This is a genomic window from Paracoccus thiocyanatus, assembly GCF_900156255.1.
GTDB lineage: Bacteria > Pseudomonadota > Alphaproteobacteria > Rhodobacterales > Rhodobacteraceae > Paracoccus > Paracoccus thiocyanatus.
On sequence record NZ_FTMK01000001.1, the window covers coordinates 56726 to 112396 of the forward strand.

Annotated in this window: 49 protein-coding genes and 1 riboswitch (2 of these 50 only partly in view); of the genes, 21 read left to right on the plus strand and 28 right to left on the minus strand. The window is 68.6% G+C overall.

Annotated elements, in window-relative coordinates; genetic code table 11:
* The 3 genes in view from F3H32_RS00250 to F3H32_RS00260 are tightly spaced (each overlapping or abutting the next) and all read right to left on the minus strand, a layout consistent with a single transcriptional unit that may run on beyond the window.
* Positions 1 to 881: the 5' portion of a FecCD family ABC transporter permease gene (locus F3H32_RS00250; RefSeq protein WP_149763343.1), read on the minus strand. Its footprint begins 112 nt before the window's first position; the window shows 881 of its 993 coding nt (coding positions 1-881); the start codon lies at positions 879 to 881; the stop codon falls past the left edge of the window.
* Positions 878 to 1714 carry an ABC transporter substrate-binding protein gene (locus tag F3H32_RS00255; protein WP_149763345.1) on the minus strand — a complete coding sequence of 279 codons (837 nt, stop codon included), beginning with the start codon at positions 1712 to 1714 and terminating at the stop codon, positions 878 to 880. The genes F3H32_RS00250 and F3H32_RS00255 overlap by 4 nt, the downstream gene beginning before the upstream one ends.
* Complete coding sequence (locus F3H32_RS00260; RefSeq protein ID WP_149763346.1) at positions 1708 to 3627, minus strand: TonB-dependent receptor; 1920 nt, start codon at positions 3625 to 3627, stop codon at positions 1708 to 1710. Before F3H32_RS00260 ends, F3H32_RS00255 begins: the two co-directional genes overlap by 7 nt.
* A 137-nt stretch (positions 3628 to 3764) precedes the next feature.
* Positions 3765 to 3979: riboswitch (cobalamin riboswitch) on the minus strand.
* 141 nt (positions 3980 to 4120) lie between these two features.
* On the opposite strand from F3H32_RS00260, the gene F3H32_RS00265 reads away from it, so the two are divergent.
* Positions 4121 to 5896: an SLC13 family permease gene (locus tag F3H32_RS00265; RefSeq protein WP_149763348.1), complete on the plus strand. Its 1776-nt coding sequence runs from the start codon at positions 4121 to 4123 to the stop codon at positions 5894 to 5896.
* Between the two features lie 72 nt (positions 5897 to 5968).
* Positions 5969 to 6934: a bile acid:sodium symporter family protein gene (locus F3H32_RS00270; RefSeq protein ID WP_149763350.1), complete on the plus strand. Its 966-nt coding sequence runs from the start codon at positions 5969 to 5971 to the stop codon at positions 6932 to 6934.
* Between the two features lie 12 nt (positions 6935 to 6946).
* Here F3H32_RS00270 and F3H32_RS00275 read toward each other — a convergent pair whose 3' ends face one another.
* Complete coding sequence (locus tag F3H32_RS00275; RefSeq protein ID WP_149763352.1) at positions 6947 to 7777, minus strand: DUF6635 family protein; 831 nt, start codon at positions 7775 to 7777, stop codon at positions 6947 to 6949.
* A gap of 66 nt (positions 7778 to 7843) precedes the next feature.
* Complete coding sequence (locus F3H32_RS00280) at positions 7844 to 8863, minus strand: YeiH family protein (RefSeq protein ID WP_149763354.1); 1020 nt, start codon at positions 8861 to 8863, stop codon at positions 7844 to 7846.
* Between the two features lie 102 nt (positions 8864 to 8965).
* On the opposite strand from F3H32_RS00280, the gene F3H32_RS00285 reads away from it, so the two are divergent.
* Together F3H32_RS00285 and F3H32_RS00290 are read left to right on the plus strand one after the other, a co-directional pair.
* Positions 8966 to 9868 (plus strand): LysR family transcriptional regulator, encoded by a 903-nt coding sequence (locus F3H32_RS00285; RefSeq protein ID WP_149763355.1) that lies wholly within the window; start codon positions 8966 to 8968, stop codon positions 9866 to 9868.
* A gap of 176 nt (positions 9869 to 10044) precedes the next feature.
* Positions 10045 to 12129, plus strand: a complete 2085-nt coding sequence (locus F3H32_RS00290) for a DEAD/DEAH box helicase (RefSeq protein WP_149763357.1) — start codon at positions 10045 to 10047, stop codon at positions 12127 to 12129.
* Positions 12130 to 12301: 172 nt separating this feature from the next.
* Here the strand turns inward: F3H32_RS00290 and F3H32_RS00295 are convergent, their stop codons facing one another.
* Complete coding sequence (locus tag F3H32_RS00295) at positions 12302 to 12727, minus strand: GlcG/HbpS family heme-binding protein (RefSeq protein WP_149763359.1); 426 nt, start codon at positions 12725 to 12727, stop codon at positions 12302 to 12304.
* Between the two features lie 183 nt (positions 12728 to 12910).
* Between F3H32_RS00295 and F3H32_RS00300 the strand changes: the two genes are divergently transcribed.
* A complete protein-coding gene (locus tag F3H32_RS00300; RefSeq protein WP_149763361.1) occupies positions 12911 to 14299 on the plus strand; it encodes an L-cystine transporter in 1389 nt (462 codons plus the stop codon).
* Between the two features lie 179 nt (positions 14300 to 14478).
* Here the strand turns inward: F3H32_RS00300 and guaD are convergent, their stop codons facing one another.
* The 4 genes from guaD to xdhA are packed head-to-tail and all read right to left on the minus strand — an operon-like array spanning position 14479 to position 20247.
* Positions 14479 to 15765, minus strand: a complete 1287-nt coding sequence (gene guaD, locus F3H32_RS00305; RefSeq protein WP_149763363.1) for a guanine deaminase — start codon at positions 15763 to 15765, stop codon at positions 14479 to 14481.
* Positions 15753 to 16496: a xanthine dehydrogenase accessory protein XdhC gene (gene xdhC / locus F3H32_RS00310; RefSeq protein WP_149763365.1), complete on the minus strand. Its 744-nt coding sequence runs from the start codon at positions 16494 to 16496 to the stop codon at positions 15753 to 15755. The genes guaD and xdhC overlap by 13 nt, the downstream gene beginning before the upstream one ends.
* Positions 16493 to 18805, minus strand: coding sequence for a xanthine dehydrogenase molybdopterin binding subunit (gene xdhB, locus F3H32_RS00315; protein ID WP_149763367.1), 2313 nt, complete (start codon positions 18803 to 18805; stop codon positions 16493 to 16495). Before xdhB ends, xdhC begins: the two co-directional genes overlap by 4 nt.
* Positions 18802 to 20247, minus strand: a complete 1446-nt coding sequence (gene xdhA / locus F3H32_RS00320) for a xanthine dehydrogenase small subunit (RefSeq protein WP_149763369.1) — start codon at positions 20245 to 20247, stop codon at positions 18802 to 18804. The genes xdhB and xdhA overlap by 4 nt, the downstream gene beginning before the upstream one ends.
* A 118-nt stretch (positions 20248 to 20365) precedes the next feature.
* On the opposite strand from xdhA, the gene F3H32_RS00325 reads away from it, so the two are divergent.
* Positions 20366 to 21262: a LysR family transcriptional regulator gene (locus F3H32_RS00325; RefSeq protein ID WP_149763371.1), complete on the plus strand. Its 897-nt coding sequence runs from the start codon at positions 20366 to 20368 to the stop codon at positions 21260 to 21262.
* Positions 21263 to 21286: 24 nt separating this feature from the next.
* On the opposite strand, the gene F3H32_RS00330 is transcribed toward F3H32_RS00325, so the two are convergent.
* The 3 genes from F3H32_RS00330 to purM form a co-directional block, all read right to left on the minus strand.
* Entirely contained in the window at positions 21287 to 22534 is a 1248-nt protein-coding gene (locus F3H32_RS00330) for a urate hydroxylase PuuD (RefSeq protein WP_149763373.1), read from the minus strand.
* A 216-nt stretch (positions 22535 to 22750) separates the two neighbouring features.
* The gene (purN, locus tag F3H32_RS00335; RefSeq protein ID WP_149763375.1) at positions 22751 to 23347 is read right to left on the minus strand and encodes a phosphoribosylglycinamide formyltransferase; all 597 of its coding nucleotides are present in this window, start codon (positions 23345 to 23347) and stop codon (positions 22751 to 22753) included.
* On the minus strand, positions 23344 to 24390 hold the full coding sequence (gene purM, locus F3H32_RS00340; protein ID WP_115755150.1) for a phosphoribosylformylglycinamidine cyclo-ligase: 1047 nt from the start codon (positions 24388 to 24390) through the stop codon (positions 23344 to 23346). Before purM ends, purN begins: the two co-directional genes overlap by 4 nt.
* 144 nt (positions 24391 to 24534) lie before the next feature.
* Between purM and F3H32_RS00345 the strand changes: the two genes are divergently transcribed.
* Entirely contained in the window at positions 24535 to 26118 is a 1584-nt protein-coding gene (locus F3H32_RS00345) for an SARP family transcriptional regulator (RefSeq protein ID WP_149763377.1), read from the plus strand.
* A gap of 117 nt (positions 26119 to 26235) precedes the next feature.
* Here the strand turns inward: F3H32_RS00345 and F3H32_RS00350 are convergent, their stop codons facing one another.
* On the minus strand, positions 26236 to 27897 hold the full coding sequence (locus F3H32_RS00350; RefSeq protein ID WP_149763379.1) for a DUF6345 domain-containing protein: 1662 nt from the start codon (positions 27895 to 27897) through the stop codon (positions 26236 to 26238).
* Between the two features lie 186 nt (positions 27898 to 28083).
* Positions 28084 to 28923 (minus strand): HTH-type transcriptional regulator BhcR, encoded by an 840-nt coding sequence (bhcR, locus tag F3H32_RS00355; protein ID WP_149763381.1) that lies wholly within the window; start codon positions 28921 to 28923, stop codon positions 28084 to 28086.
* Positions 28924 to 29107: 184 nt separating this feature from the next.
* On the opposite strand from bhcR, the gene bhcA reads away from it, so the two are divergent.
* Genes bhcA through uraH form a run of 7 tightly spaced genes read left to right on the plus strand, consistent with a single transcriptional unit; the run spans position 29108 to position 36632 of the window.
* Positions 29108 to 30298 (plus strand): L-aspartate--glyoxylate aminotransferase BhcA, encoded by a 1191-nt coding sequence (bhcA, locus tag F3H32_RS00360; RefSeq protein WP_149763383.1) that lies wholly within the window; start codon positions 29108 to 29110, stop codon positions 30296 to 30298.
* Between the two features lie 3 nt (positions 30299 to 30301).
* The gene (gene bhcB / locus F3H32_RS00365; protein WP_149763385.1) at positions 30302 to 31261 is read left to right on the plus strand and encodes a beta-hydroxyaspartate dehydratase BhcB; all 960 of its coding nucleotides are present in this window, start codon (positions 30302 to 30304) and stop codon (positions 31259 to 31261) included.
* Positions 31262 to 31272: 11 nt separating this feature from the next.
* The gene (bhcC, locus tag F3H32_RS00370) at positions 31273 to 32436 is read left to right on the plus strand and encodes a 3-hydroxy-D-aspartate aldolase BhcC (RefSeq protein ID WP_149763387.1); all 1164 of its coding nucleotides are present in this window, start codon (positions 31273 to 31275) and stop codon (positions 32434 to 32436) included.
* Positions 32436 to 33398 carry an iminosuccinate reductase BhcD gene (bhcD, locus tag F3H32_RS00375; RefSeq protein ID WP_149763389.1) on the plus strand — a complete coding sequence of 321 codons (963 nt, stop codon included), beginning with the start codon at positions 32436 to 32438 and terminating at the stop codon, positions 33396 to 33398. Before bhcC ends, bhcD begins: the two co-directional genes overlap by 1 nt.
* A 41-nt stretch (positions 33399 to 33439) precedes the next feature.
* Entirely contained in the window at positions 33440 to 34921 is a 1482-nt protein-coding gene (locus F3H32_RS00380) for a nucleobase:cation symporter-2 family protein (protein ID WP_149763392.1), read from the plus strand.
* Positions 34921 to 36264, plus strand: a complete 1344-nt coding sequence (locus F3H32_RS00385) for an 8-oxoguanine deaminase (protein ID WP_149763394.1) — start codon at positions 34921 to 34923, stop codon at positions 36262 to 36264. The genes F3H32_RS00380 and F3H32_RS00385 overlap by 1 nt, the downstream gene beginning before the upstream one ends.
* Positions 36265 to 36281: 17 nt before the next feature.
* On the plus strand, positions 36282 to 36632 hold the full coding sequence (uraH, locus tag F3H32_RS00390) for a hydroxyisourate hydrolase (RefSeq protein WP_115755142.1): 351 nt from the start codon (positions 36282 to 36284) through the stop codon (positions 36630 to 36632).
* 109 nt (positions 36633 to 36741) lie between these two features.
* On the opposite strand, the gene F3H32_RS00395 is transcribed toward uraH, so the two are convergent.
* The 6 genes from F3H32_RS00395 to F3H32_RS00420 all read right to left on the minus strand — a co-directional run bounded on the left by F3H32_RS00395 (position 36742) and on the right by F3H32_RS00420 (position 43111).
* The gene (locus F3H32_RS00395) at positions 36742 to 38082 is read right to left on the minus strand and encodes a branched-chain amino acid ABC transporter permease (protein ID WP_149763396.1); all 1341 of its coding nucleotides are present in this window, start codon (positions 38080 to 38082) and stop codon (positions 36742 to 36744) included.
* 12 nt (positions 38083 to 38094) lie between these two features.
* On the minus strand, positions 38095 to 39096 hold the full coding sequence (locus F3H32_RS00400; RefSeq protein ID WP_149763398.1) for a branched-chain amino acid ABC transporter permease: 1002 nt from the start codon (positions 39094 to 39096) through the stop codon (positions 38095 to 38097).
* Positions 39097 to 39099: 3 nt separating this feature from the next.
* Positions 39100 to 39810 (minus strand): ABC transporter ATP-binding protein, encoded by a 711-nt coding sequence (locus F3H32_RS00405; RefSeq protein WP_115756299.1) that lies wholly within the window; start codon positions 39808 to 39810, stop codon positions 39100 to 39102.
* Positions 39810 to 40688 carry an ABC transporter ATP-binding protein gene (locus F3H32_RS18170; protein ID WP_149763400.1) on the minus strand — a complete coding sequence of 293 codons (879 nt, stop codon included), beginning with the start codon at positions 40686 to 40688 and terminating at the stop codon, positions 39810 to 39812. Before F3H32_RS18170 ends, F3H32_RS00405 begins: the two co-directional genes overlap by 1 nt.
* A 103-nt stretch (positions 40689 to 40791) precedes the next feature.
* Entirely contained in the window at positions 40792 to 41976 is a 1185-nt protein-coding gene (locus F3H32_RS00415) for an ABC transporter substrate-binding protein (RefSeq protein WP_149763402.1), read from the minus strand.
* A gap of 124 nt (positions 41977 to 42100) precedes the next feature.
* On the minus strand, positions 42101 to 43111 hold the full coding sequence (locus F3H32_RS00420) for a GlxA family transcriptional regulator (protein WP_149763404.1): 1011 nt from the start codon (positions 43109 to 43111) through the stop codon (positions 42101 to 42103).
* Positions 43112 to 43231: 120 nt separating this feature from the next.
* Between F3H32_RS00420 and F3H32_RS00425 the strand changes: the two genes are divergently transcribed.
* Positions 43232 to 44638 carry a class II 3-deoxy-7-phosphoheptulonate synthase gene (locus tag F3H32_RS00425; protein WP_149763406.1) on the plus strand — a complete coding sequence of 469 codons (1407 nt, stop codon included), beginning with the start codon at positions 43232 to 43234 and terminating at the stop codon, positions 44636 to 44638.
* 37 nt (positions 44639 to 44675) lie between these two features.
* Here the strand turns inward: F3H32_RS00425 and F3H32_RS00430 are convergent, their stop codons facing one another.
* Positions 44676 to 45443, minus strand: a complete 768-nt coding sequence (locus F3H32_RS00430; RefSeq protein ID WP_149763408.1) for a PAS domain-containing protein — start codon at positions 45441 to 45443, stop codon at positions 44676 to 44678.
* Positions 45444 to 45636: 193 nt separating this feature from the next.
* Here F3H32_RS00430 and gmk point away from each other — a divergent pair, with 193 nt between their 5' ends.
* Genes gmk through F3H32_RS00445 form a run of 3 tightly spaced genes read left to right on the plus strand, consistent with a single transcriptional unit; the run spans position 45637 to position 47842 of the window.
* Positions 45637 to 46269 carry a guanylate kinase gene (gene gmk, locus F3H32_RS00435; RefSeq protein WP_188128553.1) on the plus strand — a complete coding sequence of 211 codons (633 nt, stop codon included), beginning with the start codon at positions 45637 to 45639 and terminating at the stop codon, positions 46267 to 46269.
* Positions 46266 to 46793 carry a gamma carbonic anhydrase family protein gene (locus tag F3H32_RS00440; RefSeq protein WP_149763410.1) on the plus strand — a complete coding sequence of 176 codons (528 nt, stop codon included), beginning with the start codon at positions 46266 to 46268 and terminating at the stop codon, positions 46791 to 46793. The genes gmk and F3H32_RS00440 overlap by 4 nt, the downstream gene beginning before the upstream one ends.
* Positions 46790 to 47842, plus strand: coding sequence for an ATP-binding protein (locus F3H32_RS00445; RefSeq protein ID WP_149763412.1), 1053 nt, complete (start codon positions 46790 to 46792; stop codon positions 47840 to 47842). Before F3H32_RS00440 ends, F3H32_RS00445 begins: the two co-directional genes overlap by 4 nt.
* An 82-nt stretch (positions 47843 to 47924) precedes the next feature.
* On the opposite strand, the gene purF is transcribed toward F3H32_RS00445, so the two are convergent.
* The 6 genes from purF to F3H32_RS00475 form a co-directional block, all read right to left on the minus strand.
* Complete coding sequence (purF, locus tag F3H32_RS00450; RefSeq protein WP_149763741.1) at positions 47925 to 49421, minus strand: amidophosphoribosyltransferase; 1497 nt, start codon at positions 49419 to 49421, stop codon at positions 47925 to 47927.
* 134 nt (positions 49422 to 49555) lie between these two features.
* Positions 49556 to 50167 carry a CvpA family protein gene (locus F3H32_RS00455; protein WP_149763414.1) on the minus strand — a complete coding sequence of 204 codons (612 nt, stop codon included), beginning with the start codon at positions 50165 to 50167 and terminating at the stop codon, positions 49556 to 49558.
* Positions 50168 to 50209: 42 nt separating this feature from the next.
* Positions 50210 to 51574, minus strand: coding sequence for a DNA repair protein RadA (gene radA, locus F3H32_RS00460; protein WP_149763416.1), 1365 nt, complete (start codon positions 51572 to 51574; stop codon positions 50210 to 50212).
* Positions 51575 to 51721: 147 nt separating this feature from the next.
* Positions 51722 to 52912, minus strand: a complete 1191-nt coding sequence (locus F3H32_RS00465) for a UbiH/UbiF family hydroxylase (RefSeq protein ID WP_149763418.1) — start codon at positions 52910 to 52912, stop codon at positions 51722 to 51724.
* 48 nt (positions 52913 to 52960) lie between these two features.
* Positions 52961 to 53158: a hypothetical protein gene (locus F3H32_RS00470; RefSeq protein WP_149763420.1), complete on the minus strand. Its 198-nt coding sequence runs from the start codon at positions 53156 to 53158 to the stop codon at positions 52961 to 52963.
* A 38-nt stretch (positions 53159 to 53196) separates the two neighbouring features.
* The gene (locus tag F3H32_RS00475) at positions 53197 to 53883 is read right to left on the minus strand and encodes a pyrimidine 5'-nucleotidase (protein ID WP_149763422.1); all 687 of its coding nucleotides are present in this window, start codon (positions 53881 to 53883) and stop codon (positions 53197 to 53199) included.
* A 65-nt stretch (positions 53884 to 53948) separates the two neighbouring features.
* Here F3H32_RS00475 and F3H32_RS00480 point away from each other — a divergent pair, with 65 nt between their 5' ends.
* The 3 genes in view from F3H32_RS00480 to F3H32_RS00490 are tightly spaced (at most 12 nt apart) and all read left to right on the plus strand, a layout consistent with a single transcriptional unit that may run on beyond the window.
* On the plus strand, positions 53949 to 54584 hold the full coding sequence (locus tag F3H32_RS00480) for a GntR family transcriptional regulator (RefSeq protein WP_149763424.1): 636 nt from the start codon (positions 53949 to 53951) through the stop codon (positions 54582 to 54584).
* Entirely contained in the window at positions 54584 to 55207 is a 624-nt protein-coding gene (locus F3H32_RS00485; protein WP_149763426.1) for a DNA-3-methyladenine glycosylase family protein, read from the plus strand. Before F3H32_RS00480 ends, F3H32_RS00485 begins: the two co-directional genes overlap by 1 nt.
* A 12-nt stretch (positions 55208 to 55219) precedes the next feature.
* Positions 55220 to 55671: the 5' portion of an alpha/beta hydrolase gene (locus tag F3H32_RS00490; protein WP_149763428.1), read on the plus strand. 208 nt of this gene lie beyond the right edge of the window; the window shows 452 of its 660 coding nt (coding positions 1-452); it begins with the start codon at positions 55220 to 55222; its stop codon lies off the right edge, out of view.

Consider the following 55671-nt stretch of genomic DNA (forward strand, 5'->3'; position numbering starts at 1 on the left):
GCGATGTCGGCGGCCAGCACCGTGGCCGCCCCCCCCAGCGCCGATGCCGGGACCAGCCGCGCCGGGCTGGCGCCGACCGCGCGGCGCAGCACATGCGGCACCACCAGCCCGACGAAGCCCACCGTGCCCGCGACCGCCGTGGCACCGCCGATCAGCGCCGCGATGCCCGCGACCAGCATCAGCCGCAGCCGGCCCAGGTTCACGCCGCTGGATGCCGCCGCGTCCTCGCCCAGGGTCAGCGCCTCCAGCCCGCGGCGCAGCGGCCAAAGCAGCGCAAAGCCAAGCATCATGAAGGGTGCCGCGATCCAGACATGCAGCATCGAGCGGTCCGCCAGCGAGCCCATCATCCAGAACACGATCTCGTTGATGGCAAAGGGATTGGGCGACAGGTTCAGCACCAGCGAGGTCGCGGCCCCCGCCAGCGCCGAAATCGCGATCCCGGCCAGGATCAGCGCCAAGGTGCCGCCGCGCGGCCCGGCCAGCGCCAGCACCAGCAGCACCGACAGCCCCGCCCCCGCCAGCGCCGCCAGCGGCAGGCCCAGCGGAAAGGCGGCCGACAGGCCGGTCTGGATCGCCAGCACCGCTCCCAGCGCGGCCGAGGCGCTGGTGCCGATCAGTCCCGGCTCGGCCAGCGGGTTGCGCAGGAAGCCTTGCAGCACCGCCCCCGCCATCCCCAGCGCCGCCCCGACCAAAAGGCCCAGGATGGCGCGCGGCAGGCGCAATTCGCGCATGACCAGGCCCAGCAGGTCGTCGCCGCCGCCAAACAGCGCCGCCAGGCTTTCGCCCGGCCCCACCCCCGCCGGGCCGGTCAGCAGCGAGGCCAGGAACAGCGCCGCGACCAGCGCCGCAAGACCCGCGAAAAGCAGGCGCGGCCGGGTCATGGCGCGTCCCGCAAAGCCAGCCGCGCGTCGCGCAGTTCCGCCACGGCGCGCAGGATGTGGGGGTTGCCGCAAATCCAGTCGGGGTCCGAGATGACCTGGGCCGGCTTGCCCCGGCTCAGCGCCCTGAGCGCCGGGTGCTCCAGCATCTCTTGCGCGCGGGCATGGCCGTCATAGCGGCGCCCCTCGATCAGCAGGTCGGGGTCGGAAAGCAGCAGCGATTCCAGCGCCAGCACCCCGCCCGAGGGCAGGCCGAGTTCGTCGGCCACGTTGTCAAAGCCCGCCAGGTCCACGATCTGCCCGGCCAGGCTGTCGCGCCCGGCGCTATAGCCGTTGGCCATGTAAAGCGCCGCGCGCGGCCTGGGGTCCTGCCCGTCCGTCAGCCGCGCCAGGTCGGCGTCAAAGCGTGCCAGCATGGCGCGGGCCTGCGGCTCGCGCCCCAGAACCTCGCCCATGCGGCGGATATTGGCGCGGATGCCGGCGATGTCGGTTTCGATCGGAAAAACCTCGACCGCGATGCCCAGGCGTTCCAGCAGCCGGACGGTTTCGGGCGTGGACCAGGCCCCGGCCAGCACCAGGTCGGGCTGCGCCAGGAAGATTTCCTCGGCCAGGCCGTGGTTGACGGGCAGGCGGCCGGCCTCGACCGCCATGGCCGAGGCGGTCGGGTCCTGCGCCAGATACGAGACCGAGACCATCTGTCCCGGTGCCGCCAGCATCAGCGCCAACTGGTCGGTGCACAGGTTCATCGACAGCACCCGGCGCGGGGCTTCGGCCGCGGCGGGCAGGGCCAGCCCGGCCAGCAGCAGCCCGGCGGCCAGGAAAAGCCGCCCTACCATTGCGCCGACAGCCCGGCATAAAGGGTGCGGCCCTGGCCGTAATAGCCCCAGGATTCGGAATAATCCCGGTCGAACAGGTTCACCACGCGGCCTGTCAGGCGCAGGTTTTCGGTCAGGTCATAGCCGGCGGCCAGGTTGACGGTGACGTAATCGGGCAATTCCGTGGTCGGCGGGCTGTAGTTCCTGAACCATTCCGCGTCGTAGCTGCTGCCGGCATAGCGCAGATCGGCCGTGACCGAACCGCGCCCCTGCGCAATATCGGCCGTCGCGCGCAGGCCAAGCAGGTGGCGGGGCTGGCGCACGACGGGCTGGTCGTCCTCTGTGCGGGCATCCGTGTAGGTATAGGTCGCGCCCAGCCGAAGCCAGCCGGTCGCTTCATATTCCAGGTCGGCCTCGAACCCCTTGCGCTTGCTGGTGCCGGCAAGGTTTTGCGACGTGTTGCCGGTCCCGATGATCATATCCTGGACCTTGCTGGTGAAAAGCGTCACTCCCAGCGCGCCCCGCCCCGCGGCAAAGTTCCAGTCGGCGCCGATTTCCTGGCTGCGGCTGGTTTCGGGCGTCAGTTCGGCATTGCCGTCATAGCTGCCCGGCGCATAGCCATAAAGTTCGAACATGGTGGGATTGACGATGGCCTTGCCGGCGGCTGCGCGCAGACGCAGGTCGCGGTCGGGCACCTGCCATGCCGCGGCGATGTTCCAGGTGGTCGCATGGCGGAAATCGTCGTTGAAATCGCGCCGCATGCCGGCCTGGACGCCGATCCCGTTGTCGAACTGTCCCTGATATTCCAGCGCGGCGGATTTCGTGTCGCGCTGATACCGGCCGCCCGAAGCATAGGAGTTCTCATAGATCTCGCGTTTCTTCTGCACCGCCACATTCAGCTTTTGCGCGGCATCGCGGGCATTGCCGCCATCCAGCGCCCAGCTGCCGGTATATTTGAAGTCCCGCAGCCGCGAGGCGTCGCTGTAATCCGGCAGGCCGCCGTTGAAATGCGCCGTGTTCTGGTTTGCGCCAGAGACGGCAAAGCGGTTGAGCAGCCTGCCGCCGAAAGCTTCGCCTTCCAGCCACAGCGAACCATAGGTTTCGTCCCGGTCGGCGGTCAGCGGTGCGTCGACGATATAGTCGTCGGGAGAATCCACGAAAGAGACGGCCCGGTCATAACCGTATTCCTGCCAGATGCGCCTAAGCGTGAAGCCGACGGTCGCGCTTTCGGTCAGATCGTACGAGCCGTTCAGGCCCAGCACGCGCTGCCGGTTGAACTCGGTATCCCCGCCGGGACTGCGCGATTCGTCCTCGCCATCGGTGCGGCGCGACACGGCGGACAGGCTGATGCTGCCGCGCCCGTCCCCCGCCTGCACAAAGGCGCTGGCGGTGCGGGTGTCCAGCCCGCCGATCTCGACCGTGCCGCCATAGCCCAGCCCCTGCGCGGGGGCGCGGCGGGTGGTGATCGAGATGACGCCGGATGCGGCATTGGCGCCGTAGATGGCGGATTGCGGGCCGCGCAGCACCTCGATGCGCTCAATGTCCTCGGCCAGCATGCCGCTGAAGATATAGTCGCCGTTGCCGGGGGAATTGGCCTCGACCCCGTCGATGAGCACCAGCACGTGATTGGATTCGCCACCGCGGATGCGGATCTTGGCCACCGTTTCGCCGGTCGAGGTGACGGAAAGTCCGGGCACGGCGCGCAAAGCGTCCTGGACGGTGATGACCCGGCGGCTTTGCAGGTCTTCGGCGGTCAGCACGGTATGGGCGCGGCCATAGGCGCTTTCGGCCACCGGCGACAGGCCGGCGGACAGGACCAGGGTGTCAAGCACGATCTGGTCCTGGACCTGCTGGCCCGTCGCGGCACAGGGCAACAGGGCGGCGGGCAGGACGGCGGCGGTTGCGGCCAGCAGCGAAAGCGGGGTTCTGAACATTCCAAAGCCTTTCCAACGCGGGCGTTCGGCCCGCGGCTTGCAGATTGTCCGGCGGAAAGGCCAAGGGGCAGCCCGGCCGCAGGACGGCGACTGTCACCTCTGCGGAATGGCCGCTTTCCAGACGCGCCCCGCGCCGGAAATGGGTGATCGCTGCGGCAGGTCTCCTGGCTCGCGGATCGCTGCTTGGGCCGGCCTTCCCAGGGGTGTCCCCCAGTGGCGCTTTCGGCCTTTGCTCACCGCTTACAGTTGCGGGGGCAGCCCCGGTCTTGCCCTGGCCGCATCGCGGCCGGCGGGCGCACCGGTGTTCCCTTTTCATCCGGCTTGCACCGGAACCGTAGCGGTCCCGCATTGCCGCAGCGGCGCGCCGGCTGTCAAGGACCAATGCGCATTTCGTCGGCGCGCCGCGACAACCTGTCCGGCGATGGCTGCCGCGGAACCGCGCGCCGGGCCGCGGCATTGGGTCGGGTGTCCGAACGCAAGGAAAGGTCCGCCGATGGCCATGCCGCAGATCCTGGCCGTCCTGATCCTGTGCGTGATGATGGCGCTGTTCGTCTGGGGGCGGCTGCGCTACGACGTGGTCGCGCTGCTGGCGCTGCTGGCATCGCTGGCGGCGGGGACGGTCACGCCGGACCAGGCGTTTCGCGGCTTCAGCGACGATATCGTGATCATCGTGGGCAGCGCGCTGGTGGTCAGCGCCGCCATCTCGCGCTCGGGCGTGATCGAGGCGGCGATGCGCCGGCCGTTCCGGCGGCTGCGGCGGCTGCGGTGGCAGCTTCTGGCGCTGGTCGGCTCGGTCACGGCGCTGTCGGCGCTGGTCAAGAACATTGGCGCGCTGGCCATGCTGATGCCGGCGGCGATGAAGATGGCGAAGCGGTCGGGGCATTCGCCCTCGGCCTATCTGATGCCCATGGCCTTCGGCTCGCTTCTGGGCGGGCTGATCACGCTGGTCGGCACCTCGCCCAACATCATCGTGTCGCGGGTGCGCGAGCAGATAACGGGACAGCCCTTTACCATGTTCGACTATGCGCCGGTGGGGATCGGCCTGTCGCTGGTGGGGCTGGTGTTCCTTTTGTTCGGGCATCGCCTGCTGCCGCAGGACCGCCGCGCCACGGCGTCGCTGAGCGAGGCGGTCAATATCAGCGACTATCACACCGAGGCCACCGTCCCCGAAGGCGCCGCGGTCGCGGGCATGACGGTCGGCGAATATCTGGGCGCGGTCGATGGCGAGGTGGCCGTGACCGGGCTGGTCCGCGACGGCGCGCGCCGGGCGGTGACGCTGCCCGACACGGTGATCCAGCCCGGCGACACCCTGCTTTTGCGCGGCGAGCCGAATGCGCTGGAGCGGGCGGCGATCAAGGTCGGCATGGAACTGACCCGGCAGCACGCCGCTGCCGACGAGGGGGTGCCCGCCGACAGCATCGGCGTGATCGAGGCGGTGATGACCCCCACCTCGATGCTGGTGGGGCAAAGCGTGGGGCGGATCGGGCTTTTCGATCAGCACGGGGTGAACCTGATCGCCATTTCGCGGGCCGGGCATCGCATGACGCAGCGGCTTAGCCGGACGGTGCTGGCGGCGGGCGACGTGCTTTTGGTGCAGGGACCCATCGACCTGTTGCCCGAGCGGATGCGGGTGCTGGGGCTGCTGCCCCTAGCCGAGCGCAAGATCCGGCTGGGCGGGATGCACAAGCGGCTGCTGCCGGTGCTGATCCTGGTGCTGGCCATGGCGGGCACGGCGGCGGGGCTGGTGCCGGTCGCGGTGGCGTTTTTCGCCGCCGCCGTGCTGATGATCCTGACCCGCGCCATCAGCCCCGAAGAGGCCTATGAGGCCGTGGAATGGCCGATCCTGGTGATGCTGGGCGCGCTGATCCCGGTCAGCGGCGCGTTGCAGGAAACGGGCGTGACCGACCTGCTGGGCAACTGGCTGTCGCAGGCGGCGGCGGGCCTGCCGGCCTGGGGGGCGGTGGCGCTGCTCCAGATCGTGGCCATGGCGGTGACGCCGTTTCTGAACAATGCAGCGACCGTGCTGGTCATGGCGCCGATCGCCGCGACCTTCGCCGCCCAGTTGGGCTATCGCCCGGATGCGTTCCTGATGGCGGTGGCGGTGGGGGCGGGCTGCGATTTCCTGACCCCCATCGGGCATCAGTGCAACACGCTGGTGATGGGGCCGGGCGGCTATCGCTTTGGCGACTATGCCCGGCTGGGCGCGCCGCTGTCGGCGCTGGTGGTGCTGGCGGGCGTGCCGCTGATCCTGTGGACCTGGCCGGTCTGACCGGGCCGGCCGCCGCCTTGTGCCCGGCGGCGATCTATATGAGACAGGGGTTTCGCGCAAAAGGGGCGGGCCATGCAGGCATTGAAACGGATCGGCATCGACAATTACATGCTGCTGCTGATCGGCATGGTGCTGGCGGGGCTGGTCCTGCCCGCCCGCGGCATGGCGGCGGAAATCCTGCGCGGCGCGACCTTTTGGGCGGTGGCGCTGCTGTTCTTTCTTTACGGCGCCCGGCTGGACCCGGCTTCGGTGCGGTCGGGGCTGATGAACCTGCGGCTGCAAGCCCTGACCTTTGGCGCGACCTATGCGCTGTTTCCGGTCCTGGGGATCGCGCTGGCGGCGCTGCTGGGCGGCGTGCTGGGGCCCGAGCTGACGCTGGGGCTTTTGTTCCTGGCGGTGCTGCCCTCGACGGTGCAAAGCTCGATCGCCTTTACCTCGATCGCGGGCGGCAACGTGCCGGCGGCGATCTGCGCGGCCTCGCTGTCCAATCTTGCCGGGGTGGGGCTGACGCCGCTGCTTGTCACCCGCATCCTGCACCAGGAGGGGGCCGCCGTCAGCCTGGATGCCGTCGAAAAGATCGCGGTCCAGATCCTGCTGCCCTTTGTCGCCGGCCAACTGCTGCGGCGCTGGATCGGCGGCTTCGTGCAGCGCCACCGGCTGATGACCATGGCGGTGGACCGCGGCTCGATCTTGCTTATCGTCTATTCCGCCTTCGGCGCCGGCACGGTCGCGGGCATCTGGTCGACCATCCCGGCGGCGGGGCTGGTCCTGTGCTTTCTGGTCACGGCCTTGCTTCTGGCGCTGGCCATGGGGGCCATGGCGGCGGCGGGCCGGCTTTTCCGCCTGCCTGCCCCGGATCGGGCGGTGCTGTTCTTCTGCGGCTCGACCAAAAGCCTGGCCAGCGGCCTGCCCATCGCCACGGCGATCTTTCCGGCGGGCGCGGTGGGGGCGATCGTGTTGCCGGTGATGATCTATCACATGACGCAGCTTCTGGTCTGTTCGGCCATCGCGCAGCGGCTGGCGCGGGCGCGGGGCTAGGGAACCCGGCCGCTAGCTGCGCAGGTTGCGCCACAGGCTCAGCGCGGCGTCGGACAGATCGCCCAGCCGGGCCAGGACATGCTCGCGCGCCAGCCCGGACGGGTGTTCGGCCCGATCCAGCCGGCGCAGCAGCCGCAGCAGCCGGCGCTTGTGGGTGCCGGTCCATAGCTGCACCGGGTCGGCAACCAGCCCGGCAAAGGTGGTCAGCACCGAACCGAGCATGGCCAGCACCACCCCGGTCAGCACCAGGTCAAGGCTGGAAAGTTCGCGCGGGAAAGCGCCATACCACATGCGCCCGGCCCAGTTTCCCAGCGCGAAATCCTCGATCGCGCGGGTCTGGGCGCGCAGCTCGGCGATGGGTCCGGCCAGCGAGATCACCCCCGGCGTCGCGCGGTGGAACAGCAGCAACCCCGAGGCCAGCACCAGGGCCGAGGTGGTGATCTCGGCCACCGCGTTGCGGGTTTCGGCATAGTCCGCGGCGGCGCGGGCGACCGCCCCCGGCCCGGCCTGGGTCGCCAGCCCTTTGGCGGCCAACGCGTCGATGAAGCGGGCGGTGTCCGCCTCGATCCGCCGGGCGACGTCGGATTTCAGAAAGACTTGTCGCCGCCCCAGCCAGTCGCCTGCCCGCGGCAGGCCGATCCGGCGCAAAAGCGGCGCGCCCAGCCGCGTCAGCAGGAACAGCGGCGACAGCATGACATTGACCGGCGCGCGCAGCAGGTCCAGACCCAGCGCATGGCGATGCAGCGCCAGGGTGCCGCGCGGACCGTAGCGGGCGCGGACAAAGCGGCGGACCTCGGTCTCGCGCCGGGTCATCGGGCGGGGGTCGGCGGGTGTCAGGCCCATGGCGCGGTTCCTTGGCGGATCGCGGCCAATCTAGGCGCCGCCGGGCGGCGGCTCAATCCCTGCCGTTCAGATCAGCAGGACCAGCCCCAGCCCAAGCATGGCGATGAACGACCAGGCCAGCGCGCCAAGCGCCAGCGGACGAAGGCCCTTGGCGCGCAGCTTGCGGATATCCGTCTCCAGCCCCATGGCGGCCAGCGCCATGGTCAGAAGGAACGCGGTCAGCCCGACGATTTCGCCATGCAGCGCCGCGGGCAGCGCAACCGCGCTGTTGAACAGCACGACCGCGGCGAAACCCAGCACGAACCAGGGCGTCGGCGCCGAACCCTGCGCGGCCGCGCCGCCGCGCCGGGCCGCCGCGCCCAGGATCAGGATCAGCGGCGCCAGCAGCATCACCCGGCTCAGCTTGGCGACGGTGGCGGCCTGTCCGGCCTCGGGCCCGTGCTGGAAGCCGGCGCCGACGACCTGCGCCACCTCGTGCACGGTCGCGCCCACCCAGATGCCGTAATGCGCCGGGTCCATCGCCATCATCTCGCCCAGCACCGGCAGCGCCAGCATGGCGAGCGAGCCAAAGACCGTCACGCAGGCGATGGCATAGGCGACATCCTCGTCCGTGCCGCGCGTGACGGTATTCGTCGCGATCACCGCCGACGCCCCGCAGACCGAGGTGCCGGCGGCGATCAGTTCGGCCAGCCTGGGCTCGACCCCCAGCATCCGGCCGGCCCATCTGGTAAAGACGAAGGTGGCGGCCAGCGCGACCGCGATCACCGCCAAACCCGGCAGGCCCACGGCGCGCACCTGGTCCAGCGTCAACTGAAAGCCCAGCAGCACGATGGCAAAGCGCAGCACCCGCCGCAGCGAAAAGGTGATGCCGGGGCGCGCCGCCTGCGGCGTGCCGCCAAGGTTGCGCAGCGCGATGCCCAGCACCATGGCCACGACCAGCGGGCTAAGCGCGGCGATGCCCGTCAGCCGCTGCACCGCCATCGCGGCGCAGGCGATGGCGAAGGTCAGCCCCAGCCCCGGCAGGACGCCGCCCAGCCACGCGCCGATGGCGCTGGATGTTCGCCGGCCTTGGTCGATCATGGACATTCTCACGCTCCTTTGCCTGTTGGGCGGAACATGGTCCCTGGCCGCTGTTCAATCCATCGCATTATATTTGCCATATCGTTCGATTTTGATTATGGATAGAAGATGACCCTGGACCAGCTTCGCATCTTCCTGGCGGTGGCCGAGCGCCAGCATGTCACCCGCGCGGCCGAGGCGCTGAACCTGACGCAATCGGGGGTCAGCGCCGCCGTCTCCGCGCTTGAGGCGCGCCATGGCGTGCGGCTGTTCGACCGGGTGGGGCGCCGCATCGCCCTGACCCAGGCCGGCACGACCTTCATGGCCGAGGCGCGCGCGGTGCTGGACCGCGCCGAAACGGCCGAGATGGTGCTGGAGGATCTGGCGCGCGAGCCGCGCGGGCGGCTGCGGGTCCATGCCAGCCAGACGGTGGCCAGCTATTGGTTGCCGCCGCGCCTGGTGGCGCTGCGCGGGATGCATCCGGGGATCGCAGTGCGGCTGACGGTCGGCAATACCGCGCAGGTGGCCGATGCGGTTCAGGACGGTGGCGCCGATCTGGGCCTGGTCGAGGGCGCGGTGGCCCATGGCGGGCTGCACCGCCAGGTGGTGGCGCGCGACCGGCTGGTGCTGGTCATGGCCACCGATCACCCCTGGGCGGGGCACAAGGCCGTGCCGGTGCCCGCGCTGGAGACGCAGCACTGGATCCTGCGCGAACCGGGATCGGGCACCCGCTCGGAACTGGAAAGCTGGCTGTCCGGGCAGGGGATGTCGGTGGCCGCGCTGCCCCTGGCGCTGGAACTGCCCTCGAACGAGGCGGTGCTGAACGCGGTCGCCTCCAGCCGCTGCCTGGCCGCGCTGTCGCAGCGCGCCGTGGCGCGGCCGGCCGCCGCGGGCTGGATCCGCACCCTGCCGCTGCCTGGGGCCGAACGGCCGTTTTCGCTGCTGACCAATCCGCAGCGTTACCGCACCCGCGCCGTGCAGGCGCTGATCGGCATCCTGACCGAAGATGGTTTCGCCGCCGGCGACCCGTGATCGCGGGGCCGGGATCGCCGGCTCCGCAGTTTCGCTTTGACTTGGCGGGGCAGAGCGGATAGGAGGGCGGCTTGGCTCCGCGTTCCGGGCCGGCGGACCATGGGAGGGTCCGGCCGCAAAGGGGATGGTGCCTTTCACCCGGATGCGTTCCCGCATCCCCTTTTCTGGCGAAGAATATGAATGAACATGATATTGCCGCGCCGCTGGCCGCGGCGCTGGCGGCCAAGGGCTATGCCAGCCTGACCTCGGTGCAGGAAGCGGCCTTGGCCGCCGAGGCGCGGGGCCGCGATGTGCTGGTCTCGGCCCAGACCGGCTCGGGCAAGACCGTGGCCTTTGGCCTGGCGATGGCCGGCGACATCCTGCAAGGCGATGCGCTGCCCCAGGTCGAACGGCCGCTGGCGCTGGCCATCGCGCCCACGCGCGAACTGGCCTTGCAGGTGGCGCGCGAACTGGACTGGCTTTACGAACAGGCGGGCGCGCGCATCGCCACCTGCGTCGGTGGCATGGACTACCGCACCGAGCGCCGGGCGCTGGAGCGCGGCGCGCAGATCGTCGTCGGCACCCCCGGCCGCTTGCGCGACCATATCGAGCGCGGCTCGCTGGACCTGACCGGGCTGCGCGCCTGCGTGCTGGACGAGGCCGACGAGATGCTGGACCTGGGCTTCCGCGAGGACCTGGAGTTCATTCTGGGCAGCGCGCCCAAGGAACGGCGCACGCTGCTGTTCTCGGCCACCGTGCCGCCGGCCATCGAGGCGCTGGCCCGCGACTTTCAACGCGATGCGCTGCGCATCCAGGCCATGGGCGAGGCGCGCCAGCATGGCGATATCGAATACCGCGCCCTGTCGGTGACGACCCGCGACCGCGAACACGCCATCTTCAACACCCTGCGCTATTACGAGGCCAGCCGGGCGATCATCTTTTGCAAGACCCGCGCCAATGTGAACCACCTGCTGGCGCGCATGGGCAATCGCGGCTTCAAGGTGGTGGCGCTGTCGGGCGAGCTGTCGCAACAGGAACGCAGCCATGCGCTGCAAGCCCTGCGCGACGGCCGGGCGCGGGTCTGCATCGCCACCGACGTGGCGGCGCGCGGCATCGACCTGCCGGGGCTGGAACTGGTGATCCATGCCGACCTGCCCACCAATCCCGACACGCTGCTGCACCGTTCGGGCCGCACCGGCCGGGCCGGGGCCAAGGGCACCTCGGTGCTGATCGTGCCGGCCGCGGAATACAAGCGCGCGCAGCGGCTTTTGCAACGCGCCAAGCTGGTCGCGGAATGGGGCAAGGCCCCTTCGGCCGACGAGGTTCAGGCCCGTGACGACGAACGCATGCTGGACCATCCCGCCCTGGCGGATGCGCCGGGCGACGAGGCGGCACTGGCCGCAGCGCTGCTGGAACGGTTCGGGCCCGAGCATGTCGCCTCGGCCTTCGTGCGGCTGTGGCGCGACGGGCGGCCTGCGCCCGAGGAGCTGTCGGAAAGCGTGGCCCCCGCGCCTGCCGCCCCGCGCGAGCGCGGCGAGTTCGGGCCGGCGGTCTGGTTCCGGCTTTCCGTCGGCCATTCCGGCCGGGCCGAGGCGCGGTGGCTTTTGCCCAAGATCTGCGAGGCCGGCGGCATCACCCGCGACGCCATCGGCGCGATCCGGGTCAAGACGGACCAGACCTTTGTGCAGATCGCAGCCGCCGCGGCGCCGAATTTCGGCGACCGGACGGAGCTGGAACCGGGGCTGAACATGGCCCGGATCGACGGCGAGCCGGTTTTCGATGCGCCCCTGCCCAAGGACCGCAAGCCTGGGCGGCAAGGCTATACGGAAAACGGCGAAGGCCCCGTGCGTGAAAGAAAGCCGTCCCGCGACCCGGCCCCGCGCGACGAATCGCCGGAACCGCGCCCGGCCCCGCGACCCCTGGCCGAGCCCAAGCCCAAGCCGGCCCGGCGTCCGGCGCTGCTGGACCCCGAAGAGGTAAGGTCCCGCGCCGCTTCCGATGCAGAGGATGCGGCGGAAGCCCCGCGCAAGGCCCGCTGGAGCGCCGAGAAGAAACAGGCGCATAAGGCCGCGCCGAAAGCGCCGCCGCGGGCCGGCCTGAAAGCGACGGGATCCAAGTCGCATGGCAGCACCTTGCGCGAGAACCGTCCCGCCCGCGGCGACGGCGCCGAGGCGCGTCCGCGCCGCGCGGTCGGGTTCAAGTCGCACAAGCCGGCTGGCGGCGGGCAAGGCAGGTCGGGCGACAAGCCCTTTCGCGCCGGGCCAAAGCCGGGCAAGCGCTAACCCGCCCTTGCCAGCGCCGGCCCGCCACGTCGCATGGCGGTGACTGCCCCCGCGCGCAGGGATTGCGCGCCGGGGCGGGGCGCGACATGGCAAACGGCCTGGCGACCAGGGGCCGTGCGCCCGAACCGGCCCGGCGCCTTTCGGCCGGCTGGGGCGGCGGGCTGCCCCCCGGTCAGGCGCGCTGCGCCCACCAATGGTCGATGCCCGCCTGTGCCACGGCCTGATCCTGCGCCGGCGTTCCAGACGACACCCCGATCCCGCCCACGGTCTGGCCGTCGTGATCGACCGGCAGGCCGCCGCCCACCACCATCAGCCGGCCGCCAAGGGCCGAGGATATGCCCCAGGCCGGGGCGCCGGGCTGGCTGGCCGCGCCATATTCATGGGTCGCCTTGCGGGCCGCGGCAGCGGTGAATGCCTTGTCCACCGCGATCGTCGCCGATGTCACCTTGCCGCCGTCCATGCGCGAAAATGCCAGAAGCTGGCCGCTTTCGTCGGTGATGGCGATGCACATGGGAACGCCGATCTCGCGGGCATGGGCCTCGGCGCCGGCGATCAGCAGGCGCGCATCCGCCTGGTCCAGTCGGGTGATGGTCAGCATGGTTCCTCCTCCTTGGTTGGTGTTGCGGGGCGCGGGCGCCTTGCGCCGCTTGCCCGCCCGCGCATCGCATGCGCGGCCAGGGCGGCGCAAGCGCAGGCCCGCATGGCGCGAACCCGCCGGGGGCTATACGCCGGGGCCGCGTTGTGTCTTGATGGGTCCATCTGAATCTGCCGGAGACGCGCGATGGCATCCGTTCTCGTCAATCTTGTGATCTTTGCCGCGCTGATCGTCGTGCTGCTGCGCCTGCAAGGCGGGCGGCTGTCGCTGTCGGTGCGGGTCTTCATCGGCCTGGTCCTGGGCACATTGTTCGGGATCGGGCTGCAACTTGTCCATGGCAATGACACCCCGGCCCTGCAAACCACGATCGACTGGATCAACGTGGTCGGCAACGGCTATGTGCAGCTTTTGCAGATGGTGGTCATGCCGCTGGTCTTTGCCGCGATCCTTAGCGCGGTGGCGCGGCTGCACGACGCATCGGCGCTGGGGCGCATCTCGGTGCTGACGCTGGGCACCCTGTTCCTGACCACGGCCATCGCCGCCCTGGTCGGGGTGGTCATGGCGATGGCCTTTGGCCTGACCGCCGAGGGGCTTGCCCAGGGCGCGGCCGAAACCGCGCGCCTGACCACGCTGGAGACCAGCTATGCCCCGCGCGTCGCCGACCTGACGGTGCCGCAACTGCTGCTGTCCTTTATCCCCCGCAACCCGTTTGCCGACCTGACCGGGGCCAACCCGACCTCGATCATCGCGGTGGTGGTCTTTGCCGCCTTCCTGGGCGTCGCGGCCATCCGGCTGCTGCGCCGCGATCCCGAACGGGGCCAGGGGCTGCTGAGCCTGATCGACATCCTGCAAGCCTGGATCGGCCAGCTTGTGCGGCTGATCATGGCGCTGACCCCCTATGGCGTCATGGCGCTGATGACCAAGATGGCGGCGACCTCGAACGCCGCCGACATCCTGAACCTGGGCAAGTTCGTCATCGCCTCTTACCTGGGGCTGGCGATCATGTTCGGGGTGCATGCCACGCTGCTGACGCTGACCGGGGTGAACCCGCTGACCTTTTTCCGCAAGATCGTCCCGGCGCTGAGCTTTGCCTTTTCCAGCCGCTCCAGCGCCGCGACCATCCCGCTGAACGTCGAGATCCAGACCCGCCGGCTGGGGGTGCCGCAGACCATCGCCTCGTTCTCGGCCTCGTTCGGGGCGACCATCGGCCAGAACGGCTGCGCCGGGCTTTATCCGGCGATGCTGGCGGTCATGGTGGCGCCGACCGTGGGCATAAACCCGCTGGATCCGGCCTGGATCATGACGCTGCTGGCCATCGTCACGCTGTCTTCGGCCGGGGTGGCGGGCGTGGGCGGGGGCGCGACCATGGCCGCGCTGATCGTGCTGCCGGCCATGGGCCTGCCGGTGACGCTGGTGGCGCTGCTGATCTCGGTCGAGCCGCTGATCGACATGGGGCGCACGGCGCTGAACGTCTCGGGCGCGATGACGGCGGGGACGGTCACGTCGCAGCTTCTGGGCCAGACCGACAAGACGGTGCTGCAAAGCCGCGACGAGGGCGGGTTGCAAAATGCCTGAACGGCCAGCGGCGCCGGGCGGCGCATCCGCCCAAGCCTGCGCCGCCGGCCCGCCCCGCGGAGCCGCCCGGTCCGGCCGGCGCTGATACCGCCCAGCATTGCAAGGCTGCCGGTGGGGCGCGGTGTTCTGCCAGATCGACCCCATGGCCCGGCCCCTGGGCATCTTTCCCGGCAAGGGGCCTATGCGGCTTGGCCGAGCATGGGTTTTCCCGCGACATAGGTTTGGGCGATTGCCCGATCGTCGCCCAGGATTTGCAGCACGAAAAGCTCTTCGGCCAGGGTCTCGGCCCGGTCCATGCGCAGGGCCATCGCCGGCGTCGCGCGGCTGTCCAGCACCACCAGGTCGGCATCCGTGCCCGGCTCCAGCGTGCCGATGCGGTCCGCCATCCCGAGCGCCAGCGCATTGCCGCGCGTCGCCCAGTGGAATGCGGCCAGGGGATGCAGCTTCTGGTTGCGCAGTTGCAGCACCTTGTAGCCCTCGGCCAGGGTTTGCAGCATGGAATAGCTGGTGCCGCCGCCGACATCGGTGGCGATGCCGCTGACCACGCCCGCGGCGCGCAGCCCCGCCTGGTCGAAAAGCCCCGAGCCGAGGAACAGGTTCGAGGTCGGGCAGAACACCGCGCGCGCCCCGGTTTCGGCCATGCGGGCGATTTCGCGCGGCTCCAGGTGGATGGAATGCCCCAGCAGCAGCTTGTCCGACAAGAGCCCGTAGGTTTCGTAGATATCGAGATAGTCGCGCGCCTGCGGATAGAGCTCCAGGGTATAGGCGATCTCGTCGCGGTTTTCCGACAGATGCGTCTGGATGTGGCAATCGGGATGTTCGCGCACCAATTGCCCCGCCATCTGCAACTGTTCCGGCGTCGAGGTGATGGCAAAGCGGGGGGTGACGGCATAGCGCTGGCGGCCGCGGCCGTGCCATTTTGCGATCAGCCGCTTGCTGTCGTCATAGCCCTGTTGCGGGGTGTCCAGGACCGATTCGGGGGCGTTGCGGTCCATCATCACCTTGCCGGCGATCATCGCCATGCCCCGTGCCTCGGCGGCGGAAAACAGCGCCTCGGCCGATTGCGGATGCACCGAGCAGAAGGCGACGGCGGTGGTGGTGCCGTGCGAAAGCAGCAGGTCGAGGAATTTTTCCGCCATCAGCGGAGCATGGCCCTGATCGCCGAAGCGCGCTTCCTCGGGGAAGGTATAGGTATTGAGCCAGTCGAGAAGCTGCGCCCCCCAGCTGGCGATCACCTGCACCTGCGGGAAATGGATATGCGGGTCGATGAAGCCCGGCAGGATCAGGTTCGGGCGGTGGTCGATTTCCGCCAGGCCGGGTTCGCGCAGGGCGGCGTAATCGCCCATGGCGACGATCTTGCCGTCCTGGACGATGACGGCGCCGTCCTCGTGATAAGCGAAGGCGTCCTGGGTTTCGGCGGGGTCGGCGTAAAAGGAGAGCGTGCGCCCCCGGATCAACTGTCGCATGAGTATTTTTCAAACGGTGAAACGGTTTCGGTGAGCCGGCCGATGATCTCGGCGGCGGTGAAGGCGGCGATGATCTCGGGGCGCTTGTCGCGCGAATATCCCGCGCCGATGGGGCAGGTCAGCCGTTCGGTGCCCAGCCCCTGGGCGCGGGCAAAGCGGCGGAACTGCGCCAGTTTCGTCCGGCTGCCGATCATGCCGATATAGGGGGCGTCCATGCGCCGCAGCGCCTCGGCCGCCAGCAGGAAGTCGAGCGCGTGGTCATGGGTGACGATGATGTGGCTGGTGCCCTGGGGGGCGTTGCGAATCTCGGCCTCGGGCAGGGGGGTCAGGCGGGTCTCGCCGGTGGCTTGCGCCAGTTCGCCCATGCGCTGGTCGATCAGGATCGGGCGCAGCGGCAAAAGCGCCAGGGCGCGGGCCAGCGCCCGGCCGACATGGCCGGCGCCGAAGATCAGCACCTGCGGATGGTCTGGCGCGGGCGGGGCTTGGCTGATGCGGGTCAGGGCGAGTTCGACCCGGCCGCCGCAGCATTGGCCGATTTCCGGGCCCAGGGGGACGTCCATCGCGGCCTGCGCTTCGCCGCGCGCCAGCATCTGCCGGGCGCGGTCGATGGCCATGTATTCCAGCTGGCCGCCGCCGATGGTGCCCTGCACCGCGCCGGGGGTGACGAACATCGCCGCCCCCGTCTCGCGCGGGGACGAGCCGCGGGTGCGGGTGATCTTGACCCGGATCATGGCCGCAACCGCTCGATGGCCATCAGCACCCGTTCGGGCGTGGCGGGGGCGTCGATGCGCGGGTTTTCGGCATAGCCGTTGAAGCTGGCCACCGCCATGTTCAGCGCCTGGAAGACCGAGATGCCCAGCATGAAGGGCGGCTCGCCCACCGCCTTGGACCGCTTGATGGTGTTTTCGCGGTTCACCGACCAGTCGGCAAGCTGCACGTTGAAGACCTTGGGCCGGTCGGATGCCAGCGGGATCTTGTAGGTCGAGGGCGCATGGGTGCGCAGCCGGCCCTTGTCGTCCCACCACAGTTCCTCGCTGGTCAGCCAGCCGGTGCCCTGGACGAAGGCGCCTTCGACCTGGCCCTTGTCCAGCGCCGGGTTCAGGCTGCGGCCCACGTCATGCAGCAGGTCTGCCCGCTCGATCACGTATTCGCCGGTCAGCGTGTCCACCGAGACCTCGGAACAGGCGGCGCCATAGGCGAAGTAATAGAAGGGCCGGCCGCGGCCGGTATCGCGGTCCCAGTGGATCTTGGGCGTCTTGTAGAAGCCCGCGGCCGAAAGCTGGACCCGCGCCAGATAGGCGGTGTTGATGAAATCCTGGAAGGGCATTTCCTCGGTGCCGATCTGCACCGTCTCGCCGATGCTGACCAGTTCGGGCGGCACGTCCCTGGCCTTGGCGGCGAAGGCGGTCAGCCGCTCGATCAACTGCCGGCAGGCGTCCAGCGCCGCCATGCCGTTCAGGTCCGAGCCCGAGGAGGCCGCGGTGGCCGAGGTGTTGGGCACCTTTTCGGTCGTGGTCTTGGTGATCTTGATGCGGTCGATGCTGACCCCCAGCGCCTCGGCCACCACCTGGGCGACCTTGGTGTTCAGGCCCTGGCCCATCTCGGTGCCGCCGTGGTTCAGGTGGATCGAGCCGTCGGAATAGATGTGGATCAGCGCGCCGGCTTGGTTATACCAGGTCGCTGTGAAGCTGATGCCGAACTTGACCGGGGTCAGGGCGATGCCCTTGCGGATCGCGCCGCCCTGTTCCTGGGCGCGGGCGTTCCAGTCCAGCACCGCCTGGCGGCGGGCGTGATAGTCGCTGCTGGCCTCCAACTCCTCGAAGATGCGGGGCAGGATCTGGTCCTCGACCTCTTGGTGATAGGGGGTGAGCTGGCCGTTTTCGTAAAGGTTCAGCTTGCGGATTTCCAGCGGATCGCGGCCAAGGGCATAGGCGATGTCCTCGATCACCCGCTCGGCCATGACCACTCCTTGCGGGCCGCCGAAGCCGCGGAAGGCGGTGTTCGAGCAGGTGTTGGTCTTCAGCGGATGGCTGCGCAGTTCCACCGCCGGGTAGTAATAGGCATTGTCGGCATGGAACAGCGCCCGGTCCGTCACCGGCCCCGACAGGTCCGAGGACCAGCCGCAGCGGGCGTAGAAATCGGCATCGACGGCGTGGATGCGGCCGGTCTCGTCATAGCCCACCTGGTAGTCGATGACGAAATCGTGCCGCTTGCCGGTGATGGCGAAGTCGTCGTCGCGGTCGGGGCGCAGCTTGACGGCGCGGCCCAGCTTCTTGGCCGCCAAGGCCGAGATGCAGGCAAAGGGGTTCATCTGCGATTCCTTGCCGCCGAAGCCGCCGCCCATGCGGCGCACGTTCACCACCACGGCGTTCGAGGGCACGCCCAGCACATGGGCGACCATGTGCTGCACCTCGGTCGGGTGCTGGGTCGAGACGTTGACCACGACCTCGTCATCCTCGCCGGGGATCGAGAAGGCGATCTGGCTTTCCAGGTAGAAATGTTCCTGCCCGCCGACGGTCAGCCGGCCGGACATGCGCCGCGGCGCGCGGTCAAGTTCGGCCATGTCGCCGCGGGCAAGCTTCAGCGGCTTGGTCACATAGCCCATGCCGGCATCGCGGGCGCTGATCGCGTCGATGGCAAAGGGCAGTTCCTGGTATTCCACGCGGGCCAGTTGGCAGGCGCGGCGGGCTTGGTCGCGGGTCTCGGCCACCACGGCGAAGATCGGCTGGCCGTGAAACTGCACCTCTCCTTCGGCCAGCAGCGGCTCGTCATGCAGGCCGGTGGGCGAGATGTCGTTATGGCCGGGGATGTCGGCGGCGGTCAGCACCAGATGCACGCCGGGGGCCTTGCGCACCGCATCCAGGTCCATCCCCGTGATGCGGCCATGCGCGACGGTCGAAAGCCCCAGATAGGCGTGCAGCGTGCCGATGGGTTCCAGCAGGTCGTCGGCATAATCGGCCCGGCCGGTGACGTGCTTTTCGGCGGAATCGTGAGTGATGGGCGTATGGGCGGCGCCCTTGACGAAGACGTCCTGTTTCATTCGACCCTCCTTAGCCGGTGGTCTGCGCCCTGCTGTTCAAGCCAGAAGCGGCGGAAGAAGTTGGCGGCGAGCTGCTGGCGGTATGCGGCGCTGGCCCGCCAGTCGCTGAGCGGCTGGAAGTCGTTTGCGACCGCGCGCGCCGCCGCCTCGAATGTCTCGGCGGTAAAGGGCTGGCCCCTTAGCGCCGCCTCGGCCTGGGTGGCGCGCTTGGGGGTCGCGGCCATGCCGCCGAAGGCCACCCGCGCGTCGATGATCGTCGCCCCGTCGGTTTCCACCCGGAAGGCGGCGGCCGATGCGGTGATGTCGGCATGGTGGCGCTTGCTGACCTTGTAGGCGGCGATGCGCGCCTGGCCCTTCAAGGGCACGGTGATCGCTTCCACGAACTCGCCGGGGCGGCGGTCCTGCTTGCCGTATTCGATGAAGTAATCCTCGACGGGCAATTCGCGCGTGCCCTCGGCGCTGCGCAGCCGCAGGGTGGCGCCAAGCGCGATCAGCAAGGGCGGCGTCTCGCCGATGGGCGAGCCGTTGGCGACATTGCCGCCGATGGTGCCGGCGTTCCTGACCTGCCAGCCGCCGATGCGCAGCCAGTAATCCACCGCCTCGGGGAAATGCTGGCGCAGGAAGGGCTCGAACTCGGAATAGGTCACGCCGGCGCCGATGGTGACGTGGCCAGGGGCGATCTCGATCCGCTTGAGGTCGGCCAGATGGCCGATGAACACCGCCGGAGAGATGTCGCGCAGGAATTTCGTCACCCACAGGCCCACATCGGTCGCGCCGGCGACGATGGTCGCGTTCGGGTTCTGGGCCAGCACCTGCGCCAGGTCGGCGGCGTCGGCGGGCAGAATGGCGCGGTCCTGGCCGCGCGAGACCTCGACCCGCTCGGCCGGGATGGCTTGCAGGGCGGCGGTGATGCGGTCGCGCTCGACCGTCAGCGCGTCCATGTGCTGCCCGCCGGCCTCGCTGGCCGCGAAGGCCGCCTTCACGATCGGCTCATAGCCGGTGCAGCGGCACAGGTTGCCTTGCAGCGCGGTTTCCACCGCCAGCATGTCCGGGCGCGGATTGGCCATCCACAGCCCGTAAAGCGCCATGACGAAGCCCGGCGTGCAAAAGCCGCATTGGCTGCCGTGATGTTCGACCATGGCGGCCTGGACCGGGTGCAGCCCGCCATCGGCCCCGCGCAGATGCTCGACGGTGACGACATGGCAGCCGTGGCAGGACGCCAGGAAGCGGATGCAGGCATTGATCGGCTCGTAATGCAGCCGGCCGTCATGCAGGCGGCCGACCAGCACGGTGCAGGCGCCGCAATCGCCTTCGGCGCAGCCCTCCTTGGTGCCGGTCAGGCGGCGATTGAGCCGCAGGAAGTCCAGAAGCGTATCGCGAGAGCCCGCCTCGGTCAGGCAGATCTCGGTATCGTTCAGCAGAAAGCGCAATTCGTGGCCCATTCGGTCCTCGCTCGGGATGGCTGGGTATGGGAAAAGCCTAAAGGCGAATTGCTCTTTGCGAAATCTCGGATTGAGCATAAGACTTTCAGCGATTCCTTGAAAGAGGCGGGTTGAGACCATGCCCTATCTTGAAAGTCTGCGGGTTTTCGTCCGGGTGGTCGAGCTTGGCTCGATCACCGCGGGCGGGCGCGACCTGCGCATGTCGCCGGCCGTCGCCTCGAACCGGATCAAGGACCTTGAGACGCGCTATGGGGTGCGGCTTTTGAACCGCACCACCCGCAAGCTGGTCCCGACCGAGGTGGGGCGGGCCTTTTATGACAATGCCCGCCGGGTGATCGAGACGCTGGACGAGGCCGAGGCGGTGGTCTCGGGCTTTTCGGGGATGCCGCATGGCGCCTTGCGGGTGACGGCGCCCCTGGGGCTGGGGCGGCGACTGATCGCGCCTTTGGTGCCGAAATTCTGCGACGAATATCCGGGGGTCGAGCTGCGGCTGCGGCTGTCGGACCGCAACGTCGACATCATCGCCGACGGGATCGACCTGGCCTTTTTCCTGGGCGAGCCGCAGGATTCGGCGCTGAAATGGCGGCGGATCGCGGAATGCCGGCGCGCGCTGGTGGCGACGCCCGGCTATCTGGAGCAGCACGGCCGCCCCGAACGTCCCGAGGACCTGACTGCGCATAACTGCCTGTTGCTGCGCTATCCGCGCAGCCCGGAATATTACTGGGTGCTGCAAACCCCCGAGGGGCCGCAGAAGCTTTTGGTGAACGGGCGCTTCGACGCCGATGACGGCGACGTGCTGAGCGGCTGGGCGCTGGAGGGCAGGGGGATCGTCAACCGCCCCCGCTACGAGGTGGCCGAGCATCTGGCCGCCGGCCGCCTGGTCGAGGTGCTGCCGGACCATCCGCCGATCCCGTCGCAATTCGGCGTCCTGACCCCGCATCGCCGCTTGCAGGACCCCAAGGTGCGGCTGTTCGCCGATTTCATCGCGCGAGAGGTGCGGGGGGTATTCGCGTGACAGACCGCCCAGCCGGGCCGCGGGTCAGTTCAGCGCGAATGTCCTGGGCAGGCCGCGATACCAGTCGATGATCGCCTGGCGTTCCTGCGGCTCCATGAAGCTGACATTGGCGGGCGGCATGGCATCGGTCACGCCGGCCTGGATATAGATTTCCCGCGCGGCGCGGGTGATGTCGTCGGGGGTCTCCAGCAGCACGCCCTTGGGGGCGGTGTGGATGCCCTCGTAAGAGGGTTCGCGCGCGTGGCACATCGAGCAGCGGCCCATTACCGCGTTATGGGCATCGTCCCAGCCGGGCGCGTCTATCATGGCCTGCTGGGTGGGGGTCAGGACCCGCGCCTCGGCCTGTTCCAGGGTCTGGCGGAACATCGGCGCGGTCGAGAGCCACATGACGATGATGAACAGGATCGTCGTCGCGGCCCAGGTCCACCATTTCATGCCGCCGCCCGCATGCATGGTGTTGAAGAAATGCCGGATGGTGACGCCCATCAGGAAGACCAGCCCGGCGATGACCCAGTTGTATTCGGTGGCAAAGGCCAGCGGGTAGTGGTTCGACAGCATCAGGAACACCACCGGCAGGGTCAGGTAGTTGTTATGCGTCGAGCGCAGCTTGGCGATCTTGCCGTATTTCGGATCGGCGGGTCGCCCGGCCTTGAGGTCGGCCACGACGATGCGCTGGTTCGGCATGATGACGAAGAACACGTTCGCGGTCATGATCGTGGCGGTAAAGGCGCCCAGGTGCAGCATGGTGGCGCGGCCGGTGAAGACCTGGTCATAGGCCCAGCCCATGACCATCAGCAGCACGAACAGGATCAGCATCAGCAGGGTCGGGGTCTCGCCCAGCCGGGATTTGCACAGGTTGGTATAGACCAGCCAGCCGATCGACAGCGAGCCGGCCGAGATCAGGATCGCCTGCCAGGGCGCCAGCTCCATCTTGGCCGGGTCGATCAGGTAGAGTTCCGAGCCGACCCAATAGGTGATCATCAGGAGCGCCGCCCCCGAGATCCAGGTCATGTAGCTTTCCCATTTGAACCAGATCAGGTGGTCGGGCATCCGTTCCGGCGCCACCAGGTATTTCTGGATGTGGTAGAAGCCGCCGCCATGGACCTGCCATTCCTCGCCATGCGCGCCCGGCGGCAGGCCCGGCACCTTGCGCAGCCCCAGGTCGAGCGCGACGAAATAGAAGGACGAGCCGATCCAGCAGATGGCGGTGACGACATGCGTCCAGCGAATGGCGAAGCCGAGCCAATCCCAGATGACGGCGAAATCGGACATGGTCTGGTCTCCTGTCTAGCTGGCGAAAGACTAGCGGTTCGGCGGGGTTGCGAGTATTCACGCATTTCCCCTTGCTGTCTTAACGATGCGTTGAAAATCTTTCGCGCGGGCGCAGGGTGGGCGGAAGGAGGGGGCTTTGCCCCCTCAGGCCCGTGCCGGGCCTTCACCCCCAGGATATTTGGCCACGAAAGAAGCCGGCGCCGCGCCCGCCATCTTTCAGGCGGCGGTCAGGGTGATCGGCCTTTGGTCGCCCTGGGCGAAGCGGCGCAGCACCTGGGGGTAGAGCCGGTGTTCCTGGGCCAGCACGCGGGCGGCCAGGGTTTCGGCGCTGTCGCCGGGCAGGATCGGCACGCGGACCTGGCCCAGGATCGGGCCGGCATCGAGGTCCGGCGTCACCAGATGCACCGAGGCGCCGGCCTGGGCGTCGCCGGCCTCGATGGCCCGGCGGTGGGTGTGGAGGCCGGGATATTTCGGCAGCAGCGACGGGTGGATGTTCAGGATCCGTCCCTGGAAGCGCTGCACGAAGTCCGGGGTCAGGATGCGCATGAAGCCGGCAAGGCACAGGATGTCGGGCCGGGCCGCGAGCAGAGGTTCCAGGAGCGCGGCCTCGAACCCGGCGCGGTCGCCAGGATAGGCCCGGTGGTCGATGGCGAAGCTGGGGACGTCCAGCGCGCGGGCATGGGCCAGCCCCGCCGCCTGCGGGTCGTTCGAGCCGACGATCACCGGGCGCGCCGGATGGTCGCCGGTCATCGATTCGACCAGCTTGATCATGTTCGAGCCGCCGCCCGAGATCAGGATGGCGACGCGTTTCACCGCAGCCGGCCGCTGTAGCGCACGCCGCTGCCGGGCGCGACATGGCCCAGGCGGATCACGGTTTCGCCCTGGTCGCGCAGCAGCGCTTCGATTTCCCCGGCGCGGTCGGCGGCGACGGCCAGCACCATGCCGATGCCGCAGTTGAAGGTCTTGAGCATCTCGGCATCCGCGACCTGTCCGGCCTGGGCCAGCCAGTCGAAGACCGGCGGCAGGCTGAAGCTGTCGAGGTCGATTTCGGCCCCGAGCCCCTGGGGCAGGACGCGCGGCAGGTTTTCGGTCAGGCCGCCGCCGGTGATATGGGCGGCGGCATGCACGCCGCCCTGGCGGATCGCGGCCAGCACCGGGCGCACGTAAAGCCGCGTGGGCGCCAGCAGCGCCTGGCCCAGCGTGCCGCCGGCAAAGGGCGCGGGGGCGGCCCAGTCGAGCCCTGCGTGTTCGGCCACCCGGCGCACCAGCGAGAAGCCGTTGGAATGCACCCCGTCCGAGGCAAGGCCCAGCAGCAGGTCGCCATCCGCAACCCCGGCCGGAAGCGCCGAGCCGCGTTCCATCGCGCCCACGGCAAAGCCCGCCAGGTCGAAATCGCCGCGCGCATACATGCCCGGCATTTCAGCGGTTTCGCCGCCGATCAGGGCGCAGCCGGAACGCCGGCAGCCCTCGGCGATGCCGTTGACGACTCGCGCCGCCTCGTCGACCGCAAGCTTGCCGGTTGCGAAATAATCCAGGAAGAACAGCGGCTCGGCGCCCTGGCACACCAGGTCGTTCACGCACATGGCCACCAGGTCGATGCCCAGCCCGTCCAGTTCGCCCGTGTCGATGCCGATGCGCAGCTTGGTGCCCACGCCGTCGGTCGCGGCCACCAGCACCGGGTCGAGATAGCCGGCCGCCTTGAGGTCGAAGAGCGCGCCGAAACCGCCCAGCCCCTCCATCACGCCGGGGCGGCGCGTGGCGGCGGCGGCGGGCTTGATCCGCTCGACCAGCGCATTGCCCGCGTCGATATCCACTCCGGCCTCGGCATAGGACAGGCCGCTCTTGCGCTCGGTCATCTTCAGGTTCCCCTTTGCTTTGCGTCCCGATAGCGCAGGTGCGGCGCACAGGCAATGATCGGCTGTGGCCGGCTGCGGCTGTTCGCGCGGGCGCCAAGGCATTATGATCAATATGCGTCATAGCGAAGCCATGCGGCGAATCGAATGCCAGCCACGCTGAGTCTGATGGGAACGGTGCGCCTGCGCGGCGCGGACGGGGCGGACCTGACCCCCCGCGGCCAGAAGGCGCGTGGCGCGCTGGCGCTTTTGGGCACCGCGCCCGACCTGCGGCTGAATCGCGCCCGGCTTCAGGACCTGCTGTGGAGCGAGCGCGGCCGGCAGCGCGGCTCGGACAGCCTGCGCCAGATGCTGCGCGAGCTGCGCACGGCGCTGGGGGCCGAAAAGGCCATCCTGCTGACCGGCGTGGGCTGGGTGGGGCTGGACCCCGAGCGGCTGCGCATCGACCTGACGGCGGTCTATGACGCCGGCGGGGCGCCGATCGAATTCGCCGCCGATCTTGATATTCCCGACCCGGAATTCGAAACCTGGCTGCGCGACATGCGTCTGAGGCTGACGCCGGAAAGCGACGGGCCAAGCGCCTTGCAGCCCTGGACGGCCCTGGCGCTTGCCGGCCGCGGCGAGAGCCTGGCGGCGGGCGGCTATGTGGTCGCCTTGCCGCCGGTCGAAAGCAATGGCGGGCGCGCCCATGCCATCGGGGCGATGATCGTGAACGAGGCGGCGGCGCGCGCCTGCGAGATGATTCCGGCGGTGCTGGCCGACCGGGTCGGGGCGGGGACGGCGCGGACCGGCATCCAGCTTAGCGCCATTTGCTATGCGGCGGGCGCGGATTGCGCGCTGATGGTGGCGATATGCGACATCGCGACGGGGGCGCGGTGCTGGACCCGGCGCTTTACCATCGGGGCGGCGGACGAAGCCGCGGCCATGCGCCATGCGGTTGCGCAGATCGCCGTGGCGTTGCTTGACCGGGCGCGGCGGACGGGTCCCGCGGCGCAGGTCCAGGTCTTTCCGGTCTGGGACGTGTTCAGCTATTCCCGCGAGCGGCTGGAGGCGGCCGACCGCGTCCTGGCCGGCTGGGCCCCCGAACGGCAAAGCGCGGTCGGCCTGGCCCTGCGGTCCTATTTGCGCAACACGCTGATCTGCGAGCGTCTGACCGACGACCCGGCCCGCTGCGCCGACGAGGCCGAGGCCCTGGCGCAGCGGGCCCGCGACCTGGCCCCGGCCCATCCGGTGGTGCTGGCCGTGGCCTCGCTTTCGGCGTCGGGGCGGCGCGACGCGGTGGGGGCGCTGGACCTGGCGCAGGCGGCCTGCCGCAACGATCCCGACAATGTGCTGGCCTGCCATGCGCTGTCGCAGGCGCTCAGCGATGTCGGCCGCGACCTTGAAGCGTTGGAGGCGACCGAGCGGGGCGCCCGCGGCGCATTGGCCGAACTGGCCCCGGCCTCGTGGCTGATGCGCCGTGCCGTGGTGCAGTTGCGCCTGGGCCGGTTGCACGACGCCGAAAATTCCGCTGCCGCCGCCTATGCCTTTGCCGCGGACAACCGATCCTCGCTGCGCTTTCTGGCGGCGTTGCGCTATCATCGGGGCGATCTGGCGGGTGCGGCCCAGGCGTTGCGCTGTCTGCGCCGGATCGAGCCGGATTTCTCGCTGGAGCTGATGGCAGGGCCCGACTATCCGGTGGCGCCGCTGCGCATGGCCGGGCTGATGGGGATCACGGCGTCGGGCCTGTAACGCGCGCTGCCATCATGGCGCGACAGGCGGGATGGGCGCGGGCGGATGCGGGCATTGCAGCTTGCAGCCGGTCGAGAACCCGGAGACGGCTGCCTCCGCCTCCGGGCCACCGGATCGTCAGTCGCCCAGGTCGGACTGGATCCAGTAACGCTTGCGAAAGCCGCGCGCGCATTCGATCTCGATGCCCTGGCGGGCGACGAGGCGGGCGGTGTTGCTGCGGATTCCGTAGCCGATTTCCGTCGTGCCCGGCAGGATGCGCAGGTTGAGCGGCGCGGCCCCCCGCGCCGCCAGATCGCGCATCAGCCGCGCCGAATGCTGCGCCAGGATCCGGGGGATCGCCTGCGGTTCGGGTTCGGGCATGCCCTCGGGCCGCCTGGGCGGCGGCGGGTCGTCGGGCAGCCCGTGGCGATGGGCGCGGGGCGGCATCCGCTCGGCCACCCGGCGCAGGGTCGATTCGATGCGCAGCACGGTGCCGTCCGGCCGCATCGCCAGCCGCAACCCGCCGGCATTGGGGGTCAGCACCGGAATGCCGTCGATGCTTTGGCGGAACTTCACGATGATCTCGTCCAGGTTTTCCACCGGCGGCTGGTCCAGCCGCGACAGGCTGGCCGTCGCCGAAAGCGCCAGCGACACGCGGTCAAAGACAAGCTCGGTTCCCGCCGGCAGGAAGCCGTGCTGGCGCAGCGCATTGCGCGCGCGGCCGACCAGGGTGCGGCAGGGCGGTATCTCGCGCAGGCCGCGGCCCGGCCCGCAATCGCCAAGCTCCAGCAGGATGCGCCCCTCCGAGTCGCGCTGGAAGCGCAGCGCTCCGCGGGCCAGCGAAATCGCGCCCTGCGCATCGGTGGCGGCCAGCGCCGCATCCAGCCCCAGGCGCGACATCACCGATTGAACCAGATGGCGATCCTGCGCCACCGGCACCAGCCGGACTGCGGAAAACTCGGCCGGCGGCTCGGTCAGCGTGGGCGCGCGCTGGTGGACGGCGGCCGGCGCATGCCAGCGCCAGGCCCAGCCCTGTGCGCTGCCGCATTCTGCCCGAAAGCGGCGCTCGGAAAACAGCATGGCCAGCGCCGCTTCCGGGGTGGGGCCACAGGCGCAGGCGACCGGGCTTTGGTCGGGCGCGATGTCCCAGGCCCCGTCCAGCCAGGATTGCGCAAAGGGCTTGCCCATCTGCCAGTGGCGCCAGAAATTCGCGCCGTAGCGGCCGGAATCCCAGCAGATCGAATCAAAGCCGAACAGCATCCGCAACCCGTGATTGGCCCTGGCCCAGCTATGAAGCGGGTTCGTGCCCGGCCCCACCCGCAGCCCCTGGCTGGTCGACCAGAACAGATAGCGCAACGCATCGGTGCCCAGCCGCATCCGCTCGGATGTCAGGCAGGCATCCGTCCCGGTCCAAAGCGCGCCCATCGGCAGGTGAAAGACCCCGTCGTCACCCATCCGGCCATGGCCGGCGTGGTAAAAGACGCGCACCGAATCCATGTCGCGGCCGGGCGCGTGCTGCACGGGCTGGCGGTCATAGATCCAGGACTTGACCGCCCCGTCGCGGCGCCAGAAATCCGGCGCGGCAAAGCGGTCCACCGCATCCAGAAACCCGCCCGCATCGCGATGCGCGGCATGCAGCGCCCCGGCGGCGCGATAGGTCTCGATACTGCAAGCGCCGTAAAGGCTGGCGGGGCCGGCCGCCCGCGAGGGGCCGGTCGCGGCATCCATGGCCGGATCCGGCGGCAGGGCCAGGGCCGGCGGCATGTCGTATTCGGGCCAAGGTCGGGGGAGATCTTCCATGCCGTAAGCTCCTTGCAGGACAGCCGGGCCGGTGGACCCAGGCGAGGATGCGGTAAGATGTCACAGGAAGGCTATTTTGAGCGGCGTGAACTGAACGTGAATCGGCGGTTAACGCGCACTCGACCGGCAAGAAGGCGGATTTTACAGGCGGAATCCGCGCCGACCGTCCGGTGCGGCCGAATCAAGTCAAGTCCCGTCGCGCGGGGCCGGGTCCGGCGCCATGCCAAAGGACAGCGCCCGCGCCGCCTCGATCACCGCCTGCGACATGGAGGCCAGCCGCGCGTCCGACATGCGCAGGCTGGGGCCGGAAACCGAAATGCCCGCCGCAGCCTCGCCCCCCAGGTCGAAGATCGGCGCGGCGATGCAGCGCATCCCCGGCGTGCGCTCTTCATTGTCCAGCGCATAGCCGCGCGCCCGGATCCGGACTAGATCCTGGACCAGCGCCTGCGGGTCGGTCAGCGTGGTCGGGGTGAACCGTTCCAGCGCCATGCCGGCGATCATGCGTTTCAGGTCCGCCGGCGGCGCATGGGCCAAAAGCGCCTTGCCGATCCCCGAGGCATGCAGCGCCGACCGTGTGCCGGGCGGAAAGAAGGCGCGGATCGTCTCATGCGTTTCGGCCTGGCTCAGGAACAGCACCGCATCGCCGTTCAGGATGCCCAGGTTCGCCGTCTCGCCCGTCTGCTCCATCAGCCGGCGCAAGAGCGGCCGCGCCCGCTCGACCAGGCCCGAGCGGCGCATGAAGGCCGAGCCGTGGCGAAAGGCCGTCGGCCCGACATGCCAAGCCTGGGTCTGGCTGTCGCTTTCCGCCACGCCGCGCGCCGCCAGCGTCACCAGCACCCGATGCACGGTCGAAGGCGCCATCCCAAGCCGCTGCGCGATCTCGGTCAAGGTCAAGCCGCTGGACACGGCGATCAGGTCAAGGATGTCAAGCGCCCGATCCAGCGCCCGGATGCCGCCCGAATCCTCGGCATTCGGGCCGCCCGCCCGACCCCTGGGACGGCCTCTTTTGCGAATCTGCACCGACATTCAATTTTTCCTTTCGACTTGTTTCTGGATTTCTTGAAAATCCTGTTTTCGCTTTGGAAAAGGCCAACAGGCTGATTCCTCTTACGTTTAGGATACTTTTCCGCGATTGCGAAATGTTTTTCAGAAAAATTGCATCAGTGGACAGCAAAACGTAGCCTGGTCCACAAGCGCAGGAGGAATTGCCATGACCAGTCAGAACCCGATCTTTATCCCCGGCCCGACCAACATCCCCGAGGAGATGCGCAAGGCCGTGGACATGCCCACCATCGACCACCGCTCGCCGGTGTTCGGCCGGATGCTGCACCCGGCGCTGGAGGGGGTAAAGAAAGTCCTCAAATCGACGCAGGCACAGGTTTTCCTGTTCCCCTCGACCGGGACCGGCGGCTGGGAAACCGCGATCACCAACACGCTGTCGCCCGGCGACAAGGTGCTGGCGGCGCGCAACGGCATGTTCAGCCATCGCTGGATCGACATGTGCCAGCGCCACGGGCTGGACGTGACCTTTGTCGAAACCCCCTGGGGCGAAGGCATCCCCGCCGACCGTTTCGAGGAAATCCTGACCGCCGACAAGGGCCACGAGATCCGCGCCGTGCTGGCCACGCATAACGAGACCGCGACCGGGGTGAAATCCGACATCGCCGCCGTCCGCCGCGCGCTGGACGCGGCCAAGCACCCGGCCATGCTGTTCGTGGACGGCGTTTCCTCGATCGGGTCGATGGATTTCCGCATGGACGAATGGGGCGTCGATATCGCCGTCACCGGCAGCCAAAAGGGCTTCATGCTGCCGCCGGGCCTGGCCATCCTGGGCTTTTCGCCCAAGGCCATGGCGGCGGTCGAAAGCGCCCGCCTGCCGCGCACCTTCTTCGACATCGGCGACATGGGCGAAGGCTACGCCCGCAACGGCTATCCCTATACGCCTCCGGTCGGGCTGATCAACGGGCTGAACGCCAGTTGCGAGCGCATCCTGGCCGAGGGGCTGGAGAACGTCTTTGCCCGCCACCACCGCATCGCCGGCGGCGTGCGCGCCGCGGTCGGGGCCTGGGGGCTGAAGCTTTGCGCCGCCCGCCCCGAGCTTTATTCCGACAGCGTCAGCGCCATCCGCGTCCCGGAAGGTTTCGACGCCAACCTGATCGTCTCCCATGCGCTGGACACCTATGACATGGCCTTTGGCACCGGCTTGGGCCAGGTCGCGGGCAAGGTGTTCCGCATCGGCCACCTGGGCAGCCTGACCGATGCCATGGCCTTGGCGGGGCTGGCCACGGCCGAGATGGTGATGGCCGATCTGGGCCTGCCGATCCGGCTTGGCTCGGGCGTCGCCGCCGCGCAGGACCATTACCGCCAGACCACCGCCGCGGCGCTGAAAAAGGCCGCCTGAGGGATGAAGGACGCCATGTATATCCCGACCTATCAGGACATGCTGGCCGCGCATGAGCGCATCAAGCCGCATATCCGGCGCACGCCCGTCCGGGTCTCGGACTATCTGAACGAGCTTTCCGGCGCGCAGCTATTCTTCAAATGCGAGAATTTCCAGGAGCCGGGGGCCTTCAAGGTCCGCGGCGCCGCCAACGCGGTCTTCGGCCTGGACGATGCGCAGGCGGCCAAGGGCGTGGCCACCCATTCCAGCGGCAACCATGCGTCCTGCCTGTCCTATGCGGCGATGCTGCGCGGCATTCCCTGCAACGTGGTCATGCCGCGCACCGCGCCGCAGGCCAAGAAGGACACCGTGCGGCGCTATGGCGGCGTCATCACCGAATGCGAGCCCTCGACCAGCTCGCGCGAGGAAACCTTTGCCAAGGTGCAGGCCCAGACCGGGGGCGATTTCGTCCATCCCTATAACGACCCGCGGGTGATCGCCGGCCAAGGCACCTGCGCGCGTGAGTTCATCGAGCAGGTGGACGGGCTGGACGCCGTGGTCGCGCCGATTGGCGGCGGCGGCATGATCTCGGGCACCTGCCTGACGCTGGCGACGCTGGCGCCCGAAGTGCAGGTGATTGCGGCCGAACCCGAACAGGCCGACGACGCCTATCGCAGCTTCAAGGCCGGCCATATCATCGCCGACGATGCGCCCAAGACCGTCGCCGACGGGCTTCTGGTGCCGCTGAAAGATCTGACCTGGCATTTCGTCCAGAACCACGTCAGCGAGATCTACACCGCCTCGGACGCCGAGATCGTCGATGCGATGAAACTGGCCTGGAAGCATCTGCGCGTGGTGCTGGAACCCAGCAGCGCCGTGCCGGCGGCCGTTATCCTGAAGAACCCCCAAGCTTTTGCCGGCAAGCGCGTCGGCATCATCGTCACCGGCGGCAATGTCGATCTTGACAAGCTGCCCTGGATCTAAGGAGCATTCCCATGAACGCGAAAGCGGATTTCGCCGGCTACGAGGTCGGCTATGACATCCCCGCCCTGCCCGGCATGGACGAAAGGGACATCCAGACGCCCTGCCTGATCCTGGACCTGGACGCGCTGGAGCGGAACATCAAGAAGATGGGCGATTATGCCAAGGCGCATGGCATGCGCCACCGCAGCCACGGCAAGATGCACAAATCGGTGGATGTGCAGAAATTGCAGGAAAGCCTGGGCGGTTCGGTCGGCGTCTGCTGCCAGAAGGTCAGCGAGGCCGAGGTCTTTGCCCGCGGCGGCATCAAGGACGTGCTGGTCACGAACGAAGTGCGCGACCCGGCCAAGATCGACCGGCTGGCCCGCCTGCCCAAGCTGGGCGCGACCGTGACGGTCTGCGTCGACGACGTGGCCAACATCGCCGACCTGTCGGCGGCGGCGCAACGGCATGGCACCGAACTGGGCATCTTTGTCGAGATCGACTGCGGCGCGGGCCGCTGCGGCGTGACCACCAAAGAAGCCGTGGTGGAAATCGCCAAGGCCGCCGATGCCGCCCCGAACCTGAGCTTCAAGGGCATCCAGGCCTATCAGGGTGCGATGCAGCACATGGACAGCTTCGAGGATCGCAAGGCCAAGCTGGACGCCGCCATCGCCCAGGTGAAAGAAGCCGTCGCGGCGCTAGAGGCCGAGGGGCTCAAGCCCGAATACGTGTCGGGCGGCGGCACGGGGTCTTATTATTTCGAAAGCAATTCGGGGGTTTACAACGAATTGCAATGCGGCAGCTATGCCTTCATGGATGCCGATTACGGCCGCATCCACGATGCCGAGGGCAAGCGCATCGACCAGGGCGAATGGGAAAACGCGCTGTTCATCCTGACCTCGGTCATGAGCCACGCCAAGCCGCATCTGGCAGTGGTCGATGCGGGGCTGAAGGCGCAATCCGTCGATAGCGGCCTGCCCTTCATCTATGGCCGCGATGATGTGAAATACATCAAGTGCAGCGACGAGCATGGCGTGGTCGAGGACAAGGACGGCGTGCTGAAGGTCAACGACAAGCTGCGGCTGGTGCCCGGCCATTGCGACCCGACCTGCAACGTCCACGACTGGTATGTGGGCGTCAGGAACGGCAAGGTCGAGGTGGTCTGGCCGGTCTCGGCCCGCGGAAAGGCCTATTGATGCTGGTCGTCCCCGAAAAGCAAATCGCGGGTCTGATGACCCCCGAGGCGGCCTTCGAGGCCATCGAGGCGGTCTTCGCTTCGATGGCCCGGCGCAAGGCCCGGAACTTTCCCGTGGTGCGCGAGGCCATCGGCCATGAAGATGCGCTTTACGGCTTCAAGGGCGGCTTTGACGGCGTGGCGCTGGTGCTGGGGCTGAAGGCCGGCGGCTATTGGCCGTTGAACCAGAAGCATGGGCTGATCAACCACCAGTCCACGGTGTTCCTGTTCGACCCCGATACCGGCCGGGTCGCGGCGGCGGTGGGCGGCAACCTGCTGACGGCGCTGCGCACCGCGGCGGCCTCGGCGGTGTCGATCAAATATCTGGCGCCCAAGGGGGCCAAGGTTCTGGGCATGATCGGCGCCGGCCACCAGTCCACCTTCCAGATGCGGGCGGCGGCCAATGTGCATCGGTTCGAAAAGGTCATCGGCTGGAACCCGCATCCCGAGATGCTGTCGCGCCTGGCCGATACCGCCACCGAGCTGGGCCTGCCCTTCGAGGCGGTCGAGCTGGACCGGCTGGGCACCGAGGCCGATGTGATCATCTCGATCACCTCGTCCTTCTCGGCCCTGCTGATGGACCAGCATGTCAAGGGCCCGACCCATATCGCCGCCATGGGCACCGATACCAAGGGCAAGCAGGAACTGGACCCGGCGCTGGTCGCCCGCGCCCGGATCTATACCGACGAGATCGCGCAGTCGGTCAGCATCGGCGAATGCCAGCACGCCATCGCGGCGGGCCTGATCGCGCAGGAGGCGATCCGCGAACTGGGCGCCGTGGTCGCCGGCAGGGGTCCCGGCCGCGACGGCGCCGAGGTGACGCTGTTCGACGGCACCGGGGTCGGTTTGCAGGACCTGGCGGTGGCCGCGGCGGTCGTCGAACTGGCCAAACACAAGGGGGTGGCGCAAGAGGTCGAAATCTGACCCCTGCCGCTCGCGTCCTGAACAAGGGAGGATAAGGACGTATGCAAGAACCCGTTACCAGCCCCGGCTTCGATCCGGTCGAGGAGCGCGTCGCCGCGCCTCGGCTGCTTGCCCTGGGCTTCCAGCATGTTCTGGTCATGTATGCCGGCGCCATCGCGGTGCCGCTGATCGTCGGCCGCGCCCTGCAACTGTCGCCGCAGGACGTGGCCTTTCTGATTTCGGCCGACCTTTTCGTCTGCGGCATCGTCACCATCATCCAAAGCTTCGGTGCCACGCAATGGTTCGGCATCCGCCTGCCGGTGATGATGGGCGTGACATTCGCCGCCGTCGGGCCGATGGTCGCCATCGCCTCGGCCAATCCGGGGCAGGAAGGGGCGCGGATGATGTTCGGCGCCATCATGGCGGCGGGGGTGATCGCGATCTTCTTTGCGCCGCTGGTCGGCCAGTTGCTGCGCTTTTTCCCCAGCGTGGTCACGGGCACGGTGATCCTGGTGATCGGGGTCAGCCTGATGCCGGTCGGCATCAACTGGATCTTCGGCCTGCCGGTCGGCCCGACCGCCCCGCAGCTTGTCGATCCCGCAGCCCAGTCCTGGCTCGACACCGCCCGCGCCGCCGGCGGTGTTCCCGAAAGCGTCAGGCTGATGCCGACGGTCGCCAATCCCGAATACGCCTCGTTGCCGCGCATCCTGATCGGCATCACCGTACTGGCGGCGATCCTGCTGATCGCCCGCTATGCCCGCGGCTTCGTCGCCAATATCGCGGTGCTGCTGGGCATCGTCATCGGCGGGCTGCTGGCCGCGGCGCTTGGCATGATGCATTTCGACGGCATTGCCGAGGCCGCCTGGTTCGCCCCGATCAAGCCCCTGCATTTCGGCATGCCGATCTTCGACCCGGTGATGATCCTGACCATGCTGCTGGTCATGTTCGTGACCATGATCGAATCGACCGGCATGTTCCTGGCGCTTTCCGACATCTGCGGGCGGCGCATGACCCCCAAGGCCCTGACCGCGGGTCTGCGCGTCGATGGGCTGGGCACCGCGATCGGCGGGCTTTTCAACACCTTCCCCTATACCTCCTTCAGCCAGAATGTCGGGCTGGTGGGCGTGACCGGCGTGCGCTCGCGCTTTGTCTGCGTGGCGGGCGGCGCGATCATGATCGTGCTGGGGCTGATCCCCAAGATGGGCGCGCTGGTCGAATCGCTGCCGACCACCGTTCTGGGCGGGGCGGGGCTGGTGATGTTCGGCATGGTCGCGGCGACCGGCATCCGCATCCTGTCCACCGTCGATTTCAAGGGCAACCGCCACAACCTGTTCATCGTCGCGGTCTCGCTGGGGCTGGGCATGGTGCCGATGATCGCCCCCGACTTCAACCAGTGGCTGCCGCATTCGATGCACACGCTGATCCATTCCGGCATCCTGCTGGCCGCGCTTGCGGCGGTCGGGCTGAACTGGTTCTTCAACGGCGCCCCTCATACCAGCGACGAGGAAATCGCCGCCACAGCCCACGCGGCCGAGGCGCATTGATGGCGAAACGCCTGCTCATCCGGGGCGCCGAAGTGGTCGTGACCATGGACGGCGCCCGGCGCGAGATCGCCGGCGGGGACGTGCTGGTCGAGGGCGGGGTCATCTCTGCCCTCGGCCCCGGCCTTTCGGCCGAGGGTGCTGAGGTGGTCGAGGCGCGGGGCTGCGTCGTCACCCCCGGCCTTGTCAACACGCATCACCACCTGTTCCAGACCCTGACCCGCGCCGTGCCCGCGGCCCAGGACGCGGCGCTGTTTGGCTGGCTGCGCAGCCTTTATCCGATCTGGGGCCGCATGACGCCCGGCGATATCCGCCTGTCCACGCAGATCGGGTTGGCGGAACTGGCGCTTTCGGGCTGCACCTGTTCGTCGGATCACCTGTATCTGTTCCCGAACGGCGCCCGGCTCGACGACAGCATCGAGGCGGCCTCGGAAATCGGCATCCGCTTCACCGCCACCCGCGGCGCCATGTCGATCGGCGAATCCAAGGGCGGGCTGCCCCCCGATGCCCTGGTCGAGGATGAGGCCGCGATCCTTCGCGACAGCGAACGCCTGGTCGCAGCCTTCCACGACCCCGAAGCCGGCGCCATGGTGCAGGTCGGCCTTGCCCCCTGCTCGCCCTTTTCGGTCAGCCGGGAACTGATGCGCGACGCGGCGATCCTGGCCCGCGAAATGGGCGTGCGACTGCACACCCACCTGGCCGAAAACGCCGAGGACGTGGCCTATTCGCTGGAAAACTTCGGCATGCTGCCCGGCGACTATGCCGAAAGCCTGGGCTGGACCGGCGAGGATGTCTGGCACGCGCATTGCGTGAAACTGTCGGACAAGGAAATCGACCTCTTCGCCCGCACCGGCACCGGGGTCGCGCATTGCCCCTGTTCGAACGCGCGGCTCGCCTCGGGCATCGCCCCGGTGCGGCGGATGCGCGATGCGGGCGTGGCCCTGGGCCTGGGCGTCGACGGCTCGGCCAGCAACGATTGCAGCCATCTCGGGCTCGAAGCGCGCCAGGCCATGCTGGTCGCCCGCCTGCGCGACGGCCCCGCCGCCATGGGCGCCCGCGAGGCGCTCGAGATCGCCACGCTTGGCGGCGCCCGCGTGCTGGGCCGCAGCGACATCGGCGCGCTGGAACCCGGCAAGCGCGCCGACCTGGTGCTTTGGGACGTCTCGGAACTGCCGGCCGCCGGGCAATGGGACCCGGTGGCGGCGCTGGTTTTCTGCGCACCGATCCGACCACGCGCGGTCTATGTGGAAGGCCGGGCCGTGGTGCAGGATCACCACCTGCTGACCGCAGACCCGAATCGGCTGAACGAACAGGCCCGCGCCGCCATCGCCCGGCTCGCGGATTGACCAAGGAAAGGACGACAATGCCCGGCTATCTGACCACCCATGTGCTCGACACCGCTAACGGCACGCCCGCACAGGGCATGCGGATCGAGCTTTACCGCCTGGACCCGGAACGCCGGCTGATCGCGCAGACCGCGACCAATCACGACGGGCGCACCGACGCGCCGATCCTGCCCCAGGCGGACTTCCAGACCGGCGAATACGAGCTGGTCTTTCATGTCGGCGCCTGGCTTGACGGCATCGGCCACCAGGCGGCCAAGCCCCGCTTCCTCGACCAGGTGCCCTTGCGCTTCGGCATGTCCGAACAGGACCATTACCATGTGCCGCTGCTGATCTCGCCCTACGGCTTCTCGACCTATCGCGGCAGTTGACCGCTTCTTTCGTGCCCAAATATCCTGGGGGGCGAGGAGCGTCAGCGACGAGCGGGGCGAAGCCCCCGAACGAAAGATGGGGAATTGGCGGGGGCAAAAGCCCCCGCCGTCATTTCTCGGGCACCAGCCCGCGCGGGGCGAAGCGCAAGACCAGCAGCAGCACCAGCCCCAGCGCGATGAAGCGCATATGCGGCGCGCTGCCCAGCAAATGGTCGCGCAGCGCACCCGCGGGCAGGGGGCCGGTCAGCAGGCGCATCAGTTCGGGCCCCCAGACCTCGGCCTTGATCCACAGAAACCAGATCAGGATCGCGCCAAGGGCTGCGCCCCAGTTGTTGCCCGAGCCGCCGACGATCACCATCACCCAGATCAGGAAAGTATAGCGCAGCGGGTTGAAGCTGTTGGGCGACAACAGCCCGTCCAGCGTCACCATCATCGCGCCGGCAAGCCCGATCACCGCGCTGCCGATGACGAAGATCTGCAAATGCCGGCGGGTCACGTCCTTGCCCATCGCCTCGGCGGCGGTCTCGTTGTCGCGAATGGCGCGCATCATCCGCCCCCAGGGCGATTTCAGCGCCAGTTCCGCCAGCAGGATCAGCACCAGCAGCACCGCGCCGAACAGGCCCGCGTAAAGCAGCTTGACCCAGATGCCCGATGCCAGGGCCGGGCTCAGCCCCCATTCGGCGGCGCGGGCCACGAAATCGGGGTCGCTTTGCAGGTCCAGCTCATAGGGCACCGGGCGCGGGATGCCCGAGACGTTCTTGACCCCGCGCGACAGCCATTCCTCGTTGCGCATCACCGCGACGATGATCTCGCCGATGCCCAGCGTGGCGATGGCCAGATAGTCCGAGCGCAGCCCCAGCGCCACCTTGCCCACCCCCCAGGCCGCGGCGGCGGCGAAAAGCGCGCCGACCGGCCAGGATAGCAGCACCGGCCAGCCCAAGCCGCCGATATGGCCGGCGCTTGCGGAATTGTTGGCCTCGATCGCCATCACCGCCGGGTCGAACAGCCAGCGGTAAAGCACGAAGCCCAGGCCCAGCACCGCGACCAGCGCCGGCACCCGCATCAGCCCCGGCACGCGCCGCCAGGCCTGCGCCGCCAGCACCAGCGTGCCCAGCCCCACCAGCAGCGCCAGGACCACCCGCGGCCCGCCGGCAGCCCAGGCCCCCGCGACCGGCGCGGTCGAGACCAGCACCGGCGCCAGCCCGCCAAGCGCCAGAAAGCCCACGACGCCGGCGTTGAAAAGCCCGGCATAGCCCCATTGCATGTTGACCCCCAGCGCCATCACGGCCGAGATCAGCCCCATGTTCAGGATGGCCAGCGCGGTGTTCCAACTGCCGGAAAAGAGCGCGTTGCGAAAGCTGCCCTCGGCCAGGAACAGCAGCGCAAGCACCAGGAACAGGATCGGCGCGCGCCAGGGGCTGGAGGCATCGGCTTGGCGGATGTTCGACATGGAAAACCCCCTTCAGACGGATTTGCCGCGCAGCAGGCCGGTCGGCCGGAACAGCAGCACCACGATCAGGATCACGAAGCTGACCGCGAACTTGTATTCGGTGGACAGCAATTGCAGCAGGCCCTGGGGCTCGAACCCCAGATAGGTGGCGATCTTCTTCCAGGGATAGGTCACGGCCACCTCGGAAAAGGCGACGATGAAGCCGCCCGCGACCGCGCCCAGCGGGTTGCCAAGGCCGCCGACGATAGAGGCGGCAAAGATCGGCAGCAGGATCTGGAAATAGTTGAAGACCTTGAAGGACTTGTCCAGCCCGTAAAGCGTGCCCGCCGTCACCGCCAGCGCCGTGGCGATCAGCCAGGTCAGGCGCACCACCCGTTCGGGGTCGATGCCCGACAAGAGCGCCAGATCCTCGTTGTCGGAATAGGCCCGCATCGCCTTGCCGGCGCGCGAGCGGTTCAGGAACCGGAACAGCCCCCAGCAGGCCAGCGCCGTCACCACCAGGGTGATAAGCTGGCTGACCCGCAGCGACAGCCCCTCGGACAGGCCGGTCCAGTCGCGAAAGTCGCGCACGGTAAAGACGAAGCGCGCCCCGTCGTCAAAGCGGATCTCATCGACGCCGATGATCAGCCGCGTCAGCCCGTTCATGATGAACATCACCCCGACCGAGGCCATGACCAGGATGATCGGCGCCGAGCGCTTGCGGCGATAGAAGCGATAGACCGCGCGGTCGGTGCCTAGGATGAAGACCGCGCTGAGCGCGATGCCGAAGGGCAGGGCCAGCAGCGCGGTGGGCAGCGGGCCCAGGCCGATGCCCAGGGCTTGCAGCCCCCAGGTGATCAGGATCACCATCGCGGCGCCAAAGGCCATGGTGTCGCCATGGGCGAAGTTGGAAAAGCGCAGGATGCCATAGATCAGCGTCACCCCCAGCGCGCCAAGCGCCAGTTGCGCGCCGTAAGAGGCGGCGGGGATCACCACGAAGTTCAGGATGGCCACAAGGGCGTTCAGCAGGTCCATCTTTCAGCCCCCCAGGAAGGTGCGGCGGACCTCGGGGTCGGCCAGCAAAGCCTGCCCGCTGTCGGTGTAACGGTTGGCGCCCTGCACCAGCACATAGCCGATATCGGCGATTTCCAGCGCCTGCCGGGCGTTCTGTTCCACCATCAGGATGGAAATGCCGGTGCGGGCGACCTCGATGATGCGGTCGAAAAGCTCGTCCATGACGATGGGGCTGACGCCCGCCGTCGGTTCGTCCAGCATCAAGAGGCTGGGCCGGGTCATCAGCGCCCGGCCGACGGCGACCTGCTGGCGCTGGCCGCCCGACAATTCGCCGGCATTCTGCTTGCGCTTGTCGGCCACGGCCGGGAACAGGTCATAGACCTGTTCAAGGGTGCCGGTGAAATCGTCCTGCCGGATATAGGCGCCCATTTCCAGGTTTTCCTCGACCGTCATGGTCGGGAAGATGTTGTGGGTCTGCGGCACGAAGCCCATGCCCTTGCGCACCCGCTCTTGCGGGGTCAGGCCGGTAATATCCTCGCCCGCCAGCGTCACGCGGCCTTCGCGCAGGGCCAGCATGCCGAAGACCGCCTTCATCGCCGTGGATTTGCCGGCGCCGTTCGGGCCGACGATCACCGCGATCTGCCCCTTGTCCACGGTCAGGGTGCAGCCGTTCAGGATGTCGGCCTTGCCATAGCCGCCGCGCATGGCGGTGGCGGAAAGATAGGGTTCTGCCATCACATTCCCCCCGCCGGCTTGCCGTCGCCGCCCTGGCCCGCCTCGGCCCCCAGGCCGGGCTGGGCGCCGTGGCTTTCGCCAAAGGCGGCTTCCTCGGCCACTTCGGCCGCGACCTTGTTCTTGAGCCCGGTGCCAAGATAGGCTTCGATCACCGCCTCGTTCTTCATGATGCTGGAGGCGCTGCCCTGGGCCAGGACCTTGCCCGCCGCCATGACGATCACCGGGTCGCACAGCCGGCCGATGAAATCCATGTCGTGTTCGATCACGCAAAAAGTATAGCCGCGCTCCTTGTTCAGCCGCACGATGGCATCGCCGATGGTGCCCAGCAGCGTGCGGTTCACCCCGGCGCCGACCTCGTCCAGGAACACGATCCGGGCATCCACCATCATGGTGCGGCCCAGTTCCAGCAGCTTCTTTTGCCCGCCGGACAGGTTGCCGGCCTTTTCGTCGGCGACATGGGAAATAGTCAGGAACTCCAGCACCTCGTCGGCCTTTTTGCGCAGCGCGCGTTCCTCGGCGCGGATGCGGCCGCGGCGCAGCCAGGTGTTCAGCAGCGTCTCGCCGCATTGGCCGCCGGGGACCATCATCAGGTTCTCGCGCACCGTCATCGACGAAAACTCATGCGCAAGCTGAAAGGTGCGCAACAGCCCCTTGTGGAACAGTTCATGCGGCGGCAGGCCGGTGATATCCTCGCCCGCCATGGTGACGCGGCCGGAAGTCGGTTTCAAAACCCCGGCGATCACGTTGAAAAGGGTGGATTTTCCGGCGCCGTTCGGGCCGATCAAGCCGGTGATCGAACCTTTTTCGATGGTCAGGCTGGCGCCGTCCACGGCGCGGAAGCCTCCGAAATGCCTGTGCAGGTCGTGGACCTGGATCATAATGCTCCCCAGCTTCATGCGATGCATGAAGGATTACCCTTACGGGATTGTTTCTTTTTAAGAAAAGGGCCCGGAAACCCGGACCCTTCCTGATCGGGCGACCTTAGCGATAGCTGACCACGTTCAGCTTGCCGCCCTTGAAATCCACCTCGCGATAGACGCCGGCGCTTTCGCCCGGTTCGACCAGCTCGACCGAGGTGGCGCCGACATAGTCGATATCCGTGCCTGCGGCGAGCAGTTCCAGCCCCTTGGCCAGTTCGCCCGGATAGATCTTTTCGCCGGGGGCGTTGGCGATTTCCATCACCTTGTCCTTATAGACCTTGGGGTCCGAAGACTTGGCGGCCTGCATGGCCAGAAGCATCAGCGCGCTGGCATCATAGGATTCGCCGGCATAGGCCGAGGTGCCGTCGAAGCCCGCTGCGGTGGCGAGTTCGGCGAACTTGTCATGGCCTTCGCCCTCGGCCGAGGGGTTCTGGCCGAACGAGGTTTCCAACTGCGCGCCGAACTTGTCGGCCAGGGTCTGGTTCACCATCCCGTCGGGCAGCACGAAGGTTTCGAAGGCGCCCGTGTCCAGCGAACCCTGGATAACGCCCGAGCCGCCCTGGTCGGCATAGCCGGCGACGACCAGCGCATCGCCGCCCGCCGCGGCCAGCGCCGCGACCTCGGCCGAATAGTCGGCCTTGCCGTCGTCATGGGCCGAAACCACGGTGATTTCGCCGCCCTTGTCCTTGTAGGCCTGGGCAAAGCTGTCGGCCAGGCCCTTGCCATAGTCGTTGTTGGTATAGGTCACGGCGACACTGTTGATGCCGCGTTCCAGCACGATATCGGCCATGACTTCGCCCTGGCGCGCGTCCGAGGGCGAGGTGCGGAAGAAGAAGCCCTTGTCGTCGATGGTCGAAAGCGCCGGCGAGGTCGCCGAGGGCGAGATCATCACTACGCCCTGCGGCACGCCCACCTGTTCCAGCGAGGCGATCGCTTCGCCCGAACACATGCCGCCCATGACGCCCCGGACCCCTTCGGCAGTGACCAGGCGGGTGACGGCGGCGACCGAGGCGGCCGCGTCGATGCAGGTGTTGTCCGCCACCACCGGCGTCACGGTCGAGCCGTCCAGCAGCTTGCCGCTGTCCGAGACCTCTTTCATCGCCAGTTCCGCGGCCTTCTGCATGGCTGGCGCGATGGATTCCAGGGGGCCGGTCAGGCCCAAAGAGATGCCCATCTTGATTTCCTCGGCACCGGCTGCGCCGGCCAGCAAGGCTCCGGCGGCGCTGGCCAGAAGAAGCTTTTTCATCAGTCGTCTCCCTGAGTGGAACATTGTCCTGTCTGACAGGTTATAAGCGCCCGAATGAAAAGAAAAGCGTGTTGGCGGCTGGATAAAACGGCAATTCCGGCGCTGTGCCGCAACGGAAGACCGGCTATTGGGCAGCGGCCGCGCCCCGTTCGCGATAGGGGGTGCAGCCATAGGTCGCACGGTAGCATTTCGAAAAATGCGCCGCCGAGCCGAAGCCGCAGGCCAGCGCGATCTCCATCACGCTCATCCGGGTCTGGCGCAGCAGGTGATGTGCGCGTTCCAGGCGCAGTTCCATGTAATGCCGCTTGGGCGAGCGGCCCAGATGGCGCGCGAACAGCCGTTCCAGTTGCCGCGGCGACAGCCCCGCTTCGGCGGCCAGCCGCGCCGGGCTGACCGGATCCTCGATATTGGCTTCCATCCGGGCCAGGACCTGCGCCAGGCGGGGGTGACGGGCGACCATCCGGCCGGGGCTGGACATGCGCTGGTGATCCTGTTCCGACCGGATGGCGGCATGGATCAACTGGTCGGCCACGCGGCCCGCCAATGCCGCGCCATGGTCGCGGGCGATCTGGTGCAGCATCAGGTCGATGGCGGCGGTGCCGCCGGCGGCGGTCAGCCGGTTGCCGTCCTCGACAAAGACGGTGCGGATCAGCGTCACATCGGGAAACCGCTCGGCAAAGCCGTCCTGGTTTTCCCAATGGATGGTCGCGCGGCGGCCGTCCAGCAGCCCGGCCTCGGCCAGCACCCAGGCGCCGGTGCAAAGCGCGCCGATGCGGGTGCCGCGCCGCGCCTCTCGGCGCAGCCAGGCCAGCACCGGCCGGCTGGCCGCGCGCTCGACATCCAGCCCGCCGCAGACCAGCAGCGTATCGTCGCGCCGCGTCTCGGCCAGCGGGCCGTCAAGAAGGATGCGCGCCCCGTTCGAGCAGGTGGCGGCCTCGGCCCGTTCGCCGATCAGCCGCCAATCGTAAAGCGCCCGCCCCGCAAGCCGGTTGGCCAGTCGCAGCGGCTCGATCGCGGCGGCAAAGGAAACCATGGTGAAGCGGTCCAGCAGCAGGAAGACATAGCGCCGCGTTCCGGTTGCCCCTGGCGCCGGCGGTTCCGAAACTGGAATGACTGCTGGAACGGGCTCTGGCATGTCGGTCGCGCATGTGCAATTCGCGCCAGATCAGCAGGCAATCGCGGCGCTTGCAAGGCTTTTCCTTTGGTCCTGCACGTTCTATATGGCACGCACCGCTTGCTACGGAAGGACAGGATCATGGCACCGAACAATTCCAGCCCCGCGACCCCGGCAAAGGCTTGGGACAAGCGCGGCTGGCGCGCCTATCCGCGCGTCCAGATGCCGGACTATCCCGACCAGGCCGCCATCGCCGCGGTCGAGGCGCAGCTTGCCAAATACCCGCCGCTGGTCTTTGCCGGCGAGGCGCGCCGGCTCAAGGCCGCGCTGGGGCAGGTCGCGGACGGCCGCGCCTTCCTGTTGCAGGGCGGCGATTGCGCGGAAAGCTTTGCCGAATTTTCCGCCGACAACATCCGCGACACCTTCAAGGTCATGTTGCAGATGGCCGTGGTGCTGACCTGGGGCGCGCAATTGCCGGTGGTCAAGGTCGGCCGCATGGCCGGCCAGTTCGCCAAGCCGCGCAGCACCCCCACCGAGACGATGGGCGAACAGGAACTGCCCAGCTATCGCGGCGACATCATCAACGGCTTCGACTTCACCCCCGAAGCGCGCATCCCCGACCCGCAGCGGATGCTGGCGGCCTATACCCAGGCGGCGGCCTCGCTGAACCTGCTGCGCGCCTTTTCGACCGGCGGCTATGCCGACATCCACCGGGTGCAAAGCTGGATCAGCGATTTCACCGGCGGCGAGGAAGCCGCGCGCTATCGCGACATCGCCGAGCGGATCAGCGACGCCATGGCCTTCATGGCGGCGGCTGGCGTGACTTCGGAAACCGCGCATGACCTGGGCAAGGTGGATTTCTACACCAGCCACGAAGCCCTGCTGCTGGAATATGAAGAGGCGCTGGCGCGCATCGATTCGACCACCGGCCTGCCGGTCGCGGGTTCGGGCCACATGATCTGGATCGGCGACCGCACCCGCCAGGTCGACGGCGCGCATGTCGAGTTCTGCCGCGGCGTGCAGAACCCGATCGGGCTGAAATGCGGCCCCTCGATCAGCGACAGCGACCTCAAGACGCTGCTGGCGCGGCTGAACCCGGAAAACGAGCCGGGCCGGCTGACGCTGATCGCGCGCTTTGGCGCCGGTTCGGTCGGCGACCACCTGCCGCGGCTGATCAAGGCCGTGCGCGAAGAGGGGGCGAATGTCGTCTGGTCCTGCGACCCGATGCATGGAAACACCATCAAGTCGGCCTCGGGCTTCAAGACCAGGCCCTTCGATTCGGTGCTGCGCGAAGTGCGCGAGTTCTTTGCCGTCCACCGCGCCGAAGGCACCATCCCCGGCGGCGTGCATTTCGAGATGACCGGCCAGGACGTCACCGAATGCACCGGCGGCGTGCGCGCCGTCACCGACGAGGACCTGTCGAGCCGCTATCACACCGCCTGCGACCCGCGGCTGAATGCCAGCCAGTCGCTGGAGCTGGCCTTCCTGGTGGCCGAGGAACTGCACAACCGCCGCATCAACGGCAACAGGCAGGTCAAGGCCGGCTGACCGGCCCGGCGCGCGGCCAGGCCGCCGCCCGCGCGGGTCAGGACCGCGGCGGGCGGGGTTGGCCCGGCTTGCCGTTGCTGATCACGCGAAAGCGGGCGCGGCGCGCGGCGGGGCTGCCGTCATCGGGCGGGGCGTCCTGGTCCGGCCGCCCCTTCCACCGCTGCGGCGCATCGGCAAAGCCCGGATGCGACGGCGACGGCTCCAGCACCCTGGCGCCGGGGATGACCGGGAATTCGGCATCCGAAACCAGGTCGAAGCGGCGCGGGCTTTCGCCCATCTCGCCCTCGGCCACCAGCCCGCCAAGGGCGCGTGTCACATCCCCCAGGTCGGATCGCAGCGGCAACAGCAGCATCCGCCCGACCAGCGCCGGGCGGCCATAGCCGGCCGGAGAGCCAAGCGCCAGTTCGGCGATTTGCGGCGCGCGGAACACGCTTTCCAGAACGTCCGAAAGCCGGCCGCGCGAACTGGTATTCAGCAGGGCGCAAAGCGGCATGCCGCGCACCTCCATGCCCATCAGGTCGACAAGGTGGCGTCCGGCCAGCCGGAAGCGGGCCGCGCCGGGGGCGATGCGTTCCAGGATAAAGGCATAGTCCAGGGACCGGCGAATCCCCCGTGGCTCGACGTCGGCGCGGTCGGGGATGGCGCGGCCGTGGCGCAGCCCTTCCCAATAGCCGCGCAACTCGCCCAGGATGCGGTCCATCTGCACGGGTTCGTAATCGGAAAGCCGCAGCAGCCTGCCGGGCCGGCCATGCGGCGGGCCGGGCTTGTGCGGGGGGTTCCCGTCCTGTCCCTGATCGTCCGACATCCGCCTCGCCTTGACCGCCCAACCGTGCAACATGGTACTGCTGGAAATCTAGACCTTTCCTTTCCGCCTGCCGAGCGAATTCTTTCCCGATGGTTAAAAACCCGGCCCCAGGCGGCGGCGCGGGGGCTTGACCCGGCCCGTGGGCGGGGCCATTCAGGCGGCGCTGGAACGGCATGGGGCAGGCGCGATGGAGATGGAGCGGAGCGGACTTCTGGTGATCCTGTCCTCGCCCTCGGGGGCGGGCAAGTCGACGCTGGCGCGGCGGCTGATGGACTGGGATCCTGGCTTGCGCTTTTCCGTCTCGGCCACCACCCGCAAGCCGCGTCCCGGCGAGGCCGAGGGCGAGCATTACTATTTTCGCAGCGCCGCCGAATTTCGCGCCATGGTCGCCGCGGGCGAGATGCTGGAACATGCCGAGGTTTTCGGCAATTTCTACGGCACCCCCCGCACCCCGGTCGAAGAGGCGATGCGGGCGGGGCGCGATACGCTGTTCGATGTCGACTGGCAGGGCGGGCAGCAGATCCGCGCCTCGTCGCTGGGCGGGCATGTCGTGTCGATCTTCGTGCTGCCGCCCAGCCTGGCCGAGCTGGAGCGCCGGCTGGTCGGTCGCCAGCAGGACGCGCCCGAGGTCATCGCCGCCCGCATGCGCAAAAGCCGCGATGAGATCAGCCATTGGGCGGAATACGACTATGTCATCGTCAATGACGACGTCGAGCGCAGCGTCGAGGCGCTGAAGACCATCCTGAAAGCCGAGCGGATGCGCCGGGCCCGGCAGGTGGGACTGGGCCCCTTTGTCCGCGCCCTCATGGAAGAGGAAAACGCATGATCTGGGATCTGGACGGTATCGCGCCAGAAATCGCCGCGGACGCCTGGGTGGCGCCGGATGCGCAGCTTATGGGCCGGGTCGTGCTGGAACCGGGCGCCAGCGTCTGGTTCGGCGCCGTGCTGCGCGGCGATAACGAGGAAATCCGCGTCGGCCGCAATTCGAACGTGCAGGACCTGGTCGTCTGTCATACCGATATCGGTTTTCCGCTGAGCATCGGCGCGAACTGCACCATCGGCCACCGGGCCATCCTGCATGGCTGCACCATCGAGGACGGCGCGCTGATCGGCATGGGCGCGATCATCCTGAACGGGGCGCGGATCGGCGCCGGCTCGCTGATCGGCGCCGGTGCGCTGGTGGCCGAAAACAAGGTGATCCCGCCCGGTTCGCTGGTCATGGGCGCGCCCGGCAAGGTGGTGCGCGAACTGGACGAGACGGCGCGGGCGCGGCTGCTGAAATCGGCCGAAGGCTATCGCCGCAACGCCGCGCGCTTTCGCGCCGGGCTGACCGCCGCATTCGAAGGATGATCGAGACGCGGCTGCATGCGCTTTTGCGCGGCGTGCCGGTGGCCATGCTGGCGGTGGACGGCCAGGCGCGCATCATCGGCGCCAACGAGGCGGCCGAGGCGCTTTTGGGCGCGGTGCCGGGCGGGCGGCCCTTTGTCACCGTGCTGCGTCATCCTGAAGTCAACGCGGCGCTGGAGGCGGTTCTTTCGGGGCAAGAGCGCGCCCGGCTGAATGTCGCCCTGGGCGCGGCCGATCGGCGGATGTTCTGCGAGGTGACGGTCACGGCCCTGGCGGCGCCCGGCCTGACCGGGGCCGCGGTGGCGATCGAGGACCGTTCCCGCGACGAGGAAATCGAACAGATGCGCCGCGATTTCGTCGCCAATGTCAGCCATGAACTGCGCACGCCGCTGACGGCGCTGATGGGGTTCATCGAAACCTTGCGCGGCCCGGCCCGCAACGACCCCGCCGCCCGCGACCGCTTCCTGGACATCATGGAGCGCGAGGCGGGGCGGATGAACCGGCTGGTCGCCGATCTTCTGTCGCTAAGCCGGGTCGAACAGGACGAGCGCCGCCGCCCCGCGCAAGGCCTGGACCTGGCGGCGCTGCTGCGCGGCGTGGCGGCGACGCTGGCCCCGGCCGCCGCCGCGGCCCAGGTGCGGCTGGAGATGCAGGGCGCCGACGGGCAGGTGATGGTGCCGGGCGATGCCGACCAGCTTGTGCAGGTCTTTCACAACCTGATCGAGAATGCGGTGAAATACGGTGCCGCCGGCGGGGTGGCGACCGTGACGCTGGAACGGCTGGCGCATGAGCCGGTGCTGCGCGGCCCTGCCTGGTCGGTCTGCGTCGCCGACCAGGGCGAGGGGATCGACCCCCAGCACCTGCCGCGCCTGACCGAGCGGTTTTATCGCGTCGACACGCATCGTTCACGCGAACAGGGCGGCACCGGGCTGGGTTTGGCCATCGTCAAGCATATCGTGAACCGCCACCGCGGCCGGCTGCGCATCGAAAGCGAACGCGGGCAGGGCAGTCGCTTTACCGTCATCCTGCCCGAACAGGTCGGCCGCATCTGACCGGCAAATGGCAGGGGGCGGACATGAAAAAGGCGGAGAAAATCCCCGCCTTCGTCAACATCCGCCGTCCCGGCTGCCGCGATCACTCGGCGGCGTGGCCGGTGACCGAACGCGCCGCACAGTTGGATTTCATGCGGAAGCCGCGTTCCAACTGGTCAAAGGGCGCCACCGGATATTCGCCCGAGAAACAGGCGTCGCAATATTGCGGGCAGGACTTGTTGCGGCCCTGCGGCTCGCCCACGGCGCGATAAAGCCCGTCCAGCGATACAAAGGCCAGGCTGTCGACGCCGATCCAGTCGCGCATCTCTGCCTCGGACATCTGCGCGGCCAGAAGCTTGTCGCGGTCGGGGGTGTCCACGCCGTAAAAGCAGGGCCAGGCGGTCGGCGGGCTGGCGATGCGGAAATGCACCTCGGCCGCGCCGGCATCCAGGATCATGTCCTTGATCTTGCGGCTGGTCGTGCCGCGCACCACCGAATCGTCCACCAGCACCACCCGCTTGCCCTTGACCAGCGCGCGGTTCACGTTCAGCTTCAGCCGCACGCCCATATTGCGGATCTGCTCGGTCGGCTCGATGAAGGTCCGGCCCATGTATTGGTTGCGGATGATGCCCATGCCAAAGGGAATGCCGCTTTCATGGGCATAGCCGATGGCGGCCGGGGTGCCGCTGTCGGGCACGGGACAGACAAGGTCGGCATCGACCGGGGCCTCGCGCGCCAGTTCCACGCCGATCTGGCGCCGCGTCTCATAGACGGAACGGCCGCCGATGATCGAATCGGGGCGCGAGAAATAGACATGTTCGAAGATGCAGAACCGGCCGGTCGAGGGGCCGAAGGGGCGCGAGCTTTCGATCTCGCCCTTGGAGATCACCACCATTTCGCCCGGCTCGATCTCGCGCAGGAACTCGGCGCCGATGATGTCGAGCGCGCAGGTTTCCGACGCCAGCACGAAACCGTCATCGCCGATCCGGCCCAGCACCAGCGGCCGCACGCCCAAGGGGTCGCGCACGCCGATCAGCTTGGTGCGGGTCATGGCGATGACGCTGAACGCGCCCTCGACCCGGCGCAGCGCATCCTTCATCCGTTCGGGGATGTTGCGCTGGATGGACCTTGCCATCAGATGGATGATGCATTCGCTGTCGGACGAGGACTGGAAGATCGAGCCGCGCTCGATCAGTTCGCGGCGCAGCGCCATGGCATTGGTGATGTTGCCGTTATGCGCGATGGCGCAGCCGCCCATGGCGAATTCGCCGAAAAAGGGCTGCACGTCGCGGATCGCGGTCGCCGCCTTGGTCCCGGCGGTGGAATAGCGGACATGGCCGATGGCAAGAGAGCCGGGCAGCGTCTCCATCAGGCCCTGCTTGGTGAAATTGTCGCGCACATAGCCAAAGCGGTGGGCGCTGTTGAAGCCGTGTTCGGCATCATGGGCGATGATGCCGCCGGCCTCCTGCCCGCGGTGCTGCAAGGCATGCAGCCCCAATGCGACGAAATTGGCGGCATCCGTCACTCCGATCACGCCGAACACGCCGCATTCTTCATGCAGGCGGTCGGAATCGAAGGGATGGGCAAGGAATGGCTGCATCATCACCGACTCTTGGGGCTATTCCGGGGCTGTCTACGGGAGGGCTCGACGTCAATCTAGGGTGTCGGGCCGACGAAGTCACGCCCCCCGGCCGATCCAGGGGACGATTTATGTCACAAAAAGGCTATATGGCCTTAATTCGCAGGTGCGGCCGGGGCGGGGGGCGGCGTCTGCGCGTCGACCGGCTGGCCGGTGGGGGCACAGCTGCGCACCAGTTGTTCATAGCGGCTGACGACCCAGCCCGGCGCGTCCTGCGGGATCTGCTGGTCCATCTGGCCGCGCATCCGCTCGAACACCTGGGCCGAGCGGGAATTGTCCACCACCGCGACCGGCTGGCTGGTCATCACCCGGTCGTAGACGATGAAGGCGATGGCGACCAGCAGGATGCCGCGCGCCACGCCGAACAGGAACCCCATGCCCTGGTCCACGCCCCCCAGCGCCGACCGCTGCACGACCGACGAGAACAGCGGCGTGATGATGGAAAACAGCACCAGCGCCAGGGCAAAGACCGCGGCAAAGCCGGCAATGGTGGCCAGTTCGCAACTGTCGGCCAGGAATTTGTTCAGCCCCGGCACCTGCGCCACCATCGGCCGCACCGTCGGCGCGAAGATGAAGGCCAGCACCGCCGCGCCGATCCAGCCCAGGATCGCCAGCGATTCGCGCACGAAGCCGCGCGCATAGGCCAGGATCGCCGAGAGGATGATCACGACGGCGACAATGCCGTCGATGATGGTGAATCCGTCCATTTCACGCCCCTTTTGCGGCTTTGTCCGCGCTTGGGAACAAGATCATCCGGCGCCGAATGTCTCGCCCACGAAACCAGTCAGATCCGCGATACGGTCGATCCGCATCGCGGCCAAGCCCTCGACCTTGGTGGCCGAAGGCAGGATTGCCCGTGAAAAACCAAGTTTCTGCGCCTCTTTCAACCTGTTTTCGGCCTGCGCCACCGGCCGCAGCGCGCCGGAAAGGCTGATCTCGCCGAAAAGCACCGCCTCGGCGGGCAGCGCGACATCTTCGCGCGCGCTCAGCAGGGCTGCGGCGATGGCCAGGTCGGCGGCGGGCTCGTTGACGCGCATCCCCCCGGCGACGTTGAGAAAAACGTCAAGGCCGGCAAAGGGGATGGCGCAGCGCGCCTCGAGCACCGCCAGGATGGTCGAGACCCGGCCGCCGTCCAGCCCCACCACGGTTCGGCGGGGACTTGCCAATGTCGAGGGGGCGACCAGCGCCTGCACCTCGGTCAGCACCGGGCGGGTGCCCTCGATGCCGGCGAAGACCGCCGAGCCGGCGCTGGCCTCGCCGCGTTCGGACAAGAACAGCGCCGAAGGGTTCGCGACTTCGGAGAGCCCGCCGCCGGTCATTTCGAAGACGCCGATCTCGTCCGCCGGGCCGAAGCGGTTCTTGTGGGCGCGCAGGATGCGGAACTGGTGGCCGCGCTCGCCCTCGAAATAAAGCACGGTGTCCACCATATGCTCGACCACGCGGGGGCCGGCGATCTGCCCCTCCTTGGTGACATGGCCGACCAGGATGACGGCGGTGCCGCGGCGCTTGGCGAAGGTCACGAGTTCATGCGCGGCTGCGCGGACCTGCGCGACCGAACCGGGCGCGGCCTCGATCCGGTCGGACCAGAGCGTCTGGATCGAATCGATCACCGCGACATCGGGCCGCTCGGCATCCAGCGTGGTCAGGATGTCGCGCAAGGCGGTCTCGGCGCCCAGCCGCACCGGCGCGTCGCCCAGCCCCAGGCGCTGCGCGCGCATGCGGACCTGGGCGCTGGCTTCCTCGCCCGAGACATAGATCGCCTGCTGGCCGGCGCGGGCAAAGGCCGCGGCGGCTTGCAAGAGCAGGGTGGACTTGCCGATGCCCGGATCGCCGCCGACCAGGATGGCCGAGCCGGGCACCAGCCCGCCGCCCAGCACCCGGTCAAGCTCGGCAATGCCCGAATGGGCGCGCGGCGGCGGCGCCTCTTGCGTGGCAAGCCCCGATAGCGGGATCGGCTTGCCCTTGAGCGTGCCCAGGCCGCGGCCGGGACCCTGGGACAGCGGCGCTTCCTCGATAATGGTGTTCCAGGCGCCGCAGGCGTCGCAGCGGCCGGCCCATTTGCGGTGGCTGGCACCGCAGGCAGTGCAGGTGAAGGCGGAGATCGGTTTGGCCATGACCGTTATCTGGCAGATTGCGCGGGCGCGCGCCAGCCGGGAAGGGCGGGGCCGGCGGCGCGGTCGCTTGGGTATTGGGGGACCGAAGAAGCCGGGTCGCGCCAGGGGGCGCGGCCGGATGAGTATTTGGGAAACGGTGAAAGTGGCTCAGCTCACGCCCAGGCCGGCGCGCATCATGACGCGGCGCAGCGGCGGGGCGGCATAGAGCCCGCCCAGGGCCGCGGCGCGCAGGTCGCGCAGGGGCCGGGCCGAGATCATGCTGGCGCGGTTCAGCGCGTCGATGCCCAGAAGCCGGGCCAGCGCCTCGGGGCGGCGGCGGCGTTCATAGGCGGCAAGCGACCGGGCGCTGCCCGGATCGCCCGCGGAAAGGTCGATCAGCGCCGCCAGATCGGCAAGGCTCATGTTCAGGCCCTGGGCGCCGATGGGCGGGACGACATGCGCCGCCTCGGCGATCAGGGCCGTGCGCGGGCCGGTGAAGCGGTCGGCGATCTGGCTGATGATCGGCCATTCGGTCAGCCGCGTCGCCTGGGTCAGATGGCCCAGAACGCCGGCCGAGCGGCGGTTCAGCTCGGCCTCGAATGCCTCGCGTGGCAGGGCGCGCAGGCGCGCGGTTTCCGGCCCCCGCTCCATCCAGACCACGGCAGAGGAGGGCTTGCCGTCGCGGTCGGGCAGCGGCACCAGCGTGAAGGGGCCGCCCGAGCGGTGGATCTCGGTCGAGACGTTGTCATGCGGGCGTTCATGGGTGACGGCGAAGGCCAGCGCCTTTTGCCCGTAGCGCAGCGTCCGCGTGCCGATGCCGAGCGCTTCGCGGGTGGGCGAGTTGCGCCCGTCGGCGCCGATCACCAGCCGGGCCCGGATGCGGCGGCCGTCGGTCAGCGTCGCCAGCGCCTCGGCATCGCGGGCCAGCAGGGCTGCGGTGCCGGTGCCGGGCAGGAAGCGGACATTGTGCAATTCGGTCAGGCGGGCCGAGATTTCCCGCTTCAACAGCCAGTTCGGCAGGTTCCAGCCGAAAGGTTGGTCCGAGATTTCGGCGGCGTCGAATTCCCGGCTTAGCCGCGCCTGCGCCAGCTTTCCGCCGGCGTCGATGATGCGCATCACCTGCAATGGCGTGGCATGGGGGGCAAGGCGGTCCCACAGCCCCGCCGCCCGCAACACCGCGATCGAGGGATGCAGAAAGGCGGTGCTGCGCAGGTCGGAGCCCTGGGCGCCCTCTTCGGTCACGGGCGGCGCGGGGTCGACGCAGGTGACGCTATGCCCCTTGCTGCCAAAGGCCGCGGCCGCGATCAGCCCGGCGATGCCGCCGCCGGAGACAAGAATGTCGGTATCGTCGATCTGCATGTCCGGGCCGGGGTTGGGAAAGAGGGCTGCGTTGCGGGGTCGGCCGGGTCAGAACCCGGCCGCATAGGCGGCGAGCATCACGAACATCAGCACGGTTCCCGCCAGCCCGATCAGGCCAAGCGCCGGCAGGCCCCAGATCAGGATGCCGACCACCGCCAGCACGACGACCATCAGCGCGAAGAGATAGAGGAAGGTTGCGGTGCGGGCCTCGGACCGGGCCTGGGCGGGGGTGAGTGGTTCGGACATGCGCGTTCCCTGTGTTGTGGTTTGCTGTCGGCGGAACCTCAGATTTTACCCAGCCCGCCGCCTGCGGCAAGCCCGCGCAGGAAGGCGCCAAGATCGCCGGTGCGGTGATGCACATGCGGGCCGTGGTCGTGATCCTGGGCCAGTTCGTCGGGGCCATGGCGGCCCGGTCCGACCAGAATCGTCCGCATTCCAAGCTGATGCGGGACCGCAAGGTTCCTGGGATCGTCCTCGAACATGGCGGCCTGGGCGGGGTCGAAGCCTTCGGCGGACAGGACTGCGGCATAAGCGCGCGGGTCGGGCTTGGGGTGGAAATCCGCCTCTTCGACGCCGTGGATGGCGTCGAAGACCGCCAGCCCGCGATGATCCAGCACCCGCGCGGCATAGGCGCTGTCGCCATTGGTGTGGACGATCTTGCGGCCGGGCAGGGCGGCGATCAGCCCGGCCAGTTCCGGGTCGGGCGTCAGCGCCGAGAAGTCGATGTCGTGGACTTCGCGCAGATAGGGCAGCGGATCGACGCCATGCTCGGCCATCAGCCCGGCGAGGGTGGTGCCGTGCTTGCGCCAGTAATGGCTGCGCAGCCGGTCGGCTTCGGCCTTGGTCACGCGCAATTCGCGCATGACAAAGGCGGTCATGCGCTGCTCGATCTGGCCGAAAAGCCGGACCTCGGGCGCATAAAGCGTATTGTCCAGATCGAAGATCCAGGTGGTGACATGGCGAAATTCCATGGCCCTTGCCTAGACCGGCGGCATGGCGCTTGCAATCGTCGTTGCAACCGGGGATCGTGCCGCCCATGAAAGACGCCTATTCCCTGATCCTGTCGGCCATCGACAACGGCATCTATCGGCCCGGCGACCGGCTGGTCGAATCCGAACTGGCCGAGCGCTTTGGCGTGTCGCGCACCCCGGTGCGCGAGGCGCTGCAACGGCTGGAAACCCAGTCCATGCTGAAACGCGACGGGCGCAGCCTGATCGTCGCCACGCTGGATCACAACCAGCTGGCCGAGCTTTACACCGTGCGCGCCGAGCTGGAGGCGCTGGCGGCCCGGCTGGCCGCCCGCCACGCCACCCCCGAAGAGGTGCGCGTGCTGGCCGGCATGGTCGACGAGGATCGCGCCATCCTGGGCGATCCGCAGGCCCTGGCGCGGGCCAACCGCCGCTTTCACCACCAGATCCACCTGGCCTCGCACAACCGCTATCTGGTGCAGCAACTGAACCTGGTGCATCGCAGCATGGCCTTGATGGCGCGCACCAGCCTGGCGGCGCAGGGCCGCGACGTGGTGACGCTGGACGAGCATCGGGCCATCGTCGATGCCATCGCCGCCCATGACGGCGCGGCGGCGGAACAGGCGCTGCGGCACCATATCTCGATGGCCTTCGAGACCCGGCTGAAGGAAGAGGCGCGGCTGGCCGACGAGGAGCAGGGCTGATGCGCGAGATCCGCGCCCCCGCCGATCTGGAGGAAGGCGCGGCGCATCTGATGCGCGCCTGCCCGGTCTGGGCGCGGGAATTGCCGGCGCTGCTGCCGCTGGACTTGCGGCGCTGGCCCGAAGGGTTTACGGCGATCCGCGACGCCGTGGTCTCGCAGCAGATTTCGGCCCAGGCGGCGAGCGCCATCGCCGGGCGCATGGCCGCGGCTGGGCTGGCCGACGAGGCGGGGATCGCCGCCGCGGATGACGAGACGCTGCGCGCCCTGGGCCTGTCGCGGCCCAAGATCCGCTATCTGCGCGGCATCGCCCAGGCGGGCGTTGACTGGCCGGGTCTGCGCACGCTGCCCGATGACGAGGTGATCGCCCGGCTGACCGCCTTGCCCGGCATCGGGCGCTGGACGGCCGACATCTATCTGAAATTCGCGCTTGGCCGTGCCGATGCCTTCGCCTCGGGCGACCTGGCGCTGGCCGAGGCGGCGCGGCTGCTTTACGGCCTGCCCGAACGCCCGCGCCCGGCGGCGCTGGTCCTGCTGGCCGAGCCCTGGCGGCCGTGGCGGGCGGTTGCGGCGCGGGCGCTCTGGGCCTATTACCGGGTCGCGAAAGGGCGCGAGGGCGTCCGCTGAAAGGGGGACAAGATGCCGCGCGAGTTGAAATCCGAACGCAAGGGCCCGCGCCAGGCCGATTCGGTGGTGGTCTTCCTGCATGGCTACGGCGCCGACGGGGCCGACCTGCTGGGCCTGGCCGACCCGCTGGCGCCGCATCTGCCGGGCACCGCCTTCTATTCCCCGAACGCGCCCGAGCCCTGCGTGAACAATCCCATGGGCTATCAATGGTTTCCGATCCCCTGGCTTGACGGCTCGACCGACGAGCAGGCCCGCGCCGGGGCGGCGCAATCCTTCCAGGACATCAACGCCTTCCTGGACAAGGTGCTGGCGGATGAGGGGCTGGCCGCGGACCGGCTGGCGCTGGTCGGCTTTTCGCAAGGCACGATGATGGCGCTGGCCGTCGCCCCGCAGCGCGAGCAGGAGATGGCCGGGGTGGTCGGCTTTTCGGGCCGGCTGCTGGAACCCGAGCGTCCGGTCGAGGC

Bases quoted from the DNA above. Each gene is read 5' to 3' on its own strand.
- F3H32_RS00255 (WP_149763345.1), bottom strand. From the start codon at position 1,714: ATGGTAGGGCGGCTTTTCCTGGCCGCCGGGCTGCTGCTGGCCGGGCTG.
- F3H32_RS00260 (WP_149763346.1), bottom strand. From the start codon at position 3,627: ATGTTCAGAACCCCGCTTTCGCTGCTGGCCGCAACCGCCGCCGTCCTG.
- F3H32_RS00265 (WP_149763348.1), top strand. From the start codon at position 4,121: ATGGCCATGCCGCAGATCCTGGCCGTCCTGATCCTGTGCGTGATGATG.
- F3H32_RS00270 (WP_149763350.1), top strand. From the start codon at position 5,969: ATGCAGGCATTGAAACGGATCGGCATCGACAATTACATGCTGCTGCTG.
- F3H32_RS00275 (WP_149763352.1), bottom strand. From the start codon at position 7,777: ATGGGCCTGACACCCGCCGACCCCCGCCCGATGACCCGGCGCGAGACC.
- F3H32_RS00280 (WP_149763354.1), bottom strand. From the start codon at position 8,863: ATGTCCATGATCGACCAAGGCCGGCGAACATCCAGCGCCATCGGCGCG.
- F3H32_RS00285 (WP_149763355.1), top strand. From the start codon at position 8,966: ATGACCCTGGACCAGCTTCGCATCTTCCTGGCGGTGGCCGAGCGCCAG.
- F3H32_RS00290 (WP_149763357.1), top strand. From the start codon at position 10,045: ATGAATGAACATGATATTGCCGCGCCGCTGGCCGCGGCGCTGGCGGCC.
- F3H32_RS00295 (WP_149763359.1), bottom strand. From the start codon at position 12,727: ATGCTGACCATCACCCGACTGGACCAGGCGGATGCGCGCCTGCTGATC.
- F3H32_RS00300 (WP_149763361.1), top strand. From the start codon at position 12,911: ATGGCATCCGTTCTCGTCAATCTTGTGATCTTTGCCGCGCTGATCGTC.
- guaD (WP_149763363.1), bottom strand. From the start codon at position 15,765: ATGCGACAGTTGATCCGGGGGCGCACGCTCTCCTTTTACGCCGACCCC.
- xdhC (WP_149763365.1), bottom strand. From the start codon at position 16,496: ATGATCCGGGTCAAGATCACCCGCACCCGCGGCTCGTCCCCGCGCGAG.
- xdhB (WP_149763367.1), bottom strand. From the start codon at position 18,805: ATGAAACAGGACGTCTTCGTCAAGGGCGCCGCCCATACGCCCATCACT.
- xdhA (WP_149763369.1), bottom strand. From the start codon at position 20,247: ATGGGCCACGAATTGCGCTTTCTGCTGAACGATACCGAGATCTGCCTG.
- F3H32_RS00325 (WP_149763371.1), top strand. From the start codon at position 20,366: ATGCCCTATCTTGAAAGTCTGCGGGTTTTCGTCCGGGTGGTCGAGCTT.
- F3H32_RS00330 (WP_149763373.1), bottom strand. From the start codon at position 22,534: ATGTCCGATTTCGCCGTCATCTGGGATTGGCTCGGCTTCGCCATTCGC.
- purM (WP_115755150.1), bottom strand. From the start codon at position 24,390: ATGACCGAGCGCAAGAGCGGCCTGTCCTATGCCGAGGCCGGAGTGGAT.
- F3H32_RS00345 (WP_149763377.1), top strand. From the start codon at position 24,535: ATGCCAGCCACGCTGAGTCTGATGGGAACGGTGCGCCTGCGCGGCGCG.
- F3H32_RS00350 (WP_149763379.1), bottom strand. From the start codon at position 27,897: ATGGAAGATCTCCCCCGACCTTGGCCCGAATACGACATGCCGCCGGCC.
- bhcR (WP_149763381.1), bottom strand. From the start codon at position 28,923: ATGTCGGTGCAGATTCGCAAAAGAGGCCGTCCCAGGGGTCGGGCGGGC.
- bhcA (WP_149763383.1), top strand. From the start codon at position 29,108: ATGACCAGTCAGAACCCGATCTTTATCCCCGGCCCGACCAACATCCCC.
- bhcB (WP_149763385.1), top strand. From the start codon at position 30,302: ATGAAGGACGCCATGTATATCCCGACCTATCAGGACATGCTGGCCGCG.
- bhcC (WP_149763387.1), top strand. From the start codon at position 31,273: ATGAACGCGAAAGCGGATTTCGCCGGCTACGAGGTCGGCTATGACATC.
- bhcD (WP_149763389.1), top strand. From the start codon at position 32,436: ATGCTGGTCGTCCCCGAAAAGCAAATCGCGGGTCTGATGACCCCCGAG.
- F3H32_RS00380 (WP_149763392.1), top strand. From the start codon at position 33,440: ATGCAAGAACCCGTTACCAGCCCCGGCTTCGATCCGGTCGAGGAGCGC.
- F3H32_RS00385 (WP_149763394.1), top strand. From the start codon at position 34,921: ATGGCGAAACGCCTGCTCATCCGGGGCGCCGAAGTGGTCGTGACCATG.
- uraH (WP_115755142.1), top strand. From the start codon at position 36,282: ATGCCCGGCTATCTGACCACCCATGTGCTCGACACCGCTAACGGCACG.
- F3H32_RS00395 (WP_149763396.1), bottom strand. From the start codon at position 38,082: ATGTCGAACATCCGCCAAGCCGATGCCTCCAGCCCCTGGCGCGCGCCG.
- F3H32_RS00400 (WP_149763398.1), bottom strand. From the start codon at position 39,096: ATGGACCTGCTGAACGCCCTTGTGGCCATCCTGAACTTCGTGGTGATC.
- F3H32_RS00405 (WP_115756299.1), bottom strand. From the start codon at position 39,810: ATGGCAGAACCCTATCTTTCCGCCACCGCCATGCGCGGCGGCTATGGC.
- F3H32_RS18170 (WP_149763400.1), bottom strand. From the start codon at position 40,688: ATGATCCAGGTCCACGACCTGCACAGGCATTTCGGAGGCTTCCGCGCC.
- F3H32_RS00415 (WP_149763402.1), bottom strand. From the start codon at position 41,976: ATGAAAAAGCTTCTTCTGGCCAGCGCCGCCGGAGCCTTGCTGGCCGGC.
- F3H32_RS00420 (WP_149763404.1), bottom strand. From the start codon at position 43,111: ATGCCAGAGCCCGTTCCAGCAGTCATTCCAGTTTCGGAACCGCCGGCG.
- F3H32_RS00425 (WP_149763406.1), top strand. From the start codon at position 43,232: ATGGCACCGAACAATTCCAGCCCCGCGACCCCGGCAAAGGCTTGGGAC.
- F3H32_RS00430 (WP_149763408.1), bottom strand. From the start codon at position 45,443: ATGTCGGACGATCAGGGACAGGACGGGAACCCCCCGCACAAGCCCGGC.
- gmk (WP_188128553.1), top strand. From the start codon at position 45,637: ATGGAGCGGAGCGGACTTCTGGTGATCCTGTCCTCGCCCTCGGGGGCG.
- F3H32_RS00440 (WP_149763410.1), top strand. From the start codon at position 46,266: ATGATCTGGGATCTGGACGGTATCGCGCCAGAAATCGCCGCGGACGCC.
- F3H32_RS00445 (WP_149763412.1), top strand. From the start codon at position 46,790: ATGATCGAGACGCGGCTGCATGCGCTTTTGCGCGGCGTGCCGGTGGCC.
- purF (WP_149763741.1), bottom strand. From the start codon at position 49,421: ATGCAGCCATTCCTTGCCCATCCCTTCGATTCCGACCGCCTGCATGAA.
- F3H32_RS00455 (WP_149763414.1), bottom strand. From the start codon at position 50,167: ATGGACGGATTCACCATCATCGACGGCATTGTCGCCGTCGTGATCATC.
- radA (WP_149763416.1), bottom strand. From the start codon at position 51,574: ATGGCCAAACCGATCTCCGCCTTCACCTGCACTGCCTGCGGTGCCAGC.
- F3H32_RS00465 (WP_149763418.1), bottom strand. From the start codon at position 52,912: ATGCAGATCGACGATACCGACATTCTTGTCTCCGGCGGCGGCATCGCC.
- F3H32_RS00470 (WP_149763420.1), bottom strand. From the start codon at position 53,158: ATGTCCGAACCACTCACCCCCGCCCAGGCCCGGTCCGAGGCCCGCACC.
- F3H32_RS00475 (WP_149763422.1), bottom strand. From the start codon at position 53,883: ATGGAATTTCGCCATGTCACCACCTGGATCTTCGATCTGGACAATACG.
- F3H32_RS00480 (WP_149763424.1), top strand. From the start codon at position 53,949: ATGAAAGACGCCTATTCCCTGATCCTGTCGGCCATCGACAACGGCATC.
- F3H32_RS00485 (WP_149763426.1), top strand. From the start codon at position 54,584: ATGCGCGAGATCCGCGCCCCCGCCGATCTGGAGGAAGGCGCGGCGCAT.